The sequence below is a fragment of the Actinacidiphila rubida genome (assembly GCF_900110255.1).
Taxonomy (GTDB): domain Bacteria; phylum Actinomycetota; class Actinomycetes; order Streptomycetales; family Streptomycetaceae; genus Actinacidiphila; species Actinacidiphila rubida.
On the sequence record NZ_FODD01000009.1, the window covers coordinates 171,253 to 223,000 of the forward strand.

General features: G+C 74.0%; 45 protein-coding genes (1 of these 45 cut by a window edge). 24 read left to right on the forward strand and 21 right to left on the reverse strand.

The annotated features are described in order from the left end of the window. Nucleotides 1-6, reverse strand: the beginning of a protein-coding gene (locus BMW99_RS11640) for an L-rhamnose mutarotase (RefSeq protein WP_069463473.1). The gene continues 318 nt to the left of window position 1, outside the view; only the first 6 of its 324 coding nucleotides appear in the window; its start codon is at nt 4-6; the stop codon falls past the left edge of the window. Nucleotides 7-347: 341 nt separating this feature from the next. Between BMW99_RS11640 and BMW99_RS11645 the strand changes: the two genes are divergently transcribed. After that, nucleotides 348-2,375: an NPCBM/NEW2 domain-containing protein gene (locus BMW99_RS11645; protein ID WP_069463472.1), complete on the forward strand. Its 2,028-nt coding sequence runs from the start codon at nt 348-350 to the stop codon at nt 2,373-2,375. A 192-nt stretch (nt 2,376-2,567) separates the two neighbouring features. Here BMW99_RS11645 and BMW99_RS11650 read toward each other — a convergent pair whose 3' ends face one another. Beyond that, the gene (locus BMW99_RS11650) at nt 2,568-3,149 is read right to left on the reverse strand and encodes an Rv1733c family protein (RefSeq protein ID WP_069463471.1); all 582 of its coding nucleotides are present in this window, start codon (nt 3,147-3,149) and stop codon (nt 2,568-2,570) included. Nucleotides 3,150-3,289: 140 nt separating this feature from the next. Between BMW99_RS11650 and BMW99_RS11655 the strand changes: the two genes are divergently transcribed. Beyond that, a complete protein-coding gene (locus BMW99_RS11655) occupies nt 3,290-3,784 on the forward strand; it encodes an inorganic diphosphatase (RefSeq protein ID WP_069463470.1) in 495 nt (164 codons plus the stop codon). 57 nt (nt 3,785-3,841) lie between these two features. Here the strand turns inward: BMW99_RS11655 and BMW99_RS11660 are convergent, their stop codons facing one another. Genes BMW99_RS11660 through BMW99_RS11685 form a run of 6 tightly spaced genes read right to left on the reverse strand, consistent with a single transcriptional unit; the run spans nt 3,842 to nt 10,312 of the window. Continuing rightward, the gene (locus BMW99_RS11660) at nt 3,842-4,753 is read right to left on the reverse strand and encodes a DUF6879 family protein (RefSeq protein ID WP_069463469.1); all 912 of its coding nucleotides are present in this window, start codon (nt 4,751-4,753) and stop codon (nt 3,842-3,844) included. 33 nt (nt 4,754-4,786) lie between these two features. Continuing rightward, nucleotides 4,787-5,755: an SCO2521 family protein gene (locus tag BMW99_RS11665; RefSeq protein WP_069463468.1), complete on the reverse strand. Its 969-nt coding sequence runs from the start codon at nt 5,753-5,755 to the stop codon at nt 4,787-4,789. Nucleotides 5,756-5,758: 3 nt separating this feature from the next. Beyond that, nucleotides 5,759-6,721: an SCO2522 family protein gene (locus BMW99_RS11670; protein WP_075016743.1), complete on the reverse strand. Its 963-nt coding sequence runs from the start codon at nt 6,719-6,721 to the stop codon at nt 5,759-5,761. Next, nucleotides 6,718-7,635, reverse strand: coding sequence for an SCO2523 family variant P-loop protein (locus tag BMW99_RS11675; protein ID WP_069463642.1), 918 nt, complete (start codon nt 7,633-7,635; stop codon nt 6,718-6,720). Before BMW99_RS11675 ends, BMW99_RS11670 begins: the two co-directional genes overlap by 4 nt. Nucleotides 7,636-7,638: 3 nt before the next feature. Continuing rightward, nucleotides 7,639-9,483 carry an SCO2524 family protein gene (locus tag BMW99_RS11680; protein WP_069463641.1) on the reverse strand — a complete coding sequence of 615 codons (1,845 nt, stop codon included), beginning with the start codon at nt 9,481-9,483 and terminating at the stop codon, nt 7,639-7,641. A 55-nt stretch (nt 9,484-9,538) separates the two neighbouring features. Then, on the reverse strand, nt 9,539-10,312 hold the full coding sequence (locus BMW99_RS11685) for an SCO2525 family SAM-dependent methyltransferase (protein WP_069463640.1): 774 nt from the start codon (nt 10,310-10,312) through the stop codon (nt 9,539-9,541). Nucleotides 10,313-10,536: 224 nt separating this feature from the next. On the opposite strand from BMW99_RS11685, the gene BMW99_RS11690 reads away from it, so the two are divergent. Continuing rightward, nucleotides 10,537-11,061 (forward strand): GNAT family N-acetyltransferase, encoded by a 525-nt coding sequence (locus BMW99_RS11690; protein WP_245791374.1) that lies wholly within the window; start codon nt 10,537-10,539, stop codon nt 11,059-11,061. Nucleotides 11,062-11,171: 110 nt separating this feature from the next. Here BMW99_RS11690 and BMW99_RS11695 read toward each other — a convergent pair whose 3' ends face one another. Genes BMW99_RS11695 through BMW99_RS11705 form a run of 3 tightly spaced genes read right to left on the reverse strand, consistent with a single transcriptional unit; the run spans nt 11,172 to nt 14,376 of the window. After that, nucleotides 11,172-11,969 carry an ABC transporter permease subunit gene (locus BMW99_RS11695; RefSeq protein WP_069463639.1) on the reverse strand — a complete coding sequence of 266 codons (798 nt, stop codon included), beginning with the start codon at nt 11,967-11,969 and terminating at the stop codon, nt 11,172-11,174. Next, entirely contained in the window at nt 11,966-13,438 is a 1,473-nt protein-coding gene (locus BMW99_RS11700) for a DUF1349 domain-containing protein (protein WP_069463638.1), read from the reverse strand. Before BMW99_RS11700 ends, BMW99_RS11695 begins: the two co-directional genes overlap by 4 nt. Next, nucleotides 13,435-14,376: an ABC transporter ATP-binding protein gene (locus BMW99_RS11705; protein WP_069463637.1), complete on the reverse strand. Its 942-nt coding sequence runs from the start codon at nt 14,374-14,376 to the stop codon at nt 13,435-13,437. The genes BMW99_RS11700 and BMW99_RS11705 overlap by 4 nt, the downstream gene beginning before the upstream one ends. Nucleotides 14,377-14,496: 120 nt before the next feature. Here BMW99_RS11705 and BMW99_RS11710 point away from each other — a divergent pair, with 120 nt between their 5' ends. Beyond that, nucleotides 14,497-15,774, forward strand: coding sequence for a sensor histidine kinase (locus tag BMW99_RS11710; protein WP_075016744.1), 1,278 nt, complete (start codon nt 14,497-14,499; stop codon nt 15,772-15,774). Nucleotides 15,775-15,833: 59 nt separating this feature from the next. Next, nucleotides 15,834-16,505 (forward strand): response regulator, encoded by a 672-nt coding sequence (locus BMW99_RS11715; RefSeq protein ID WP_075016758.1) that lies wholly within the window; start codon nt 15,834-15,836, stop codon nt 16,503-16,505. 45 nt (nt 16,506-16,550) lie between these two features. On the opposite strand, the gene BMW99_RS11720 is transcribed toward BMW99_RS11715, so the two are convergent. Further along, on the reverse strand, nt 16,551-17,858 hold the full coding sequence (locus BMW99_RS11720) for a benzoate/H(+) symporter BenE family transporter (protein ID WP_075016745.1): 1,308 nt from the start codon (nt 17,856-17,858) through the stop codon (nt 16,551-16,553). Between the two features lie 199 nt (nt 17,859-18,057). Between BMW99_RS11720 and BMW99_RS11725 the strand changes: the two genes are divergently transcribed. After that, a complete protein-coding gene (locus BMW99_RS11725; protein WP_069463826.1) occupies nt 18,058-18,660 on the forward strand; it encodes a helix-turn-helix domain-containing protein in 603 nt (200 codons plus the stop codon). Between the two features lie 36 nt (nt 18,661-18,696). Here BMW99_RS11725 and BMW99_RS11730 read toward each other — a convergent pair whose 3' ends face one another. The 3 genes from BMW99_RS11730 to BMW99_RS40700 all read right to left on the reverse strand — a co-directional run bounded on the left by BMW99_RS11730 (nt 18,697) and on the right by BMW99_RS40700 (nt 22,047). After that, entirely contained in the window at nt 18,697-19,119 is a 423-nt protein-coding gene (locus BMW99_RS11730) for an SHOCT domain-containing protein (RefSeq protein ID WP_069463825.1), read from the reverse strand. Nucleotides 19,120-19,288: 169 nt separating this feature from the next. Beyond that, nucleotides 19,289-20,824 carry an MFS transporter gene (locus BMW99_RS11735; protein ID WP_069463824.1) on the reverse strand — a complete coding sequence of 512 codons (1,536 nt, stop codon included), beginning with the start codon at nt 20,822-20,824 and terminating at the stop codon, nt 19,289-19,291. A gap of 152 nt (nt 20,825-20,976) precedes the next feature. Then, entirely contained in the window at nt 20,977-22,047 is a 1,071-nt protein-coding gene (locus tag BMW99_RS40700) for an SCO2400 family protein (protein ID WP_143080526.1), read from the reverse strand. A 412-nt stretch (nt 22,048-22,459) separates the two neighbouring features. On the opposite strand from BMW99_RS40700, the gene BMW99_RS11745 reads away from it, so the two are divergent. The 4 genes from BMW99_RS11745 to BMW99_RS40705 all read left to right on the forward strand — a co-directional run bounded on the left by BMW99_RS11745 (nt 22,460) and on the right by BMW99_RS40705 (nt 25,307). After that, a complete protein-coding gene (locus BMW99_RS11745) occupies nt 22,460-23,605 on the forward strand; it encodes an L-talarate/galactarate dehydratase (protein WP_069462472.1) in 1,146 nt (381 codons plus the stop codon). A gap of 126 nt (nt 23,606-23,731) precedes the next feature. Further along, nucleotides 23,732-24,016 (forward strand): dsRBD fold-containing protein, encoded by a 285-nt coding sequence (locus BMW99_RS11750; protein WP_069462470.1) that lies wholly within the window; start codon nt 23,732-23,734, stop codon nt 24,014-24,016. 304 nt (nt 24,017-24,320) lie between these two features. Continuing rightward, entirely contained in the window at nt 24,321-24,974 is a 654-nt protein-coding gene (locus tag BMW99_RS11755; RefSeq protein WP_069462469.1) for a hypothetical protein, read from the forward strand. A gap of 129 nt (nt 24,975-25,103) precedes the next feature. Next, complete coding sequence (locus BMW99_RS40705) at nt 25,104-25,307, forward strand: hypothetical protein (RefSeq protein WP_141726030.1); 204 nt, start codon at nt 25,104-25,106, stop codon at nt 25,305-25,307. Between the two features lie 414 nt (nt 25,308-25,721). Here BMW99_RS40705 and BMW99_RS11760 read toward each other — a convergent pair whose 3' ends face one another. Next, complete coding sequence (locus BMW99_RS11760; protein ID WP_069462468.1) at nt 25,722-25,919, reverse strand: DUF1918 domain-containing protein; 198 nt, start codon at nt 25,917-25,919, stop codon at nt 25,722-25,724. Nucleotides 25,920-26,176: 257 nt separating this feature from the next. Here BMW99_RS11760 and BMW99_RS11765 point away from each other — a divergent pair, with 257 nt between their 5' ends. The 5 genes from BMW99_RS11765 (at nt 26,177) to BMW99_RS11785 (ending at nt 32,393) form a co-directional block, all read left to right on the forward strand. Beyond that, on the forward strand, nt 26,177-27,040 hold the full coding sequence (locus tag BMW99_RS11765) for a DMT family transporter (RefSeq protein WP_069462471.1): 864 nt from the start codon (nt 26,177-26,179) through the stop codon (nt 27,038-27,040). A 148-nt stretch (nt 27,041-27,188) separates the two neighbouring features. Continuing rightward, nucleotides 27,189-28,043 (forward strand): lysozyme, encoded by an 855-nt coding sequence (locus BMW99_RS11770; protein WP_069462467.1) that lies wholly within the window; start codon nt 27,189-27,191, stop codon nt 28,041-28,043. Between the two features lie 122 nt (nt 28,044-28,165). Continuing rightward, nucleotides 28,166-29,314, forward strand: a complete 1,149-nt coding sequence (locus tag BMW99_RS11775) for a glycoside hydrolase family 3 N-terminal domain-containing protein (protein ID WP_069462466.1) — start codon at nt 28,166-28,168, stop codon at nt 29,312-29,314. Nucleotides 29,315-29,468: 154 nt separating this feature from the next. Beyond that, complete coding sequence (locus tag BMW99_RS11780; protein ID WP_075016748.1) at nt 29,469-31,835, forward strand: FUSC family protein; 2,367 nt, start codon at nt 29,469-29,471, stop codon at nt 31,833-31,835. Between the two features lie 147 nt (nt 31,836-31,982). Continuing rightward, a complete protein-coding gene (locus tag BMW99_RS11785; RefSeq protein WP_245791376.1) occupies nt 31,983-32,393 on the forward strand; it encodes a cupredoxin domain-containing protein in 411 nt (136 codons plus the stop codon). Here the strand turns inward: BMW99_RS11785 and BMW99_RS11790 are convergent. After that, nucleotides 32,380-33,297 carry a UbiA family prenyltransferase gene (locus tag BMW99_RS11790; RefSeq protein WP_407640285.1) on the reverse strand — a complete coding sequence of 306 codons (918 nt, stop codon included), beginning with the start codon at nt 33,295-33,297 and terminating at the stop codon, nt 32,380-32,382. The genes BMW99_RS11785 and BMW99_RS11790 overlap by 14 nt on opposite strands. Nucleotides 33,298-33,399: 102 nt before the next feature. Between BMW99_RS11790 and BMW99_RS11795 the strand changes: the two genes are divergently transcribed. From BMW99_RS11795 to BMW99_RS11810, 4 genes are all read left to right on the forward strand, one after another. Next, complete coding sequence (locus BMW99_RS11795) at nt 33,400-34,467, forward strand: type III polyketide synthase (RefSeq protein ID WP_069466299.1); 1,068 nt, start codon at nt 33,400-33,402, stop codon at nt 34,465-34,467. Nucleotides 34,468-34,473: 6 nt separating this feature from the next. Continuing rightward, nucleotides 34,474-35,010 carry an isoprenylcysteine carboxyl methyltransferase family protein gene (locus BMW99_RS11800; RefSeq protein WP_069466300.1) on the forward strand — a complete coding sequence of 179 codons (537 nt, stop codon included), beginning with the start codon at nt 34,474-34,476 and terminating at the stop codon, nt 35,008-35,010. Then, nucleotides 35,007-36,029, forward strand: coding sequence for an NAD(P)/FAD-dependent oxidoreductase (locus BMW99_RS11805; protein ID WP_075016750.1), 1,023 nt, complete (start codon nt 35,007-35,009; stop codon nt 36,027-36,029). Before BMW99_RS11800 ends, BMW99_RS11805 begins: the two co-directional genes overlap by 4 nt. A gap of 234 nt (nt 36,030-36,263) precedes the next feature. Then, nucleotides 36,264-37,778 (forward strand): hypothetical protein, encoded by a 1,515-nt coding sequence (locus tag BMW99_RS11810; protein ID WP_075016751.1) that lies wholly within the window; start codon nt 36,264-36,266, stop codon nt 37,776-37,778. Between the two features lie 139 nt (nt 37,779-37,917). Here the strand turns inward: BMW99_RS11810 and BMW99_RS11815 are convergent, their stop codons facing one another. The 4 genes from BMW99_RS11815 to BMW99_RS11830 form a co-directional block, all read right to left on the reverse strand. Then, a complete protein-coding gene (locus tag BMW99_RS11815; protein ID WP_075016752.1) occupies nt 37,918-40,206 on the reverse strand; it encodes an NEW3 domain-containing protein in 2,289 nt (762 codons plus the stop codon). A gap of 234 nt (nt 40,207-40,440) precedes the next feature. Then, nucleotides 40,441-41,088, reverse strand: coding sequence for a dihydrofolate reductase family protein (locus BMW99_RS11820; RefSeq protein ID WP_069467295.1), 648 nt, complete (start codon nt 41,086-41,088; stop codon nt 40,441-40,443). 21 nt (nt 41,089-41,109) lie between these two features. After that, complete coding sequence (locus BMW99_RS11825; protein WP_069467294.1) at nt 41,110-41,424, reverse strand: hypothetical protein; 315 nt, start codon at nt 41,422-41,424, stop codon at nt 41,110-41,112. Between the two features lie 97 nt (nt 41,425-41,521). Further along, nucleotides 41,522-42,028 carry a MarR family winged helix-turn-helix transcriptional regulator gene (locus BMW99_RS11830; RefSeq protein WP_069467293.1) on the reverse strand — a complete coding sequence of 169 codons (507 nt, stop codon included), beginning with the start codon at nt 42,026-42,028 and terminating at the stop codon, nt 41,522-41,524. Nucleotides 42,029-42,250: 222 nt separating this feature from the next. Between BMW99_RS11830 and BMW99_RS11835 the strand changes: the two genes are divergently transcribed. From BMW99_RS11835 to BMW99_RS11855, 5 genes are all read left to right on the forward strand, one after another. Beyond that, nucleotides 42,251-43,627 (forward strand): MFS transporter, encoded by a 1,377-nt coding sequence (locus BMW99_RS11835; RefSeq protein ID WP_107485357.1) that lies wholly within the window; start codon nt 42,251-42,253, stop codon nt 43,625-43,627. A gap of 161 nt (nt 43,628-43,788) precedes the next feature. Further along, complete coding sequence (locus BMW99_RS11840) at nt 43,789-47,433, forward strand: hydantoinase B/oxoprolinase family protein (protein WP_075016754.1); 3,645 nt, start codon at nt 43,789-43,791, stop codon at nt 47,431-47,433. Between the two features lie 147 nt (nt 47,434-47,580). Beyond that, nucleotides 47,581-48,252 (forward strand): helix-turn-helix domain-containing protein, encoded by a 672-nt coding sequence (locus BMW99_RS11845; RefSeq protein ID WP_069465542.1) that lies wholly within the window; start codon nt 47,581-47,583, stop codon nt 48,250-48,252. 10 nt (nt 48,253-48,262) lie between these two features. After that, nucleotides 48,263-50,689, forward strand: coding sequence for a glycoside hydrolase family 65 protein (locus tag BMW99_RS11850; RefSeq protein ID WP_069465543.1), 2,427 nt, complete (start codon nt 48,263-48,265; stop codon nt 50,687-50,689). Nucleotides 50,690-50,872: 183 nt separating this feature from the next. Next, nucleotides 50,873-51,304, forward strand: a complete 432-nt coding sequence (locus BMW99_RS11855) for an SH3 domain-containing protein (RefSeq protein WP_069465544.1) — start codon at nt 50,873-50,875, stop codon at nt 51,302-51,304. Nucleotides 51,305-51,748: the final 444 nt, after the last annotated feature.

Genomic DNA, 51,748 nt, shown 5'->3' on the forward strand with positions numbered 1-51,748 from the left:
CTGCACGCGTGACTCCTTCGCGGTCGGACGGCGGCACAGCGTACCCCGCGGTGCCGGCCGGCGGGAGCGGGCGTCCGCGGCAGGGGAGTTGGAGCGGGGGGTCGGGGCAGGGGCCGCGGAGGGGCGAGTCCGGGAACCGTGGTGGATTCCGTGTGCACGGGCCTTGTCAAGGCCGAGCCGGGCCTCCTAACGTGTCGCCCTGAACAGAAATGAGCGACTCTGTTTTGTTCCGTTGAATTGAAACGTTCGCACCCACACTGTTCCGCACACTCCCCCACGCATCGTGTGGCTGCGTATGCCCGCGGGCCGTTGAGGCCCGACCTCGAACCGGGAGCAGAGGAACCTTCATGCCAAGACTCGCCCACAGACTGCTGGCCTGCGCCACCGCCGGCGCGTTGTGGACCGGCGGCCTGGGTGCCGTGGCGGTGACGACCGAGATGGTCGCCACCGCCGCACCCGCCGCCGCCCTGGACAACGGACTCGCGACCACCCCGCCTATGGGCTTCAACGACTGGAACGCCTTCGGGTGCAACGTCAGTGAGCAGCTCATCAAGCAGACCGCCGACTACTTCCTCAGTTCCGGGCTGAAGGACGCGGGTTACACCTACGTCAACATCGACGACTGCTGGATGACCCACACGCGCGACGCCCAGGGCCGCCTGGTGCCGGACCCGGCGAAGTTCCCCGACGGCATCAAGGGCACGGCCGACTACGTGCACTCCAAGGGCCTGAAGCTGGGCATCTACGAGGACGCTGGTACCGCGACCTGCGCCGGCTACCCCGGCAGCCTCGGCCACGAGACCACCGACGCCCAGACGTTCGCCGACTGGGGCGTGGACTACCTCAAGTACGACAACTGCAACAACAAGAGCGACGGCACGCGCCAGGACTACGTCAACCGCTACACCGCGATGCGCGACGCGCTCCTCGCGACCGGCCGGCCGATCGTGTACTCGCTGTGCGAGTGGGGCGTGAACAACCCCTGGGAGTGGGCCGGCGACGTCGGCAACTCCTGGCGCACCACCGGCGACATCAGCGACAACTGGGCCAGCATGCTGTCCATCGCCAAGGCCAACATGCCGCTGGCCTCCGCCGCGGGACCCGGGCACTGGAACGACCCGGACATGCTGGAGGTCGGCAACGGCGGCATGACCGACACCGAGTACCGCACGCACTTCAGCCTCTGGTCGATGATGAACTCGCCGCTGCTGATCGGCACCGACCTGCGCAAGGCCACCCAGCAGACGCTGGACATCCTCAGCAACCGGGACGTCATCGCGCTGAACCAGGACACGCTGGGCCAGCAGGCGACCGTGGTCTCCTCGGCCGGCGGCAGCTACGTCCTCACCAAGCCGCTCGCCAACGGCGACCGGGCGGTCGCGCTCTTCAACTCCAGCGACCAGGCCCAGCACATCAGCACCACGGCCACCGCCGCGGGACTGCCCAAGCGCGGCACGTACAGCGTGCGCGACCTGTGGCAGCACACCGACTCCGAGAGCGCCGGCACCCTGTCGGCGACCGTGCCCGCGCACGCCACCGTGCTGCTGCGGGTCGGGGCCGACGACCAGGGCGGCGCGCTGGACAACCCGCCGATGCTCGACACCGGGGCGACGCAGACGCAGAGCCACATCGAGCCCGGCAGCTCCGGCCCCGTCTCGGCGAGCGTCACCGACCTGGGCACCGTGCCCGCCACGGACGTCTCGGTGCAGCTGAACGCCCCGAGCGGCTGGACCGCCACCGCGGCCGGACCGACCACCACCCCGGTCGTGCCCAAGGACCACACGTTCAGCACGTCGTGGAACGTGAGCGTGCCGGCCGGCACTCGACCCGGCGTCTACTCGCTGACCGGCAGCGTCAGTTTCCGCAACGCGGCCAACGACAAGCCGGCCACCGCCCCGCTGAACGGCAGCGTCGCGGTGCTCGTCCCGCCGCCGTCCGGCACGCACTACCTCAGTGACCTCGACTGGACGTCGGCGACCAACGGCTGGGGTCCGGTCGAGCGTGACGAGTCCAACGGCGAGACCGCGGCGGGCGACGGCCACCCGATCACCCTCGGCGGCACCGTCTACGCCAAGGGCCTCGGCGTCCACGCGCCGAGCACCGTCTCGTACTTCCTGGACGGCAAGTGCTCCAGCATCACCGCGACGGTCGGGGTGGACGACGAGAAGAACGGCAAGGGCTCCGTGGAGTTCCTGGTCTCCGCCGACGGCAAGCAGGTCGCCGACAGCGGTGTGCTCACCAACCCCATGGGCGGCAAGCCGCTGCACGCCGACGTCACCGGCGCGCAGAACGTCCAGTTGATCGTCACCGACGGCGGCGACGGCAACGACAGCGACCACGCGGACTGGGCCGACGCCCAGCTCACCTGCTCGTGACCCCGTGACCCCGTGACCCCGTGACCCCGTGACCCCGTGACCCCGCGGGCCGCGCGCCCGCGGGGCCCATGGTCAGGCGGACGGCGGCGCTTCCACGCGCCGCCGTCCGTGCCTGTTCGTGTCTGTTCGTGCCCGTGCCCGTGCTCGTGCCTGTCCGCCCGCCGCGCCGGGGCCGTGCCCGTTTCCGGGGCCTCACGCCGGGTGGTGACCCCAGCGCGGGCCGACCCGCGCCCACTCGCGGTCCAGCGCCACCGCCCGGCGGCGGTTGATCGTCAGCAGGACCACGCTCCGCCCGCCCACCACGACCAGACCGAGCACCGTCGACGCCATCAGGCCGAAGATGACCGCGCGCGCCTGCGTCTGCGCGGGGTCGGAGGGGTTGTCGCGCAGCGCGTGGTGACCATCGAGCCACACCGGGACACGGCTGCCCGCCGTGGTCCCCGCGGGAACCGCGGCCTCCCCGGTGTGCGGGGTGCCGCCGGGCGGGGTGTAGCGCACGAGCGTGCGCACATGGGTGCTGTCCGTGGCCACCGTCGTCCAGCCGGTACCGGGAGTGGCGGGTGCGTCCTGCACCGCGACCGCCGTCACCCGGTGCCAGTCCGCTCCCGGGCGCGGCGCGTGCGCGGCCAGTGTCACGCCGGCGACGACTCCCGCGACGGGGGTGCCGAGCCACAGCAGGACACCGACGACGACCACGACCCACGCTTCCACACGGTCACTGCGACGCCGCAACGCGTTGCGGCGCCAGCGCCAGAACCTCACGGTAGTACGCATCGCCGTACTCCCTTCCCGGTACCCATGCCCGCTCGGACGGCGGTGACACGAAACTGCCCGGCCCCGTCCGCGCGCATGCCGCGGCAGCCGGGCGCACACTGGATCTGCGGGCGACGAGGCCGGCGGCGAGGGAGGCGTACGTGGAGTTCGACGTCATCGTGGAGATCCCGCAGGGCTCCCGGAACAAGTACGAGATGGACCACACGATCCACCGCATGCGGCTGGACCGCATGCTCTTCACCTCCACCCGGTACCCCGCCGACTACGGATACGTGGACGGCACGCTGGGGCGCGACGGCGACCCGCTGGACGCGCTCGTCCTGGTGGGGGAGCCGACCTTCCCGGGCTGCACGATCCTCTGCCGGGCCATCGGCATGTTCGTCATGACCGACGAGAAGGGCCCCGACGACAAGGTGCTGTGCGTGCCCGCGCACGACCCGCGCTACGCGCCCTTCCAGGACGTCACGGACGTGCCGAGCTTCGACCTGCTGGAGATCACGCACTTCTTCGAGGTCTACAAGGACCTCGAACCCGGCAAGTCCGTCGAGGGCTCCCACTGGGACGGGCGCGACGCCGCCTACGCGGAGATCGAGGCGTCCCGCGTCCGTGCCCGGGTGACGGCCGGTCCGGTGTGAGCCCGGCCCGGACACGACCGGGCCCGCACCGGCAGTTCCCCCCAGGGACCGGCTGCCTCAGGTGCCCACGGCCCACAGGTCGTTGAACCGGCGCGTGCGGCGCGCGACACGCTCGCCGCGCATCACCAGCCGGGTGCTCGCGATGAGTTGCTGGTCCGACGACACGAAGTCGGGGCTCACCTCGTAGCTCACCGCGTGGTCGAAGACGATGAAGTCGTTGGTGGGGTCCAGGCGCACCGGGTGCGGCACCGCGGAGATCGCCACCACCCGCGCCTCCACCCCCAGCGCCTCGTGGCTGCGCCGCAGTTCCTTGATCTCGTCGTCGATCTGCTCCGGGCGGTCCACGATGAACAGGCGCCGCACCTGCACGCCCCGGTCGATCGCCGCGCGCTGCGCCGCGAGATAGCGGCGGCCCAGCTCCGACGTCCACAGCCCGGTGTCCACCGAGGTGCTCGTCGCGTCGATGCTGGCGGTGCAGCAGTGGGTGAGGGTCACGATCCAGTCGTGGTCCTCGCCCTCGTACTCGACCTGGTCGGCCTTGAGGTCCTTGAGCAGCACCGAGAGCCGGGTGATCTCCGCCTCGGCGAACGAGTGGATGATGTCCTGGTTGCTCGACTCCAACTGCGTGACGTTGTGCACCAGTTCGGTGACGGCCCGGGTGGGCACCGGAGAGCGCTCGACCAGCCCGAAGAACCGCGTCGCCTCGTTGATCTGCTCGAAGCCGTTCTCCACCACCTCCCGCATCGCCACGGCGTGCTGCTCGAAGGCGCTCTCGACCGTCTGCAGCCGGCGTTCGAAGTCGGTGAGGTACTGCACGATCAGCGTCGCTCCGCCGAGGAAGACCGACACCGTCAGCCGCCATATCTCCGGCTGGTTGGTGATGTTGGTGATGAAGTACGCGAGCGCGCCGACGACGCTGGTGACGATGACCTTCCAGACGACGGTCGGTATCCCTTGGGCTTGGTCCATCTTCCCCCCAGTGGTCTCTCCGGTGGCGGCGGCTCAGGAACGCGCCATGACGGGTCGTGACAGCGGAACGGTCCGCAGGGCCACCTGGTCGCGGATGCGCTGCACCAGGCTCTGCCACTGCCGGGAGAACCCGGGCCGGCGCTCCAGGGTCTCCCACACACCCGCCAGGGCGTCCGGGACGCGCGCCCCGGGCATCCACAGGTGCAGCAGGTGGTCGACGAGCGGGCGCAGCGCGGCCAGCACGGCCTCGCCGTCGCCCGAGCCGAGCCGGCTGCGCTCGACCAGCGCCAGCAGCGTGGTCAGCAGCCAGTCGTGCAGGGCGAGGTCCTCGCACAGCGCGGCCACCGCGGACGGGTCCGCGGACGGCGTGCGCAGCGCGACCGTGCGCAGCCCGTCGGCCGCGACGGTGAAGCGCTCGATGGACGCCTGCGCGCCCTCGGCGGCCGGCAGCGCGGTCCACCGCAGCCGGGTGCGGCCGGACTTGAACGGAGCACGCTGGTCCAGCAGTTGATGCCGCAGCACCTCGTCCAGCAGCCGTTCGGCGATCGAGCCGGGGTTGAGCACGCCGCCCGGCAGCGGCGCCGAGGCCAGGAACCCCTCCACCACGTCACGGGCCTGATGGCGCGCCAGCGGCTCGATGTCGCCGGGCCGCAGCAGGTAGTGGCCCCACGGCTTGCGGTGACTGCCGACGCCTGGGACGAGCCGGGCGAACGCCGAGGTCTGCAGCACCCGCCCCTCGGTGAGCACCGCCCGCACGGCCACCGTGCCGACCGCGCGGGGCCGGCCGCCGGTCAGCGCGGGCAGCCGGCAGTCCACGCCGGTCAGCTGGTGCGGCGACACCACCCGCAGGTTGGGCCGTTCGGACAGCAGCACATGCTCGTCGGGCCGCAGGTTGAGCAACTGGGTCGCGGTGCGGGCGGTCAGCGCCTCGGACGTGCGCAGCACGCTGGTCCGCACCTCGCCGCACAGCACCGTCTGCGGGCCGGGGTCCGGGGGCGTCATCGGTCAGGGCCCCGGGTAGAAGACGTAGGCGGCGCGGTCGGCGATCTCCGCCGGGACCTGGATGCCCTCGCCGGCGGCGCGCTCGGCGACCTGCCGCAGAGCCCCGGAGTCCGCGTCCACCTGACCGAGGATCACCCGCACCGCGTGCTCGATCGGCAGGAAGCGGGACGGCAGCACCGATGTGGTGCGGTACGCGGCGAACGGCGCCGCGGAGTCGTTCAGCCGCAGCAGCGGCGGTAACGCGCTCCAGGTCTCCGGCAGCGCCTGGTCGGGGCGCAGGCCCCGCGGTTCGAGCACCGGGTTGCCGCGGTGCCGCAGCAGGCCCAGCCGGGCGAGCTGCCACACCGACGCGAGGAACGGGCACGACCAGGTGCGGCGCGGGTCGGCGCTCCACAGCTCCACGTCGACGAAGATCGAGTGCCGCCGCGCGCCGGCCTCCGACGGCGGTGTCCACGGCACGACCCGGCCCATCGCCTCCGCGGTGCCGGCCGCCGGCGAGCGCTGCCCGTTGGACAGCCAGCCCGTCTCCCGCGCGCCCGGCCGCGTGCCGTCGCTGCCCTCGGCCGGGCTCTCCACCAGCCGGCCCTCGACCGCCGCGGCCAGCGCCACGCCGTCGGCCTGCGCGCAGGCCGACTCCCGCGCCAGGTAGTCGATCTCCAGGCCGGCGGCCTTGGCCTCGCCGAGCAGCAGCGGCACCAGCTCCCGGGGCGAGGAGAACTGGGTGAAGTAGTCGTCGACGAGGAAGCAGGTGCTGACCCGGGCCCGCCCGCCGCCGGACATCACCGCGGCCGCGGCGTGCGCGGCGTCCGCCCACGGCTTGACGCGGGCGAAGTGCTCGCGCAGCCGGTCGGCGCCCTCCTCGAAGTCCTCCATGTACAAGTGGCCGAGTTCCAGGGACACATGGGCCAGCGGCACGGACTGGGTGCGGGGCTCCGCGGTGGTCTCGCGGAAGATCTGCTCGGTCACTGGCGCTCCCACGCCTCTTCGTCCACCAGCGCGGCCGCCAGCTCCTCCAGCGCCTGCCGGGTGGGCATGCCGGCGACCTTGCTGGCGAGCACGTCCTCGTCGGTGATCAGCTGCTCACGCCACTGCAGGACCGGTTCCAGCGGGATCTTGCCCAGCAACCGGGCGTAGCCGAGGTCGAGTTCGGCGGCCAGTTCGGTGAGGTCCCGGTCGCACTTGCGCATCCACTCCGACTGGGCGAGCGGCACGTGGGCCCACAGCGGGGACTCCGGATCGGGCACCGCGGCACGGACGAAGCGGATGGAGTCGCGTAACGCGCCCTTGTCGTGGCCGCGTTCCACCCCGCCGGCCACGATGCCGCGCTCGCCGAAGACCAGGCCGTGCGCGGCGATGACGTGCTGGTGGGTCCAGCGGTGGAAGACCAGCCAGCGGCTGAGGACCCGCGCCAACTCCGGTTGCGCGGTGGCCTCGAGCACCATGTCGACCGCGTACGAGCGGCCCGCGCTGAGGTCGACCACCACGACGTCGAACTCCGACTCCAGCTGCAGGAAGAGGTTCACGCAGCGGCGCACGGTGTCCTTGCCGATGGCGAACTCGCCGCCGTCCCGGTCGCCGGGAACGAGCACCAGCCGCCCGGACCCCGTGGGCCGGTAGCGCAGCTCCTCGTGCTCGGACTCCGCCCACACGTCGATGCGGTGCGGCTCGGTGTGCCGCCCCTGCAGATGGGAGTGGAGGCCGCCGGCGGCCACGCCCCTGCTGGCGCCGGGGACGTCGAAGACCGCCGCCGCGGTCGGCGACCCGAAGTCGAAGTCGAGATAGCAGACGTCGTCGCCCGCCAGCGCGCGGCGGTAGGCGACGTTGGAGCTGGTCACCGAACGTCCGGTGCCGCCCTTGTCGGAGGCTGCGAAGACCAGCACGGTTCACATCCCCCGGGCGGCGGCACGGCGGCCCATGGCCATGGCGTCCAGCTGCCCGAGCACCTGCAGCGCCAGCGCGCAGGCGGTGCCCGGCTGTTCGTCGATCACCTGGCGGGCCCGGCGCAGCGACACCTCGATGCCCTTGATCGCGATGCCGCGCGACCCGTCGCTCGACGAGGAGGGCTCCAGCAGCTCCTTGCCGAACAGGTGGTTGGCCTCGCTGAGCAGGGAGTCCGCGTAGGCGGTCAGCTCCGGGCTGCGCAGCGGCGGCTCCTGGAACAGCGACCGGGCGGCCACCATGCACTCCACCAGACGCTCGGTGGAGCTCCAGGACACCGCCGTCGAGGGACCCAGCGGCGCCTCGGGGAAGGCGCCGGTCACGTCGTCCCAGAGCTTGGAACCGCGGCCGGAGCGCAGCCGCCGCAGCCAGAGGTGCTCCAGCGACGCCTCGCCCAGCACCAGCATCCGGTCCCGGGTGCCGATCGTGCGGGACAGCCCGCCCAGCTGGATGGCGCGCTTGAGGAGCTGCGCGGAGAAGTCCTTCATCGTCCACTGCATGGGCGGGCCCAGCCGGTCCGAGCCGTGCAGCGGCAGGCGGACGCCCGGGCTGTGCAGGGCGACCGCGCCGTCCCTGCCGGTCATCCGGCCGGTGATCCGGCCGCGTTCGGCCAGCCGTTCCATGATGGTCGCCATCCGGGACAGGTCGTCCTCGGAGCCGCGGCGGCGCTGGTGGTCCTGCACGAGGATCGCGGAGACCAGCAGGGTGAAGTACTCCGACTCCAGCCGCTGGCCGGTCGTCCGCCAGGGGATGTCCTCCAGCGGCCAGCGGCCCTCGCCGAACCGGGCCAGCAGGGACCAGTAGCGCTGGGTGATCTCCCAGCGCAGCCGGAGCGCCTCGGCCAGACCCTGCTGCTCGGGTGTCAGCAGGCCCAGCGTCAGGGTGCGGTCGGAGAACAGGTCGACGATGCCGTCGAGGGCGGCGACGGTGAAGTACAGGTAGGGAACCGGCTGCGCCACACCGGGCGGCTGCTGGCCGATCGGGATGGTGGTGTCGACCGGGGGAGCGGTGTCCACCACGCTCCACGACCAGCCGCACTCGAAGAGCTGGTTCTCGTCGTCGAGGTCGCCGACGATGTCCACGCCGATGGTGAAGCGGTCGCGGATGGTGGCTCGCAGGGGCTTCAGCCGCCGCTGGAGCTGCTGCACCACCAGCCGGTCGGGGAGGCGGCCCTGGCCGACCAGGCCGACCAGCGCCTCGCCCTGCGAGGACTCCGAGTCGAAGACGCTCACGGTGAACGAGCGCAGCAGGCTCACCATGGCCGCGGTCAGCCGTAACGAGGTCGCCGCCCGCAGTTCCTCGGCGAGTTCGCGGACCTCGGCACGCCGCTGCTTCCCGGTGTACACCTTGAGGAAGCCCAGGGTGGCCAGGCAGAGCGTCACGGCCATCGAGTACGAGTCGACGACGCCGACGGCCAGCTGTTCCGGCGTCAGGTCCTTCTTGTCGTCCGCCGAGCTGAAGTAGTGGCCGCCGGCGAACGTCGGGGTCTTCTTCTCGTCGGTGTGGGCGCCCATGTAGTCGTGCATGATCTCCAGCAGCCGCACCGGGATGTCACTGCGGGTGCCCACGGTGCGCAACGCGGACAGCACGTCGGCGTCCGTGGTGTCCGGGTCGTCGAGCCGGAACTCGGGGATCTCCGTCGCCGGATACAGCAGGCAGAGCAGGCGTTCGGAGTCCGCTACGCTGCTCTGCTTGCCGTCGTCTCCCCATTCCCAGTCCCCCCCGGGAAAGGAATGGCGGCCGATCGCCTGCCAGATCTCCAGCAGTTGCTGGCGTGGTTGAATCTGCATCCCCGTTCCCCTTGCCCTCTTCGCGCCCCAACCGTCACCGGAACCCCGCCGGGTTTCAGACCGCGCCGCGCCTGCCGCAGGCGACGATCATCCCCGTATATCCCTCGCGCACCGCATCGCCCTCCGGCGGGGCGATACGGACGATCTGCATGTCCTCGCTGTACGGTGCCAAGGTTGCCTCCACGTCGTGCCGCGTGACCGCGCACGCGGGGAACCAGTGGTCGCCGACCTGATAGCCCTCGGAATTCTCCATGAACGCCGCGGCGAAGGGCGATCCCGGCGCCAGCGCCTCGGCGAACGAATTGACGGCCTTGCGGAATTCCAGGTGCGACGTCGACATCGACTCGGCGACGAAGAACATCGTCCCCATGCCCCACTGCCGCGACGGCAGCTGGAACAGGTCGCCCTGCCGGACCGACGCCGCCCCGCGCAGCTCCGCCCGCGGATCGGTCACCTCCGCATAGCCCTCGCCGCGCAGCAGCAGGGCCCAGAACTCGTCCCAGTTGGGCTCGTATCCGGAGACCTGCCGGCGCAGCCAGGCGACGTTGGACGCGGACCGCTCGAACATCGTGATCTCCCGGCACCAGGGAAGCATGGCGAGTGCCGGATACAGGTTGGCGCCCGCGCCGACGTCCACTCCGGTCACCGGCTGCCCGGGACGGTGGCCGTGGAAATGGGCGGCGAAGTGATCGCGCACGATTTCGATGATCTGCCGGTCGTCCTGGCGCAGCGTGCGGTAGTTGTGCTCGCTGTACGCGAGGGAGTCGAACGCGTCCCACGGGGCCTCGCGGTTGAGCGTCGCCGACGATGGGTCAGATGCGGGATCCATAAGGTCAGGGTAGCGCCAACACGCCCGGGAACCCGCGCACGTGACACGAATTCAGGCCATGACCACCACGCGAACGCGCTATCCGGCCAGAAGCGCGATCACCGGGCCCCGATCTTCCCGAGGCGCCCTGGACAGCGAGTCCCGCACGGAAGTACACCAGCAGGGAAAGTGTACGAAATCACGTGCCGTGCGGAACCGGTATCCCTCATTCCCCAGGGAGCAGCGTGAACTTCCTGTCCAAAGCAAGGCGTCAGGGCTCCGACGCCGGCGCACAGCGCCCGCGGGAGGCCGTCATCCGGCCCGTCACCGAATCCGATCTCCCCGACATCGAGCGCCTGGACCGGGCGGTGTTCGGCGACGCCGCCTATCCGATGTTCGTGGTGCGCCAGCTCTTCGACGTGCACGGCCACCACATGCTCGCCCTCGACACCCCCACGGGCCTGCACGGGTACGTGCTGCTGGCCACCGCCCGCGGCCGGGACACCGCCTGGATCCTCAGCCTCGGCGTGGAGGAGCCGTGGCGCAAGAAGGGGTACGGCCGCCGGCTGCTCTCGCAGTGCCTGCGCGACCTGGCCGACCGCGACCTGCGCGAGATCCGGCTGAGCGTCGAGCCGGGCAACGACGCGGCCGTGCAGCTGTACCGCTCGCTGGGGTTCGTCCCCGCGGTGACCAGAGCCGACTACCTGGGGCCGGGCGAGGACCGGCTCATCATGGCGCTGCCGGTGGCCGGAGGGCCGCAAGGCCGGTGACCGCGGGGGTCACCGGCCGCCGGCCGCTGGGCCGCCGGACCGCCGCCGCGGGCAGGGCAGGCGCCCGCCGTCCGGACCGGGGCGGGCGCCGCCGGGCCGCGCGGCCGGTGTCAGCCGTCGCGGCGCTCCAGCATCAGCCAGCCCGCGCTGAGCGCCGCGGCCGCCCAGGCGGCGAGGACCGCGAGGCCGGACCAGGGGCCGATCGGCGCGGTGCCGGTGCCCGGGACCAGGGACTGCGCGGCCAGGCCCGCGGACATCGGCGACGCGTCCTGCACCGCGTGCAGGACGTGGACGGGCATCGGGACGATCCGGGACGCGACGAACGGGCCGTAGAGCAGGCCGGCGACCGCGCCCACCGCGGCGGCCTGGTGGCGGAGCACCCAGGCCGCGCCCAGGGCCAGCACTCCGACCAGCACCAGATAGAGCACGGTGCCGGCGGCCGCCCGCAGCAGCGCGGGGTCCGACAGCGGGACCGGTCCGCGACCCGCCCGGGCGGTGAAGCCCCGCGCGGAGAGCACCTCGTGCCCGGCGGCCAGCGCGGCGGCCACGCCGAGCACCGCGCTGACCAGCACCGCCGCCGTGGCCACCGCCGCCTTCGCGAGGAGCACGGTGCCGCGCCCGGGCCGCGCCGCCAGCGTCAGCAGGATCACCCGCGGCTGGTACTCGCCGGAGACCAGCGCCACCGCGACGGCCAGCGCCGCCAGTTGGGCCAGGTAGACGCCCGACAGGACCAGCGCGGTGATGTCCTGCGGCGCGCAGCCCCCGCCCGGCCCGCAGTCCGGCGGCCGTTGCGTGGCCGCCACCAGGACCCCGGCCGCGGCCAGCACCGCGGTGACGGCGGCGAGCGTCCACAGGTGCGCGGGGACGGTGACCAGCTTGGTCCACTCCGCGTGCAGGGCCCGCCTCATGCGTCGCGCCGGCGCTGCAGCCAGAACGCGGCGCCGAGCGCGACCGCGGTGTACGCGGCGAGCACCGCGAAGCCCGGCCACGGACCGATGGCGTTCTCGAACAGCGGCTGCGTCTGCCGGATCGCCGCCCCGGCGATGGGCGTCGCCCGGCCGACCCACAGCCCCGCTCCGACCGATGTCACCTGCGCCACCAGCGGGATCACCACCAGCACGGTGAACAGCAGGATCACCGCTGCGGCCGTCCGCCGCACGATCACCCCCACGGCCAGGCTGAGCAGCGCGACGAGGGCGAGGAAGGCCGCGGTGCCGGCCACCGCCCGCAGCACCACCGGATCCGTCAGCGAGTGCCGCGGGAAGATCGGCGGCCCGTAGCCGTTCCCGCGCTGGATGGGCTGGGCGATGAGGAACGAGGCCGCGCAGGCGACGAGTCCGGCCGCGAACACCCCCGCGGCCACCACGAGCGCCTTGGCGGCCAGGACCCGGCCGCGGTGCGGGCTGACCGTGAAGGTCGTCCGGATGGTGCGGGTCCGGTACTCCGAGGTCATCGCGAGCACGCCGAGCGCGATCACCGCGAACAGCCCTATCTGGACGCCGCTGAGCGTCGAGGCCACGGTGTCGCTGTCGCCGTCCTGGCCGATGCCGCCCACGCCGGGGGTCCCCACGTCGCCGCTGCCCGTCACGGTGAAGGCCGTGCCCGCCTCGTGCAGGGTGCCCGGTCCGGCGGTCCGCGCCGGCATGCCCGCAGGACCCGGCGGCTGCTCCACGTCCGTCAACTGCCAGGCCCCCGCGCCGCCCGGCACACCCGCCTCCGCGCCGCCCGCCGTCGCGCCCGACGGGCCGCTCGCCGTCAGGTGGTCGAACACCGCGCGGCCCGTGGTGGCCTGGGCGCTGCCCACCACCTTGCCCGGCCCCGCCCAGTGCGAGCGTGCGAACGGCGGCGAGGCCACGAACGTGCCGGCCTCCGCGGTCGCGGGCAGACCGGTGTCCGGGACGCTGCCCACGGTGTGCCAGGTGCGGCCGTCGGCCGACTCCGCGCCCGTGACGCGGCCGCCGGAGCGGGTCAGCCGCAGCCAGTACGGCGCCGCGGCTCCGCCGCTGCCGGTGAACTCCTCCGTCCCGCGGGCCGCCTGCATCCGCACACCGTGTCCCGGGGTGAGCATCAGCGACACCGACGGCGAGCCGCTGCCGGTCCCGGACTTGAGCATCAGTCCGGCCTTCGCCCACGGCGCGGTGTCGGCCTGGGAGGTCACCTCCGCGGTGACGGTCACGTCACCGGTCGCCGGCCGGTGCACGAACGTGAACCCGTCCAGGCGGGTGGGCCCGCCGTAACTGCTGTGCCCGCCCTCGGCGGTGAGCACACCGATCAGCACCACCAGGGCGACGGTCGCCAGCAGCGCGGCGCCGGTGCTGCGCACCGACCGCAGCTTGGCCCACTCGGCCCGTACCGCCCGCAGCAGGGAGGTCGTCATGGCCGCGGCTCCTCGGTCTCGTGCGCGTGCGCCCGGAACTCGGTCGCGTCGCGGGTCAGGTCCAGATAGGCCTCCTCCAGGGAGGCGCGGTGCGGTGCCAGGGACGAGAACGGCACCGCGCCGCCGCCGAGTTCGGCCGCCACGCGTTCCGCGGGCAAGCCGGCGACGGTCAGCGCGTCGGTACCGAGCACCGACACCGTCGCGCCGGCCGCGGCCAGCACCGTCATGGCCTCGGAACGGTGGGAGGTGTGCAGCACCACCCGGTCGCCGGAGGCCGCCGCGAGCAGCGCGTCGACCGCCGTGTCCGCCAGCAGCCGGCCGCGGCCGATCACGATCACGTGGTCGGCGGTGTCCTGCAGTTCGCTCATCAGATGGCTGGAGACCAGCACCGTGCGGCCCTCGGCGGCCAGCGACCGGAGCAGGCCGCGGATCCACCGGATCCCCTCGGGGTCGAGCCCGTTGACCGGCTCGTCGAGGATCAGCACCCGCGGGTCGCCGAGCAGCGCCCCGGCGATGCCCAGCCGCTGGCGCATGCCCAGCGAGAACCCGCCGGCCCGCTTGCCGGCCGCCGAGCCCAGCCCGACCGTCTCCAGCACCTCGTCGACCCGGCCGGCCGGCAGTCCGTTGTAGCGCGCCTGCCACAGCAGATGGGCCCGCGCGCGCCGCCCCGGGTGCACCGCCTCGGCGTCCAGCAGCGCACCGACGACCCGCAGCGGGTCGCGCAGCGCGCGGTACGGCCGGCCGCCGATCAGCGCGCTGCCGCCGTCGGGCGCGTCCAGGCCGAGCAGCATCCGCAGGGTGGTCGACTTGCCGGCGCCGTTCGGCCCGACGAAACCGGTGACCCTGCCCGGCTCCACGGTGAAGGACAGCGCGTCCACCGCCACCGTGTGCCCGTAGGTCTTGCTGAGACCGCTCACCGCGATCGTCCACTCCGTCATGGCCTCGACGCTACTGACGGCCGGCGCCGCTGCCGTCCCGCGCACGGGGAGTCCTGACGCGGCACGCCATCCCCCGCGCGGGGGACGCGACCTGCCGGAAACGCTGCGGATAATGGCCCGATGAGCCCCCCGTCGCCGCTGTCGCCGCCGTTCTCCGGACGCTGCGCGGCCGTGCTGCGCCGGGCCGTCGCCGCGGAGGACCTGCCGCTCGTGGCGGCCGCGGCGCTGGGCACCCTGGCGCTCGCGCAGGCCGCGGCGGCGGGCAGCGGCCAGGGCCAGGACCGCGCGTCCTCGGCGATCGCGGGCGCCCTCGCCCTGGCGCTCGGCTCGACCGTCCCGCTGGCCTTCGTCCGCGCCCAACTCGTGCCGGCCGCGACCGCGATCGCCGCCGCCGTGCTGCTGGCGCCGCAGAGCGGCGTGACGCCCACCGCGGCCGGACTGGCCGCGCTCGCGGCCGTGCTGTACCTGGTCGGACTGCGCTGCCGCCCGGTCGTCGCGCTGCTGTCCGCCGTGCCGTTCGTGGTGTACGCGGTGGGCGCGGGTCCGGGCCAGGCGGGCGGCAGGCCGCTGGCGGTGGCCATGCTGGCGGGCGCCTCGCTCGCACCGGCCCTCGGCGCGTACCGCAGGCACCGGCACGACGCGAGGGCCCGCGCCGCCGCGGACTGGGCCTACGCCGACACCCTGCTGCGGCACGCGGCGCGCGGCGAACGCACGCGCATCGCAAGGGAACTGCACGACATCGTCGCCCACCACATCAGTGCCCTGTCCGTGCAGGCGGAGACGGCCCGGCTCACCACGCCGGGACTCCCGCCGGAGGGCGCCGCGAAGCTGCTGGCGATCGGCGAGACGGCCCGCGAGGCACTGGCCGAGATGCGCCGGCTGCTCGGGGTGCTGCGCGAGGACGACGGGCCCGCGCCCGGCCCGGCACCCGCCCCGGACCTCACACCGCCGCCCGGTGGCCGCGGTCCGCTGCGGACCCGTGTGGCGCGCCACCCGCAGCCGGGCCTCGACCAGTTGCTCGCGCTGGTCGACCAGGCGCGCGAGACCACGGGGACGGTGGTGCGGCTCACCGTCCGCGGAGCGGTCCGCCCGCTGGACCCCGGTGTCGAACTGGCCGCCTTCCGCATCGCGCAGGAGGCGCTCACCAACGCCCGTCGGCACGCGCCCGGCAGCGCGGTCGACGTCGAACTGCTCTACGGGAAAAGGGAGTTGCGGGTGACCGTCCGTGACAGCGGGCCGGGCGGGGTGCCCGTCGCCGGCGGCCACGGCCTGATCGGCATGCGGGAGCGCACCGCGATGGCGGGCGGCACCCTGGCGGCGGGACCGGGCCGGATCACCGGCTTCGTCGTGGACGCGCGCCTGCCGCTGCCCCCGGCCGGCGATCGGCGCGCGGCGTGAGCGGGCCGGGCGAGCGGGACGTGCGCGACGAGCGGGCCGAGCGCGAGGCCGCGGGCCCGGTGCGCCTCCTGGTCGTCGACGACCAGGACATCGTCCGGGCCGGGTTCGCCGCGCTGCTCGGCAGCCAGCCCGACTTCGACGTGGTCGGCAGCGCGGCCGACGGTGCCGCGGCGGTCCGGCTGTGCGACGCGCTGCGCCCCGACGTCGTGCTGATGGACGTGCGCATGCCCGTGCTCGACGGCATCGAGGCGGCCCGGCGGATCACCGGGCGGCCCGGCCCCGCACCGCGAATCATCATGCTCACCACCTTCGACCTGGACGAGCACGTCTACGACGCGCTGGCCGCGGGCGCCAGCGGCTTCCTCCTCAAGGACATGGCGGCCGAGCGGCTCTTCGAGGCGGTGCGGGTGGTCGCGTCCGGCGAGGCGCTGCTCGCGCCGACCGTCACCCGGCGACTGATCGGCGAGTTCGTCCGGATGCGCCCCCAGGCCGCGGCCGCCGGTGCCGCCCTGTCCGCACTGACCCCGCGCGAGACCGACACGCTGCGGCTGGTCGCCGAGGGCCTGTCCAACGCGGAGATCGCGGAGCGCCTGGTGGTCAGCGCGGAGACCGTCAAGACCCATGTCAGCCGGGTCCTGACCAAACTGGGCGCGCGCGACCGCGCCCAGGTGATCGTCCTCGCCTACGAGCACGGTCTGGTGATCCCGGGCCGCCGCCCCGACGCGGTCTGACCTGTCGCGAGGCCGGCCGTCACGCGCCGCCGACACGCACCCCCGTCACGCGTGAGGTCGGCCGCCCGAAGCGGGTGCGGGCACTGCGGGTTCGGCCGGTCCGGGCGCGGACGGCGCCGGTGCGGACGGCGCCGGTGCGGACGGCGCCGGTGCGGACGGGGCGGCGCGGCGGCCGGCGGGAAGCGGGAGGCGCGCGGCGAGCAGGGTGCAGACCCCGGCCAGCAGGCCCCAGAACGCCGAGCCGACGCCGAGCAGCGTCATCCCGGAGGCGGTGCCCAGGAGCGTCACCACCGCGGCCTCGCGGTGCCGTTCGTCGCCCAGGGCGGTGTGCAGCGAGCCGCCGATGGTGCCGAGCAGGCCGATCCCCGCGATGCCCAGGACGAGTTCGTGCGGCATGGCGGTCAGCAGCGCGCCGATCGTGCCGGCCAGCGCGGCGACGCACAGATAGAAGACGCCGGCCCACACCGCCGCCAGGTAGCGGCGGGCACGGTCGGGATGGGCCTGCTCGCCGGTGCAGATGGCCGCGGTGATCGCCGCCAGGTTCAGCCCGAACGCGCCGAACGGCGCCAGCACCGCGTTGACCGCGCCCGTCCAGCCGAGCAGCGGCGACACCGGCACGTCGTAGCCGGAGTTGCGCAGCACCGCGACTCCCGGAAGGTTCTGCCCGGTCATGGTGACGACGTACAGCGGCACGCCGACGCTGAGCAGCACCCGCCAGTCCAGGTGCGGCGCGGTGAACACCGGCGCCGGGGCGGACAGCCGCACCCCGCCGGTGTGCCAACCGCCGACGGCCGTGGTGGCGGCCACCCCGACGGCCAGCGCCACCAGCACCGCGTACCGCGGGAACAACCGCTTGGCGAGCAGGTACGCGGCGAACATCGGGAAGGCCACCGCGAAGCGGCCGTGCAGCGCGGTGAACAGACCGGTGCCGAACTGGAAGAGCACCCCGGCCAGCAGCGCGGCGGTCAGCGGCACCGGGATCGCGTCCATGACCCGTGCGAACCAGCCCGTGACGCCGCTGACGAGGATGAGCAGGGCGGACAGCAGGAACGCGCCGACGGCGTCGGCCATCGGCACCCCGGCCAGCCCGGTGGCCAGCAGCGCCGCACCCGGTGTGGACCAGGCGGTGACGATCGGCGTGCGGTAGCGCAGGGACAGGCCGATGGAGGTCACCCCGAGCCCGGTGCCGAGTGCGAGCATCCACGAGGCGAGTTCGGCGGAGTCCGCCCCGGCCGCCCTGGCCGCGGTGAAGACGACGGCGGCGGAGCTGGTGACGCCGACGAGGACGGTGACCAGACCGGCCGTGACGGCCGGAGCGGGGGCGGCGGCGCGCAGGGACGCGAGGACCTTCATGACCCCTCCCGGGCCCAGGCTGTGTCGACCGTGTTCCGTTTACGGAACGTTCTGTGGGCGGAACACTAGGCTGGGCCCGGGACATCCGTCAACGGGCTTTCTCCCGGAGCGGTTTGCCGGGACCGGCGGAGGTCCGCCGAGGTCCCGGCGGCACCGCGCGCGCCGGACGGGCGGAGGAACGGAGAGGCATGGAACGGGCATGGAGCTGAACGAGCGGGTCGGCCTGCGGCTGCGGCACCTGCGCGAGGACCGCGGGCTGAGCCTGTCCGCGCTCGCCCGCCAGTCCGGCGCGGGCAAGGCCACACTCTCGGAACTGGAGGCCGGCCGCAGGAACCCCACCCTGGAGACGCTCTACGCGCTCACCACGGCCCTCGGCGTCCCGTTGAGCGCGGTGCTCACCGACGAGGACGGCACCCCGCACGGCTCGGCGGCTCCCGGCGGCGTCCCGCTCAGTGCGGTGCTCACGCCGGGTGTGGCGCGGGCCGGGATCTCGGGGGAGGCGGTCACCGCCGTGCTCACCGAACGCTTCGAGGACGCCGCCGCCGTCACCGACGTGTTCCGGATCCGCATCCGCGCCGGGGCCGTCCAGGTGTCCGCGGCCCACATCCCCGGCACCGCGGAGGACCTGCTGGTCCTCGGCGGCATCGCGGTGGTGGGCGATCCGGCCGACCCCCTGACGGCGGGTCCGGGCGGCCACGCCCATTGGACGGCGGACCGCCCCCACCTGTACAGCGCGCCGCACGGCGACGTGGAGGCCGTGCTGTTCGTCCGCTACCCGCTGGACGCGACCGGGACCGGGTGACCGGGCTGGTGCACCCGGCCACCCGGTCCCGTTCCGTCAGGACAGCACCTTCTGCTTGGCCTTCTGGAACTCCTCTTCGGACAGGGTGCCGTCGGCGCGCAGTTGCGACAGCCGTGTGAGCTGGTCGGCCTGGCTGCCGCCGCCACCGCCCTCGGTGCCCGCGGTCTTGCGGATGTAGTTGTCGAACGCCTTCTGCTGCTGGTCGACGTGGTGCTGCTCGCGGCGGCCCATGCCCGTACCCCGTGCGATGACGTACACGAAGACGCCGAGGAACGGCAGCAGGAGCACGAACAGCAGCCAGCCGGTCTTCGCCCATCCGCTCATGGAGTCGTCCCGGAAGATGTCCACGACGATGCGGAAGAGCAGGAAGATCCACAGGACCCAGAGGAAGACCCACATGGCCGTCCAGAAGGCGCCGAGCACCGGATAGTCGTAAGCCAGATACACATGTCCGCCCATGGTCCACTCCCGGGGTTCTGCTGCCCTTCGCAATGGGGCGAAAGGTCGTGAAACAGGACGTACTCATCATCAGCGTCACTCTGGTGGACCACAAGCCGGGAGCCCGGGCGGCAGCTGCCGCCCGGGCTCCCGGTCTGTGCTGGGGCCGCCGCGGCGGCCTCCTCGGGGCTCAGGCCTCCCCGGGCGCGGCGCCCGCGGTGACGGCCGGGCCGCCCGGTGCATCCGCCGGGCCGCTCGCGCCGTCCCGCGCCTGCCGCGGGTCGTCGCCGCGCACCGGCTCGACGGTGCCCTGGTCGCCGACGCGCTTCGGGATGAGCAGCGCGGCCAGGAACGCCAGTACCGTGGCGCCCGCCAGGGCAGCGAAACCCCAGGCGTAGCCGGACTCGGCGGGCAGCCCGCCGGGACCCTTGCGTGCGGTGACGATGCCCGCCATCAGGGCCGCGCCGACGGCACCGCCGATGGTGCGGATGTTGGCGTTCATGCCGCTGGCCACGCCGGTCTGATGGGCCGGCACGGCCTGCACGACCAGGCTCGACATCGCGGCGAAGGCCAGGCCGAAGCCGATGCCCAGCACGCCGGTCGCCACGCACAGCTCCCACACGTGGTCGTGCGCGAAGGCCATCAGGAGGAAGGGCGGGACGGCGATCAGGCTGCCGGCCACCACCAGCGCCCTGGCGCCGTACCGGGCGGCGAGCCGGCCCGAGGCGCTGCCGACCACGAACATCGTCACCGGCCACGGGAGCATGATCAGGCCGGACGCCGTGACACTGGCCCCGAAGCCGTAGCCGGCCTGCGAGGGCGTCTGCAGGAACTGCGGCAGGAAGCCGAACGTCGCGTACATCCCGACGCCGACCATCAGCGCCACCAGGTTGGAGGTCCACACCGCGGGCGTGCGCATCATCCGCAGGTCCACCAGCGGGGTCGCGGCGTGCTGCTCGGAAGCGATCCAGCCGGCGGCCAGCACGACCGCGGCGGCGAGCAGGCCCACCACGCGCCCGGACAGCCAGCCCCAGTCCGAGCCCTCGCTGAGGGCGAGCAGCAGGGCGACCAGCCAGGCCGACAGCAGCACGGCCGGGGTCGCGCTGATCCGGCCGCCGGCGTGCGCCGGCGACTTGGGCAGCAGTACCTGGGCGGCCGCGCCGGTCGCCACGACGGCGATCAGCGGGAGCCAGAACAGCCAGTGGTAGTCGAGGACGTTGATGATCGGGCCCGCCAGCACGATGCCGAGACCGCCGCCGACCGCGGTCAGCGCGGCGAGCAGGCCGACGGTGGCGGGGGCGCGGTGCGGCGGGAACTCGTCACGGGTGATGCCGAAGGCCAGCGGCAGCACGCCGCCGCCGACGCCCTGCAGGACGCGGGCCAGGATCAGCACGGTGATGTTGCCGGCCAGCGCGGCCAGCAGCAGGCCCGCGGCCAGCGCGCCGAGGGTCACCACCAGCATCTTCTTCTTGCCGACCGCGTCACCGATGCGGCCGATGATCGGCGTGAAGATCGACGCCGACAGCAGGTAGGCGGTGAGGACCCAGGTCGACGCCGCCTGGTTGGTGTGCATCGCCTGCTGGATGGTCGCCAGCACCGGCACGACCAGGGACTGGAGCAGCGCGTACGCGGAGACCGCCGCCGCCAGCACCAGCAGGGTGACCGGGGAACCGCGGCCGACGCGGGAGGGCGCCGAGGACACCGGCGCCGTCGGGGATATCGACATGGCCATCTTTCGGGGGGACGGGAGCGCGGACGCGCCCTGATGGAAGTGGAGGTTCCTCCGCTTATCTCGATACTAAGCGGAGGAACCTCCACATACAAAAAGCACGGTGCCCCCGCCCGGAATCCGGGCGGGGGCACCGTGCGTCCCCGAGGTCAGCCGAGGCAGACGATGAGCAGGCAGAGCTGCTGCGGCGGCGGCGTCGACGGCGCGGTGGTGGCCGGCGGCGTGCTGGCCGGCGGCGTCGCCGGGGGAGTGGTGGCCGTACTGCCGGAGCTGCTCCCGGAGTTGCTCGAAGAGCTGGTCGTGCTCGCGGTCTGCGTGGACGAAGAGGGCGCCGTCGGCGCCGTGGTGGTGCTCGGCGCCGGCTTGCTCGCCGCGGAGTACGTCACCGTGCGGCCCGAGGGGATCACGCTGGCCGGGATCGACGTGATGCTGTCGGGTCCGGCCTGGGAGGCCCGCGGTGCCGGCTGCGCGGCCGTGCTGTGGTGCTGCGGCGCGGCGTGCTTCGGGGCGGCGCTCGGGGCCGCCTGGGTGCTGGGCGAGCTCGCGGACGTGTTGTCCGTCTGCAGTGCCGTGGGCGTCTGCGGGTCGGCGGCGGCGGTGGTCGCACCGTCCTTCCCGGAGTGGCCCTGCATCGAGGCGACCGTGACGCCGCCGCCGAACAGCGCGAACGCGGTGGCCACACCGGCGCGGCGCCGGTTCTTCTTCCAGCGGGCCAGCTGGCGCCGCCGGGCCGCGCGGCCGCGGTGCAGCGTCGGGGCGAGCGAGGGCGGGCCCAGCACCGACGGCACGTCGCCGCCCGGCAGTTCGCCGCCGGGCAGGTCGCCGTCCTCCTCGGTCAGTTCCGCGGGCAGCCGGCGCGGAGTCGCCGGCCGCGGGCGGGCGGGTTCGATCCGCACGGCGTCCCGGCCCGCGTAACCGTGGCCGGCGGCGGGGTGTGCCCCGCCGGGAAGGCCGGGCTCCGCATAGGGGGCGGCGTAGGCGTGTTCGCCGGGGGCGGCGTAGCCGGGCACCTGCATGTTCTGCATGGTCGGCAGGGGACCTGCCGAGGCGCCGGGGTGCCCCGAAGGCGCCGCGCCGAAGGCGTCCCACGCCGCGGGCGCCGCGGCGGTGTTGCCCATGTAGGCGCTGGCGGGCGGGGCTATGTCCGGCGCGTAGGCGCCGCAACCCGGGCACACCAGAGCCCCGTTGAGGGTCCGGCGGCAGGAGTAGCAGTAGTCCATTCGCGAACTTTCTGTGCTGGCGGCGCGGCTGAGGGAGGCTTGTGGCATGTTCACGTCGCCCGCGACGGGGCAGCGGCACACGCTAACAGCAGTAACGGGAGAGGATGCGCACTCCTTGTGATGCTCTTGAAAAGGTCGCACGTCACCGGGTGTGTGGGGGACCGGCTGCAGCCTCACCCTCGCGCCCCGTCCGCCATGAGGCCGCGAATGCCGTCGGGGTCGCCTGACCTGTCGGACGGGGGCCGCGGGGCGCCGGATAGAGTGGGTTCAGAAGTGCGATCAATGTTCATATCCATGACTGGAGTTGACCGTGACGCCCGTGACGCCCGTGACCCCCGCACCCGCCGCCGCGCCCGCCGCCGTCCCCGCCGCCCTCTCGGGCGTCCCCGCCGCCGCGCCGTCAGGCGACCGGATCCACCGCGTCCGGCTCTCGTCCGTCCGCCTCCCGCTGGCCACGCCGATCAGCGACGCGAAGGTGCTCACCGGGGTGCAGACGCCCATGACCGAGGTGGCCCTGCTGTTCGCCGAGGTGTCCACGGCGGACGGCCACGAGGGGATCGGCTTCAGCTATGCCAAGCGGGCCGGCGGCCCCGGCCAGTACGCGCACGCGCGTGAGGTCGCGCCCGCCCTCGTCGGCGAGGACCCCAACGACATCGCGCGGCTCTGGACGAAGCTGGTGTGGGCCGGGGCGTCCGTCGGCCGCAGCGGGCTCGCCACCCAGGCGATCGCCGCGCTGGACATCGCGCTGTGGGACATGAAGGCCAGGCGCGCCGGACTGCCGCTGGCGAAACTGCTGGGCGCCCACCGCGACTCGGTGCGCTGCTACAACACCTCGGGCGGGTTCCTGCACACGCCCGTCGAGGAGCTGCTCGACAACGCCACCGCGTCGCTCGAGCGGGGCCTGGGCGGCATCAAGATCAAGGTCGGACAGCCGGACGGCGCCGCCGACCTCAGGCGCCTGGAGGCCGTGCGCGGGCACCTCGGCGACGGCGTGCCGCTGATGGTCGACGCCAACCAGCAGTGGGACCGGCCGACCGCGCTGCGCATGGGCCGCGCCCTGGAGGGCTTCGGGCTGACCTGGGTGGAGGAGCCCCTGGACGCCTACGACGCCGAGGGCCACGCGGCGCTCGCCGCGTCCCTGGACACCCCCGTGGCCACCGGCGAGATGCTGGCCAGTGTCGCCGAGCACACCGCGCTGATCGAGGCGCGCGCCTGCGACATCATCCAGCCCGACGCGCCCCGCATCGGCGGCATCACGCAGTTCCTCAGGCTGGCGGCGCTCGCCGACCACCGCGGGTTGCAGCTGGCCCCACACTTCGCCATGGAGATCCACCTCCACCTGGCGGCGGCCTACCCGCACGAGCCGTGGGTCGAGCACTTCGAGTGGCTGGAGCCGCTGTTCCACGAGCGGCTGGAGATCCGCGGCGGCCGCATGCACCTGTCGAACCGCCCCGGCCTCGGCATCACCCTCACCGACCAGGCCCGCGCGTGGACCCGGGAGGCCTGCGAGATCGACGGGACGGGCGCGGTCCGGGAGCTGACCGCGGCCACCGGCTGAGCGCCGCACGCGGTGCCCCCGCGGTGCCGGCGCCCGGGTCCGTTCCCCGCTGCGGGCGACTCCCGGGTGCCGGCGCGCGATCCTTGAGGTGAGGGGGGTGGGCGGCCGAGCAGAAGGGACAGCACGATGACGCAGGACAAGAGCACGCCAGCCGCACGCACCAAGACCTGGACCCTGCGGATGGACGTGGTCGAGGAGGACGAGGACGTCACCAAGGCCGACGCGTCCCTCGACACCGGTGACCGGACGCTGACCACCCGGTCCAGTGCCCGCCGCAACCCGCACGATCCGCCCGTGCCCTCGATCGGGGACGAGTACGCGGCCGGACGTGCCCTGCTGGATCTGGGAAAGCAGCTGCTGCGAGAGGGAACCACCGACGCGGCCGCGAACGACAAGGACGAGAAGGGCTGACCACCGCCATTGCGCCGGCGCCGGAGAAACGCCCGCGTTTCCGTTCGGCGGATTATCCAGCCAATAACACTGGCCTCTCGGCATCTCTTTCATGCCATCCGTAACCGGTGGCCCCGGTTCCGCCAGTGATCGCTCACGCATGCGAGAAGCGGCCCGGAGCTGCGGAAACACAGGTGGGCCGAGGAATCTGCACCCCCTTACATGATTATCGCTGCGGGTACTCCTGCGTATTCTTCACGAAGGTGGCGAACGATCATGAAATGTGGGCTATCGTCGCGCCAAGTCAGATTCCGGAGGCAAACCGATGACTGCCATTGACGACGCGCAGACGCGCCCGCGTACGCGGACGGATGCGTTCTACAAACTGGCCGTGGGGGCCATCCAGGCGGAAAAGGATCCAGAGGCCGCCGCCAAGAGGATCACCGAGGCCCACGAGTCCGAGCGGACGGCCTGGGACGCGCGCTGGCGCGGCACCCAGGCCGAGGCGTCCCAGATGTCCGCCGAACTGCGCCGCAGGGTCGAGATGCTGGGGCACGCCGCCAACGTCACCAGCCGCGAGCTGGCGGCCACCGTCGAGATGTCGGCGACGCTCACGCACCAGGCCCAGCTGCTCGGCCGGCTGCGGGCCACCGCCCAGCAGGCCCTGGACGGCACGGTGTCCGCGGTGGACGTGCTCGCGCTGCTCAGCGAGGAGGTGCCCGAGCCGAAGATCCAGCCCATGGTCGTCGGCTTCGTCGCCGACACGCGGTACCGCGGCGGGCAGTTCGTGTCCACGACGGGCGACATCATGATGGTGTACCCGTTCGTCGGCTTCTCGCTGGTCGTGCAGACCCCCGGTGCCGGTGCGGAGATCGAGCCGACCTTCCTGGTGGAGGGCAGGGCGCTGTGCCGCTCCGCCATCCAGATGGAGCGGGGACTGATGCTGCAGGGCACGCTGCTGCCCATGATGGGGCGCTAGCCGGCGGGACTCGCCCGTCGGCGCTCAGGTTCCCCGGCCCCACACCGGGGTGCCGCGTCCCGTTTCCCAGCGGACCCGGATCGATGATCGGGTCCTTTTTCCGCTGAGGCGCATTCGGAAAGAGCAGTCATGATGAATGGACGCGAGAGAACCCACCGCAGAAAACCGCAGCGCGGCACCAGAGGAACGGCCGGCGAGGTCTTCCTCGTCGGCATGGACCGGCAGGGCGTGGTGCGGATCAGCCGTACCGTCGACGCCCAGACGCTCGGCCTGTACCTGCACGAGATCGCCGACGACCTGATCGCCGGACGCGGCACGAGGCCCGTCCGCTGAACGTCCGCGGGCCGACCGGGCCCACCGCATACCGAACCGTCCCGTCCGCCGCACGCGTGCCGCGTGCCCTCTCTTTTCGCCCCACGCGTCAACCGGGTGCACAGCCGGTCCCGCATATGCCCGGCGCGTGTGGCCTATTCGACCGCCGAGTGCTAAAAGAAGTAAGCCGTCTCAAGAGACCGCGCCGGGCGTTCCGGAGGCAACCAGAGCCCGACGCGGCCTGAGAGGGCGCTCGTAAGTGCCCGATCCCACCGGAAGCTTACTAGGCAGGAGAACGCGGCCGGAAGAATGCGTGGCAGTCTGCCGATCAATTGCCTGTGTGCACCGCGCGCACCGGTCATTTGTGATAAACCGTCGCCCCGTGGACAACCTCCACGGGGCGACGCGTTGCCGCGCCGGTCGCGGCGCCGGCGGTCACATGGGCCGCGGCGCCCCCGACTCGACCACGCAGTCCGAACCGGGGACGACCTCGGCCTCGCGGCCGTCCTCGAAGCGGATGCGATAGGGCGGATCGCCCTCGCGGCCGAGAACCTCCAGAACCTTCGCCCGGTGCTCGGGCGTGCCCACCGTGCGTCCGGTGAACCGCAGAACATCGCCTTTGTGAACCCGCATGGGCCTCTCCCTCGTCGAAGCCGCCGGTAATTCGACGGTACTCGCGGACCCGGGCGACGGCCAGCGACCGCCGGAGCGTTCCCTTCCGGGGGACCGGGCTCCGTGCCGCCGTCCCCTCGATCGGGTGACGGTGCGGCTCGGTCGGCGGGCCGGTCGCCGGACCCGGCGGTCCGGACCGCGATGCTGGTGCGAACACCGTCCGGATCCGGGAACGCGGCACCGCCGCCCCGGTGGAGCTGCGCCACGGGAGGCCGACCCTGCTGGTCCTGTGCGTGCTGTTCGCGGTGGCCGGTGCGGCCAGCAACGCGACGGGGACGGTCCTGCAGCGCAAGGCCGCCCTCGCGGTTCCCCCCGAGGACGCGCTGCGCCCCCGGCTGCTCGTCGACATGATCCACCAGTCGGTGTTCCTGCTCGGCATCCTCGGGGTGATCGGGGCGGCGCTCTTCCAGGCGCTGGCCCTGGTGTCGGGGCCGCTGGCCCTGGCGCAGCCCCTGTTCATCCTGGAACTCCCGTTCGCGCTGCTGATCGCGCTGCCGGTGCTGGGGCGCCGGCTGCCGCGCTCCGGCTGGATCGCCGTGGGCTGCATGGTCGTCGGGCTGGCGACGGGACTGGCCTGCGCGGCGCCGGGCGGCGGGACGCAGCAGGCGTCGCTGGCCCGGTGGATCCCGGCCTGCATCGTGTGCCTGGGCCTCACCGCGGCGGGCGTCATGCTGGCCTACCGCCGGCCGTCCGGCGCGCCCCGGGCCGCCATGCTCGGGACCGCCGCCGCCGTGGCCAACGCCCTCACGGCGGCACTGCTGAAGTCCGCCGCCAACACCTTCTCCGACGACGGCTTCGGCGCGTTCCTCACCGCGTGGCAGACCTACGGGTTCGCGATCTGCGGCATCGGCGCGGTGTTCCTGCTGGAGAACGCGCTGCAGGCCGGGCCCATCGCCGCCTCCCAGCCGGCCCTCACCCTCGGCGACGCGGTGGTCAGCCTCGTGCTGGGCGTCTTCGTGTACGCCGAGCACATCCGCACCGGGTGGTGGATCGTGCCGGAGCTGGGGGCGGTCGCGCTCGTCACCTTCGGGACGTTCTACCTGTCCAGGGCCGTGCCGCTGATCCGCGAGCTGAGCACCTGACGCGACCGGGCGGCCAGGGGCGTGCGGGGCGGACGGGGCGCACGCGTCGCGCTTTTTTTCATACTGCTTGTGCGCGGAGAAGGTTTCCTCCACTCTGGGCGTGCACGCCTGCACCCCCCACCCGATCCATGTCCCTCCCGGAGGAGCCATGTTGAGTTGGCATGCACCCGCCAAGGCGAAGCGCAGCCGTCGCGCCCTCGTCGCCGCCGCGGCCCTTGCCTGCGCCGCCCTCGGCGCCACCGCCGTGCCCGCCGCGGCCGCGGCCCCCAGCGCCTCGAAGAACCACGTGACGCACCCCGAACTCGACTGGGCCGGCTCCCAGATCGCCAAGCACCAGTCCGGCTCGGCCGCCCCCGCGGCCGTGACCCCCATGGTCGCCGGCACCCCCGGGCTGGACGTCAGCGGCTACCAGGGCAACGTCAACTGGTCGTCGGTCGCGGCCAACGGCGGCAGGTTCGCGTACGTCAAGGCCACCGAGAGCACGACGTACACCAACCCGTACTTCACGCAGCAGTACAACGGCTCCTACAACGCCGGGCTCATCCGCGGCGCCTATCACTTCGCCACGCCCGACACCTCCTCCGGCGCCACCCAGGCCGACTACTTCGTCGCGCACGGCGGCGGCTGGTCCAAGGACGGCAAGACGCTGCCCGGCATGCTCGACATGGAGTGGAACCCGTACGGCGCGACCTGCTACGGCCTGTCCGCCTCCGGGATGGTCAACTGGATCCTGTCCTTCAGCAACGAGTACCACGCCAAGACCGGCCGCTGGGTCGTCATCTACACCGCCACCAGCTGGTGGAGCCAGTGCACTGGCAACACCGGTGACTTCTCCTCCACCAACCCGCTGATGCTCGCCAACTACAACGGCAGCCCCGGCGCCATGCCGTACAACTGGGGATACCAGACGATCTGGCAGTACGCGGACAGCGGCGTCTTCCCCGGCGACCAGGACGCGTTCAACGGCGACTTCAGCCGCGTCCAGGCCCTCGCCAACGGCTGACCCACCGCTTTCCCGGGACCCGCACCAGGGGTCACCCCGCACGGTGCGTGACGGCCGCGCAGGCCGCCGCGCACCGTGCGGATCAGCGATCACGCCCGCGCAGCCAACCCAGGAGGCACGCCGTGGACGACCCTGGAAACCACCCCACCCGCCGCACCGTTCTGGCGGCCGGCGCCGGACTGGCCGCCTTCGGCCTGCCGCTGCCCACGGGCCGCCGCACCGCACGACCCGGCCCGCTCGCCGCCGGCGCCGTGGGACCCGCCGCCCTGACCCCGCAGCAACAGGCGGGCCAGCGGGTGGTGTTCTCCTTCCCCGGCACCACCGTGCCGCAGGCCCTGCTCGACCAGATCAGCTCCGGCCAGGCGGCCGGCGTCATCATCAACAGCGGCAACGTCAGCAGCCTGTCGCAGATCACCGCGGCCGTGCAGCAACTGCGCCAGGCCAACCTGAGCAGCCCCGATCCGGCGCCGCTGCTGCTCATGACCGACCAGGAGGGCGGCCAGGTGCGCCGGCTGCCCGGCGGCCCCACCCAGTCCGAGAAGCAGATCGGCCAGTCGTCCGACCCCGCCTCGGCCGCGGCCGCCGCCGGAACCACCGCCGGCAACCTGCTGCGCGGTGCCGGTATCAACATCAACCTGGCGCCCGTCCTCGACGTGTACCGCACCGCAGGCGACTTCGACGACCAGTACGGCCGGTCGTACAGCACCGACCCCTCCGTGGTCTCCGCCTGCGGCAAGGCCTTCATCACCGCCCAGCAGGCCACCGGCGTGGCCGCCACCGCCAAGCACTTCCCCGGCCTCGGCCCCGCCACGTCCTCGCAGAACACCGACCTGCGGCCGGTGACCCTGACCACCTCGCTGAGCAGCCTGCGCGGCACCGACGAGTTCCCGTACACCGCGGCACTCGCCGCGGGCGTCGACCTGGTGATGGTGTCCTGGGCGATCTACACGCACCTGGACGCGTCGCACCCCGCCGGGCTCTCCTCCACCGTCGTCCAGAGCGAGCTGCGCGGCCGGCTCGGCTTCACCGGGGTGACGATCACCGACGCCATCGCGGCCGGCGCGCTCAGCTCGCTGGGCACCATCGGCCAGAACGCGGTCGCCGCGGCGGGCGCCGGAATGGACGTCATCCTCGAGGCATCCGGCAGCGTCGCCAACGGGCAGGCCGTCGTGACGGCTCTCGCCACCGCACTGCAGAACGGAACGCTGGACGCCACCGCCTTCGGCACGGCGCGTGACCGGGTCAACGCCCTGCGCAGCCGCCTGTTCTGACGTTCCGGCGCCGCGGGGGCCGAAGGCGATCTTTCCCTCGGGATGCCGCGCCGCCGTGGCCCGGGCACGGCATACTGCCGGTGCAGGGGTGACCCCCGGCCGGCGCGGACCAGGCCGTGGGCGATCGCTCCACCGACAGGAGGAGCGACCACCCATGGCCACACCCGCGCCCGTGCGGCAGCGCGCCGCTCACGGGCTGCGAGCCCTGCCCGCGCGCTTCAAGGCCCGCGACCCGTGGCTCGCGGCCACCCGCAGGGCCGCGCGCGCCGCCATCGTGATGCCCGGCATGTTCGCGCTGTGCAGCCGCGTGATCGGCTCGCCCGAGATGGCGACCTACGGCGCGTTCGGCGCGTTCTCGATGCTGCTGCTGGTCGACTTCGCCGGGCCGATGTCCCAGCGCGTGCGCGCCCAAGCCGGCCTCAGCGTGGTGTGGATCGCGCTGATGGTCCTGGGCACGGCGGTCTCGTCCGTCACGTGGCTCGGCGTCGTCGCCATGGTCGCGGTCGGCTTCGCGGTGCTCTTCTCCGGCATCGTCAGCTCCGTCACCGCCGGCGCCACCACCTCACTGCTGCTCGCGTTCATCCTGCCGGTGTCGCTCGCCTCGCCCGTGTCCGCGCTGCCCGACCGGGTGGCCGGCGCGGGACTCGCGGCCGCCGCGTCGCTGATCGCCATCGTCGTCCTGTGGCCGCGCCCCGCGGCGGACCCGCTGAGCGCGCCCGCCGCGCAGGTCTGCCGGGCGGTCGCCGCCCGGCTGCGGGCCGACGCGGTGTTCGCGCTCGCCCCCGACGATCCGGGCCGGGCGGCCTGCACCGACGCCGCGGACCGGGTCGAGGAGGCCGAACGCACCCTGCGCCGCGCCTTCGACGCCACCCCGTACCGCCCCACCGGGCTGTCCAGCAGCGCCCGCGCGCTGGTCCGCCTCGTCGACGAACTGACCTGGCTCGCCCTCATCGTGGCGCACTCCGGACCGCCGCCGGGCACCACCGGCGGCGGGCCCGTGGCCGCGACCTGCGCCGTGCGGCACGCCGCGGCCGACGCCCTCGACCGGTGCGCCGAACTGCTGGGCGCGCCCCGCTCCGACCCGGACGCGCTGGCCGAAGCGATCGGCCGACTGGGCCGCCGCGTCGACGCGATGGAGGCCGAGGCCACCGCCAGCCTCCCCGTCTACCGCTCCGCGCAGGACGGACAGGGCGAGGAGATGGGGGAGTTCATCACCTCCCTCGACCAGTCCTTCCGCGCCCAGGAACTCGGCTACGCCGTCCAGCAGATCGCCGGCAACGTCGACCTGTTCGCCGCGGCCGAGCGCCGCGGGTGGTGGGACCGGCTGCTCGGCCGCGAACCCGGGGCGCGCACCGACCCGCTGACCTCCGCCTGGGAGCGCGCCACCGCGCACGTCGACCGGCACTCGGTGTGGCTGCACAACAGCGTGCGCGGCGCCGTCGGGCTCGGCGTCGCGGTGACCCTCGCCGACCTGACGAGCGTGCAGCACTCCTTCTGGGTCGTCCTCGGCGCCCTGTCGGTCCTGCGCTCCAACGCCCTCAACACCGGGCAGAACGCGCTGCGCGGGCTCGGCGGCACCCTCGTCGGGTCGGTCATCGGCGGCGCGCTGCTGCAACTGATCGGCGACAACACCACCTTGCTGTGGTTCCTGCTGCCGCTGGCCGTGCTGTGTGCCGGCATCGCGCCCGCGGCGATCTCCTTCGCCGCGGGCCAGGCCGCGTTCACCGTCACCCTGGTGATCCTCTTCAACATCGGCCAGAGCCCCGGCTGGAAGGTCGGCCTGGTGCGCATCGAGGACATCGCGCTGGGCTGCGCGGTCAGCGTGGTGGTGGGCGTGCTGTTCTGGCCGCGCGGCGCGGGCGCGGCGGTCGGCAAGGCGATGGCCGAGGCGTACACGGACAGCGCCGACTACCTGGTGGGCGCGGTGGAGTACGCCGTCGGCTGCTGCAGCGCCGGCCCCGAGCCGGCCGCCGCCCCGCTCGCCGAGGGCCGCCAGGCCGCCGCTTCCGCGCGCCGGCTCGACGACGCGTTCCGCAACTACCTGGCCGAGCGCGGCCCCAAGCGGGCCCCGCTCGCGGAGATGAGCACGCTCGTCACCGGGGTGGTGGGCCTGCGGCTGGCCGCCGACGCGATACTCGGCATGTGGCGCCGCGCCGGCGACGTCCACAACGAGCGCGAACGGGCCGCGGCCCGCGGCGAACTGCTCACCGGCGCCGGGCACGTCTCGGGCTGGTACCACACGCTCGCCGAGTCCCTGGACGGCCGGCAGCCGCCGCCGGCACCGCTGCCCCACGACCTCGCGTCGGACGCGCGCCTCGTCCAGGCCGTGCGCCGCGACCTGCGCGACGATCAGGGCCAGGCCACCGCCACCGCCGTGCGCATCATCTGGACCGGCGACCACGTGGACGCCGCCCGCCGGCTCCAGGGCCTCCTGGCCCCCGCCGCACGCATGGCCGCGGTGCACGGCCGTATCCAGCCCCTCCCCGCGCCCGAGGCCGCCGCACCGGAGGGCACCGGCTGACCAGGCGCCGGAGCGGCCCGCGGCGCCAGCCATCGGCGTGAAGCCGTGGCCCGTACCGGCGCTGCGTGCCCGCCCCCGCGCCGTCCGGGGTCCAGGATGTGGCCCGGCGGTGCGGGGGACCACACGACGGCGAACGAGGTGACGGGTGTGCGGAACCTGAAGCGGACCGCGCTTGCCGCGGGCTCCCTGCTGCTGGCGCTGACCGGCTGCTCCAGCTCCTCCGGCGGCGGATCGGGCAGCACCACCCCACCGGCGTCGCCGTCCCCCTCCGTGACGGCCTCGGCCACCGGGTCGCCCACCCGCGCGGCGAACTCGCTGACCATCCAGAACTTCGCCTTCCACCCGTCGCCCCTCAAGGTCGCCCCGGGCGCGACCGTCACCGTCACCAACGCCGACTCGACCGCGCACACCGTGACCGCCACCGGCGCCAAGGCGTTCGACACCGGCACCATCGCCCCGGGCGGCACCGCGACCTTCACCGCGCCCAAGGCACCCGGGAGTTACCGCTACATCTGCACCATCCACCCGTTCATGAAGGGCACGCTCACCGTCGGCTGACCAACGAGTCGCCGTGCGCGATCAGCAGCGCCACCGCCGTCCCCGCCGTCACCAGCGCCGCCAGGAACGGCAGCCGGCTGCGCGAGCCTGCGGCGGCCGGCACCGCGGTCAGCACGGCCAGTGCCCCGGTCACCGCGAGCGCCGCCCAGCCCATGGCGCCTGCCTGGCCCGGCGGGCCGAACACCAGTACCGCGCACGCCGCGAAGAGCGGCACGGGTGCCAGCGCCCGCGCCCGCCGCCGCCCCAGACGCTGCGGCAGACCCCGCACCCCGGCCGCCAGATCGGCGTCGATGTCCGGCAGGACGTTGGTGACGTGGGCCCCGACCCCGAGCAGCGCCCCGGCCGCCACCGCCCAGACGGGAGGCCACGGCCGGCCGGCGCAGCCCAGCGCCACGAACGCCGGCAGCAGCCCGAAGCCCACGGCGTACGGCAGCCACGACAGGACGGTCCGCTTGAGGCCCAGGTTGTAGGCCCAGGCCGCCGCGACCCCCACCAGATGCGCGGCGCCCGCCGCCGCACCGCTCGCCAGCGACAGCGGCACGCACAGCGCCAGCGCGGCCACCGAGGCGAGCGCCACCGTCCGCGCCCCGACCGCGCCGTTCGCCAGCGGCTTGTCGCGCCGTCCGGCCGCGGCGTCCCGGCCCGCGTCGACCCGGTCGTTGCACCAGCCCACCGACAACTGTCCGGTGAGCACGGCCGCGGCGACCAGCACGCAGCCGCCCGGGCCGCGGCCGGAGGCCGCCGCCAGTGCCGTGATCAGCGCCGTCACCGCGACGACGGCCGGGGGGTGGCAGGCACGCAGCAGCCCCGCGACGGCCGCGGCCGGCCGCCGGGCGGGCGCGACGAGCGCCGGCGGGACGGCGCCTCCCGCATCGACTCCTGCCTCCACTCCGGCACCGGGCACGGCCCGATCGTAGGGCGGCACGGCGTCCGCGACCGGCCGCCACGACCGGCCGCCCGGCCGATGACACGCATATCTCCTCCCATTGCTCCCTATACTGCGCGAATGACGCGAATCGCCGCCGTGCACGGGGTGCTCCCACCGCACCGGTACGCGCAACACGAGATCACGGACGCGCTCGCGGCCATGAGCACGGCGTCGGCGGGCGAACGGGGCGTGCTGGAGCGGCTCTCCGGCACTTCGGGCGTCGGCACCCGTCACCTGGCCATGCCACTGGAGCGCTACGCCGAACTGAGTGGCTTCGGCGAGGCCAACGACCGCTTCATCGCCACCGCCCTCGATCTCGGCGAGCAGGCCGTGCGCGGCGCCCTGGACGAGGCCGGGCTGCGGGCCACCGACGTGGACCTCGTCGTCTCGACCTCGGTCACCGGCATCGCCGCCCCGTCGATCGAGGCGCGCCTGGCGGGCCGTCTCGGCCTGCGGCCCGACGTCAGACGGGTGCCGATCTTCGGACTCGGCTGCGTGGCCGGGGCCGCCGGCATCGCCCGCCTCGACGACTTCCTCGCCGGGCGGCCCGACGGCGTCGCGGTGCTGCTGTCGGTGGAACTGTGCTCGCTGACCTTCCAGCGGCAGGACGCGACCTCCGCCGGCCTGGTGGCCGGCTCGCTGTTCGGCGACGGCGCCGCCGCCGTCGTCGCCGTCGGGTCCCGACACCCCCGCGGCGGTGCGGACGAGCCCGGCCCGCACGTCGTCGCCAGCCGCAGCCGCCTGTACCCCGACACCGAGGACCTGCTCGGCTGGCACATCGGCGACACCGGCTTCCGCATCGTCCTGGGCGCCGAACTGCCCGACCTGGTACGGCGCCACCTCGGGTCCGAGGTGCGGGCGTTCCTCGCCGACCACGACCTCAAGCCGCAGGACGTGGCCGCCTGGGTCTGCCACCCCGGCGGCCCCAAGGTCCTCGACGCCGTCCGCGAGACGCTCGACCTGCCGGCCCGTGCCCTGGAACTGACGTGGCGCTCGCTCGCCGAGGCCGGGAACCTCTCGTCGGCATCCGTGCTCCACATCCTGCGCGACACCCTCGACCTGGCCCGCCCGCTCCCCGGCACGACCGGGCTGCTGCTCGCCATGGGCCCGGGGTTCTGCACCGAACTCGTCCTGCTCCGCTGGTAGGTCCTCATGCCCGCGTACGCCGTCCTCGTCCTGCTGGTCGCCGCCGAGCGGCTCGCCGAACTCGTCGTCGCCCGCCGCAACGCCGCCTGGAGCCGCGCACGCGGCGCCGTGGAGCACGGGCGGGGCCACTACCCCGTCATGGTCGTGCTGCACACCGCGCTGCTGGCCGGCTGCCTGATCGAGGTGTACGGCGCGCACCGGCCGTTCCACCCCGCGCTCGGCTGGACGGCGGCCGCCGTGGTGGCCGCCGCCCAGGCCCTGCGCTGGTGGTGCATCGCGACCCTCGGGCCACGATGGAACACGCGCGTGCTGGTCGTCCCCGGGCTGCCGCTGGTGGCCCGCGGTCCCTACCGCGTGCTGCGGCACCCCAACTATGTCGCGGTCGTCGCGGAAGGCGCCGCCCTCCCGCTGGTGCACGGCGCCTGGATCACCGCCGCGTGCTTCACCGCCGCGAACGTTCCGCTGCTCGCGGTCCGGCTGCGCTGCGAGAACGCCGCGCTGGACACCGCCGCGCCACCGCGCGTCGCGGCCCCGGCCCGGTGATCGACCTGCTGGTGGCCGGCGGCGGGCCCGCCGGGCTGGCCACCGCGATCCACGCCGCCCGCGCCGGACTCGACGTCGTGGTCGCCGAACCGCGCCCGGGACCGGTCGACAAGGCCTGCGGCGAGGGCGTGATGCCGGCCGGGGTGCGGGAACTCGCGGCGCTCGGCGTCACCGTGGAGGGCCGCCCGTTCCGCGGCATCCGCTACGTCGACACCCGCCGCCAGGCCGAGGCGCACTTCCGGGGCGGCACGGGACTCGGGGTGCGCCGCACCGCCCTGCACGAGGCGCTCGCCCGCCGCGCCGCCGAACTCGGGGTGCCCGTCGTGCCGTTGAGGGTGGACGCGCGGACCCTGCGGCACGACCGCGACCGGGTGACGGCCGGCGGCGTCACCGCCCGCTACCTCGCCGCGGCCGACGGGCTGCACTCGCCGATCCGGCGCGGGCTCGGCCTCGACCTGCCGCCGCCCGGCGGGGCCGCCCGCTACGGGCTGCGCCGCCACTTCGCCGTCGCGCCGTGGACGGACTGCGTCGAGGTCCACTGGGCCGAGCGCAGCGAGGCGTACGTGACGCCGGTCGGGCCCGACCTGGTGGGCGTCGCGATCCTCACCGCCGACCGCGGGACCTACGAGCGCCAACTCGCCGCGTTCCCGGCGCTGTCCGCCCGGCTCCCGGCGTCCGCCGCGACCGCGACCCGCGGCGCCGGGCCGCTGCGGCAGCGGGTCCGCAGCCCGGTGGCCGGCCGGGTGCTGCTCGTCGGCGACGCCGCCGGGTACGTCGACGCGCTCACCGGCGAGGGCATCTCCACGGCGCTGGCCGCCGCGGCCCACCTCGTGCGCTGCGTCCGCGCGGACCGTCCGCAGGACTACGGCGACGCCTGGCGCCGCGCGTCCCGCCGCCACCGCACGCTGACCGGCGCACTGCTGTGGGCCCGCGACCGGCCGCGGCTGGCCCCCGGCATCGTCCCGGCCGCCGCGCGCTTCCCCGCCCTGTTCAGCGCGGCCGTCAACCTGCTCGCCTGACGGGACGGCGGCCGCGGGACGCGGGGGCCGGACCACGTCACGGACCGGGGCGTCGGCCAGAGCGCCGGACCGCGCGCCCGGGAACGAGCACCGGGGCCGCCGCACATCGGCGGCACCCCGGTCCGGCACCCAGGTCCGGCATTCCGATCCGCGCTTTCCCCGACCCCGCGCGACGGTCCGGACGACCCACCGAACTCCTTCCCGCAACGACCGATCGAACGACGAGGCCCGACGATGTCCGAACGGCTGTCCGCGCCCGCGCGGGCGCTCAACCCCGACCGCGCGGCCCGTGGACGGGTCGCGACCTGGCCGGCGGCCGCGGTGTGCGCCGCCTTCGCCGCCGCGCAACTCGCCCTCACCGTCAGGGGATCGGGCCTCGGCTGGGACGAGACGGTGTACACCAGCCAGGTCAGCGGCCACGTCCCCGCCGCGTTCTTCAGCGCGCCGCGGGCCCGGGGCGTCACCTTCGCCGCCGCGCCGGTCGCCCTGCTCACCGGCTCCACGCTCGTGCTGCGCCTGTGGATGTGCGCGCTGTCAGGCGCCGGTCTGCTCGCCGCGCTGTGGCCGTGGCGGCCGCTGCTCCCGCCCCGCCTGCTCGCGCTCGCCGCCGCGCTCTTCGCCGGCCTGTGGATCACCCTGTTCTACGGGCCGCAGGTCATGCCCAACCTCGGCAGCGCCTACGGCGCGCTCGCCGCCACGGGCTGCCTGGTCCGCGTGGCCCGTGACCCGGCGGGTGCGCCCGGCTCTGGGCGGGGCGCCCAGCGGCGCCTGCTCGCGGGCCTCGTCGCCGGACTCGCCGTGACCGGGCTGATGCGCCCGCCCGACGCGGTGTGGCTGGCGGCGGGGCTGGGCTGCGCCGCCCTGGTCGCGGCGCGCGGGCGGCGGGCCGTGGTGCTCGCCGCGCTGGCCACAGGCGTCGCGTCGGGCTGCGCGGAATGGGTGGTCGAGGCGTACGTCCGCTACGGAGGTCTCACGGAACGGCTGCACGAGGCGAGCGCCATCCAGGGCGGTCTGGGCTGGCACGTGGCGGTGATGGACCAGTTGCGGTCGCTGGGCGGCCGCACCCTGTGCCGGCCGTGCACCGGCCCGTGGCAGCACCGGTCGGCGTCCGTGTGGTGGCTCCTGCTGCCGTGCGCCGCCGCGGCGGGCGTCGCGGTGGCGCCCCGCGCGCGGCGGGTCACCGTCGCCGTCCCCGCGGCGGCAGCGGTGGCCGTCGCGATCCCGTACCTGCTCACGGTGGGCTACGCGGCGCCGCGCTTCCTGCTGCCCGCCTACGCGCTGCTGGCGATCCCGGTGGCCCAGGCGCTGGGGCGGGTGGCGCTCGCACCCGGCGGACGGTGGCGGCCGCTGCCCACCGCGCTCGTCGCCCTCGCGCTCTGCGTCCACCTGACCGTCCAACTGGCCGTCCTGCACGGGGTGATGCGCAACAACCGCCTGCTGAGCGGGAAGTACGCGGCCGTGGCGGCCCGCTTGCACGCGCAAGGGGTGCGTCCGCCCTGCACGGTCTCCGGCGCCGACGCGGTGCCCATCGCCTACTACGCCGGCTGCGCGTCGCGCCAGACCGGCGGCCCCGACCACAGCATCAGTGGCCCGGAGTTGGCCGCACTCGCCCGGCGGCAACCGGTCGCGCTGCTGGTGGCGGCCGGCGCCGGGCCACCGGCCTTCGCGTCCGGCTGGCGCTGCGTTCCGCTGCCGTCGGCGCCGGAACCGGACGGCGCCCGCGCCTGCGTGGCACCTGAACCCGGCTGACACCGGGCGCCCTCGGCCCGGACGACGCGGCGGGCGCTGAGGTGCGGACGCGTGAGCCCGGGGCCGGGCTGCGGGCGGGCCGTGGTGCCCGCCCCCGTCGGGACGGGGGCGGGCACCACGGCGCGGGGTGGGCGAGTGCTCAACTGGTGCTGAACGCGTCGAAGTCGGCCTCGCAGGTCGTCCCCGACTGGTGCGCGGTAGCGAACAGGCCGACGTCCTGGACTGCCGCCGCGGCCGGCACGTCGACGCTGCCGACCAGCGTCCAGTTCGCGTCGTCGGTGGAGTAGTAGCCGGTGTACGTCGTGCCGTTGCGCACCAGCTTCAGCCACGACGGGTACACGGGCGTTCCGATGCCGGTGTTGTTGGGTGCGCTGTTGGAGTCGAGCTGCCCGTCGCCGTTGCTGTCCCACTGGATGACGTAGCCCTTGCCGGGCGCCTCGACGAGGATCAGGTAGCCCGGCGAGGTGTTGGTGCCGGTGATGTCGTTGCGCACCATGATCCCGGCCTTGGCCCAGGCGTTGGTGTTCGTCTGGGAGTCGATGCGCACCACGGTCGTCGACCCGTCGTGCTCGGCGCCCTGCTGGTAGATCGTCCCGTACTGGTTGGTGCCGCCGTAGACGTCCGACCCCTGGGCGCGGACACCGAGGCGGGTGCCCTCCTGGCTGAAGCTCGCGGTGGTGGACGCGAACGTCTTCCATGGTGCGGTGACCGGCTGGTTCACGGTGAGCGTGCCGCTGGTGGTGTCCTTGGCCGGAACGACCAGCAGCCACCTGTACGTCGCCGTCGCCTGGACCGCCTCTGCCGCGAACAGGCCGGTGGAGTCGGGGGTGGTGACGGTGAACGTGGCGGAGGCGCTGTCTCCAGGCTTCACCACGGGGATGCGGGTCGGTGCGTTCGCGGCGACCGTCACGCCGGCCGGCGCGGTCAGCGCGAGGTCGACGCCGGTGACCGGCAGAGCGCCGTTGTTGGTGAAGGTCTCGGTGACGGTGTTCCGCCCGCCGTCCGTGGCGCCCGCCAGGCCGCTGAGCGCGACCGTGGTGCTGGGTGCGGTGACCTCGGCGAGGGTGCGGCCGACCGGGGTCACGCGCAGCAGCGCCACGCCGTGCGGCGGGACGGTCGCGGACACCGTGCCGGTGGACGTGGCGGAGAACGTGTGGTTCCACAGGTCGTCGAGGGCGTAGTCGGCCGAGGCCGCGAGCCCGAGGGCGGCGGCCGGGACGGAGACGACCTGGCCGTCCGCGGAGGTGTTGAACAGGCCGACGACGGCGTCGCCGTTCGGCTCGGTCTTCGCGAACACCTGCGAGGTGGAGCTGCTGCTGATCCGCTTGGCGTCGATGGCGTCCTGGTCGACGGCGAGCACCTGGCGGTTCTTGAGCAGGGCCAGGTCCGTCGGGTCGAGAGCGGTCAGATCGGTGCCCAGGATCAGCGGCGAGGCGGCCAGCGACCACAGACTCATCTGCGTCTTGCGCTCGTCCAGCGTCAGGCCGTCCCCCGCGCCGTTGCCGATCTCCAGCGAGTCGTAGTCGTTGAAGCCGCCGGACCCGCCGTACGGCGCCCAGTTGGCGACCTGGTTGAAGCGCGACGAGACCGACGACCAGGAGGTCAGCGGGTAGCTGCTGCCGCCCGACTCGCAGCCGTAGCACTCGATGTCACCGCCGGTGCGCCAGCCGTTGGACAACTTCCCCCACGTCGCGGCGTTGTTGATGTCCAGGCTGTTGGACAGCTCCAGGTGGATCGGGCGGCCGGTCTGCCGCAGCGCGTCCGACCACGCCTGCACGTCCGGGACGTCGGGGGTCCCGACACCGTCGATCTTCACGTAGTCGACGCCCCAGCCGGCGAACTGGGCCGCCCAGGAGTCGACGAACTGCTGGGCGCCCGGCTTGGTGTAGTCGATGCCCACCATGCCCTTGCAGTTGTAGTTCTTCTCCGTGGCCGTCGTCGCGATGTCGTCGGCGTGGTACGGCGTCCCCTCGATGGCGGTGTTCTGGGCGACCGCCTGCTTGGAGATGCCGGGGGTGACGTAGAGCCCGAACTTCAGCCCCAGGGAGTGCACGTGGTCCGCGACGGCCTGGATGCCGTTCTCCCCGCCGCTCGGCGGGAACTTGGTCTCGTCGGTGACCCAGCGGCCGTACTCGTCGACGTCCGGGCCCTGGCTTCCCGGGCAGTGGTACCAGAAGTCGTCGACGTTCACGTACTCGTAGCCGGCCCTGGCCAGGCCGCTGTCCTTCATCGCCTCGGCGGTCGCCTCGATGTTCGCGGCGGTGGGGTTGTGCCGGACGAAGCTCCAACTGCTCCATCCCAGTGCGGGCTTGGCACCGACACCGTTGTCCTCCGCGTGGGCGGCGGGTGTGACCGCCACGGCCGTCCCCGCGATGATCAGCAGCCCTCCTGCGAGCGCGGCCAGCCGGCCGCGCACGGATCTCCTCATGGGTTCCCCAATCTGCACCGCGCCTGACACGCGGCCCTCCCTGTGGGCGTGTTGACGGAGGCGTGGGTCATGGGGGTAATCGGTGACTGACGTTTCCTCAGGGCACCGATTACCAACACAATCGAACGCGACCCGTCAGATGGCACCAATCTGCCGCGCCCATGTCAATACTTCTGACAGGAGTGGCCGCATGATCGGCTGCGGCTGCGGCTGCGGCTGCGGCTGCGGCTGGGGTCAGGGCCTGGCGAAGGTGAGGTGGGTGACGCCGCTCGGCGTCGTCACGGACTCCACGCTCGGGAAGCGGGCCTCCAGCTCCTCCAGGCCGTCCCACAGCCGCTCGCCGCGGCCGAGGACGATCGGGACGAGCACCACGTGCAGGTGGTCGATGAGGTCGGCGGCCAGGAACTGCCGGATCGTCGACGGCCCGCCGCCGATCCGCACGTCGCGGTCGCCGGCCGCTTCCCGTGCCATGCGCAGCACCTCCTGCGGCGTGGCGTCCACGAAGTGGAACGTCGTGCCGCCGGCCATCTCCACCGAGGGGCGCGGGTGGTGGGTGAGCACGAACACCGGTGTGCGGAACACCGGATCCGGCCCCCACCAGCCCTTCCACTCCTCGTCCTGCCAAGGGCCGCGCTGCGGGCCGAACTTGTTGCGGCCCATGATCTCCGCGCCGATGCCGGGCCCCCACGCGGAGGCCAGCGCGTCGTCGGCGCCGGTGCCGCCGCCCGGCCTGCCCTGCATCTGGTGGAACGTGCGCGTCTCGAAGAACCAGCTGTGCAGCCGCTCCCCGGCGTGGCCGAACGGGGCCTCCATGCTCTGCCCCTCACCCGTGCCGTAGCCGTCGAGGGAGACGGAGAAGTTGTGGACTCGGACGCGGGACACGCGGGCCTCCTCGGGGCGTGGTCAGGCCTGGCCGGTCTCGAACCGGCTGATCCGGTCGCCGGCCACGGTGAACGTCCACCGGGTGCGCATGCTGCCCCACGTGGCGTTGGAGTAGGTGACCTCCAGGGTGCGCCCGTCGGGGCTCACCCGGTCGACCTGCATGCGGCCGTCGGCGGAGAAGATCTCCTTGTCCGTCCACGCGGCCAGGTCGCGCTCCGAGCCGTCGTCGGACATGGTCGCGTCCTCGGTGAGCACGGCGAAGAAGGCGTCCTTGTCGCCGGCGTTGACGGCGGCGACGAACGCGGCCACGGCGGGGTCGTCGAGCTGGACGGTCATAGCGGGCGTCCTCCACGTCGGGCGGTGCGGGTACGGGCCGGCCGTGGCGACAGTATCCGGTGCGTCCGCGGGTGACCGCCAGTCAGGCCGCGGCGTGTCAGCCCGCGGCGTGTCCCGTGTCCCGCGGCCACGGGCGGCCCTCGGTGCGCTCGATCGCCTCGTTGAAGCGGGCCAGGAACGCGCTGAACGCGGCGACGTCCTGCCGCGGCCAGTCGGCGAGCAGGTCGCCGAGGCCCGCCACGACCCAGGCCCGGTAGGCGTGCATGCGGCGCTCGCCCTCCGGGGTGATGCGCAGCTTGCGGGCCATGCCGCCGGCCGGGTCGGAGATCCGCTCGGCCAGGCCGCCGCGCAGCATCGCCGCGGTCTGCCGGTTGACCGTCGAGGTGTCGAGGCCGAACGCGTCGGCGAGCTGGCCGATCGACATCGGCCCGTCGATCTCGATCCGGCTGAGCAGGATGTACGCCGAGCGCTCCAGTCGGGCGTCGGGCTCCGGAACCGCGCCGTACGGGCTCCTGAGCGCGCTGTGCCTGCCGACCAGCATCAGTTCCTGCTCCAGTTCGGCGACCTCCGGCCGGGTCGCCTGCTGTCCTCGCGTCTCGCTCATCAGCCACCACCGTACCGTCAGAGCATCGGCTGTGTATGATGCACATCATATGTATGGCCCACATCGACACGCCTGCCGGCGTCCCGCCGGCGGCCCCCGGCAGGGCCCGCCAGCCCAACCCCCCGCCCCCTGGAGCACCTTGTGACCACTGCGGCAGCAGCCCCGTCGCGCAGCGGAGCCGTGGTCGGCGTGCTGGCCGGCGCCGGCATCACGGTCTCGCTGATGCAGACGCTCGTCATCCCGCTGATCCCGGACCTTCCGAACCTGCTGCACACCAGTGCGGCCAACGCCTCGTGGGTGATCACGGCCACCCTGCTGGCCGCCGCGGTGGCCACGCCGGTCGCCGGGCGGCTCGGCGACCTCTACGGCAAGCGGCACGTGCTGGTCGCCAGCACGATCCTGCTGGTCATCGGCTCGCTGGTGTGCGCGCTGACCAGCTCGCTGGCGCCGATGGTCGTCGGACGCGCCCTGCAGGGCGTCGGCGCCGGCGTCATCCCGCTGGGCATCAGCATCATGCGCGACGTGCTGCCGCCGCGGAAGCTCGGCTCGGCCATCGCGCTCATGAGCTCCTCGCTGGGAGTCGGCGGCGCGTTCGGCCTGCCGCTGGCCGCGGTCATCGCCCAGCACGCCGACTGGCACGTGCTGTTCTGGTGCTCCGCGGGTGTCGGCCTGCTCGTCACCGTCCTGCTGGTGCTGGTCGTGCCCGCGCCCGCGCCGACGGCCACCGGGCGGTTCGACGCCGTCGGCGCGCTCGGGCTCGGTGCCGGGCTGGTGTGCCTGCTGCTGGCGGTCTCCAAGGGCGGCGACTGGGGGTGGGCGGGGCCGCGCACCCTCGGGCTGTTCGCCGCCTCGGTCGTGCTGCTGCTGGTCTGGGGCTGGTGGGAGCTGCGCATCGCCTCGCCCCTGGTGGACCTGCGGACCACCGCGCGGCGGCAGGTGCTGATGACCAACCTCGCCTCGGTGGTCATCGGGTTCTCGCTGTACGGCATGTCGCTGATCGCCCCCCAACTGCTGGAGCTGCCGAAGGCCACCGGCTACGGCCTCGGCCAGTCCCTGACCAGCACCGGCCTGCTGCTGGTGCCCTCCGGCCTGGCGATGATGGCCGTGTCGCCGCTGGGCGCCCGCCTGTCGGCCGCCCGCGGCCCGAAGACGTCGCTGTTCGCCGGCGCCCTCGTGATCAGCGCCGGGTACGTGCTGGCGATCGCGCTGATGGGCAGCGCCTGGGGCGTCCTGGTCTTCGCCGCCGTCATCAGCTCCGGCATCGGCCTGGCCTACGCGGCGATGCCCGCCCTCATCATGGGGGCCGTCCCGGTGGCCGACACCGCCGCCGCGAACGGCCTCAACACCCTGATGCGGTCGATCGGCACGTCCACGTCCAGCGCCGTCACCGGCGTGGTGCTGGCCCACATGACGACGCGGTTCGGCCCGGTCTCCATCCCCACCGAGAACGCCTTCCGCACCGGCTTCCTCGTCGCGGGCGGCGGCGCGCTGCTGGCCGCGCTGGTCACCCTCGCGATTCCCGGCCGCCGCGGGCAGAGCGACCCCGCCACCTCCGCCGAGCCCACGGACTCCGCGCCTCGCACGACGGCCGACGCCTAGGGTCCGCGGCCGGCACCGGATGCGACGGGGCCGGAGCCGGCCCGCGCCCCGTCCGGCGGCCGTCGACGAGCCGAAGCTCCAGCGGCGGAGCACCGGCTCGGGTGTGCCGTGACGGAAGAGACCGGTTTGCCCCGGTTCGGTGGCCGCCGGATACTCGAGCCATGACGGGCCGGCGCTGGCAGTTCTGGGTCGATCGCGGCGGCACCTTCACGGACGTCGTGGCCCGCCGCCCGGACGGGCGGCTGGTCACGCACAAGCTGCTGTCGGAGAACCCGGCACGCTACCCCGACGCCGCCGTGGCCGGCATCCGCCACCTGCTCGGCCTGGCCGACGGCGACCCGTTCCCCGCCGACCGCGTCGAGGCCGTCCGGATGGGCACCACCGTGGCCACCAACGCCCTGCTGGAACGCACCGGTGAGCCGCTGGCCCTGGTCGTGACCCGCGGATGCGCGGACGTCCTGCGCATCGGGTACCAGAACCGGCCGCGGATCTTCGACCGCGCGATCGTGCTGCCCGAGCAGCTCTACGCGCGCGTGATCGAGATCGACGAGCGGATCGCCGCCGACGGCACGGTGCTGCGCCCACCGGACCTCGACCGGCTGGAGGGCGAGCTGCGCGCCGCGTACGACGACGGGCTGCGCGCGCTCGCCGTGGTGTGCCTGCACAGCCATCTGCACCCCGCGCACGAGCGGGCGGCCGGCGCCCTGGCGAAGCGCCTCGGGTTCACCCAGGTGTCGCTGTCCAGCGAGGTCAGCCCGCTGATGAAGGTGGTGCCGCGCGGCGACACCGCGGTGGTGGACGCCTACCTGTCGCCGGTGCTGCACCGCTACGTCCGCACGGTCGCCCAGGAGATCCGCGGAGTGCGGCTGATGTTCATGCAGTCCAACGGCGGTCTCGCCGAGGCCGGCCACTTCCGCGGCAAGGACGCGGTGCTGTCCGGTCCCGCCGGCGGCATCGTCGGCATGGCCCGCACCTCGCGGGCGGCCGGCTTCGACCGGGTCATCGGCTTCGACATGGGCGGCACCTCCACCGACGTGTCCCACTACGCCGGCGCCTACGAGCGGGTCCTCGACACGCAGGTCGCCGGAGTCAGGCTGCGGGCGCCCATGCTCGCCATCCACACCGTCGCCGCCGGCGGCGGCTCGGTGCTGCACTTCGACGGCAGCCGCTACCGCGTGGGCCCCGACTCGGCGGGCGCCGATCCCGGCCCCGCCTGTTACGGGGCCGGCGGCCCGCTCACCGTCACCGACGCCAACGTGATGCTCGGCCGTATCCAGCCCGCGCACTTCCCGGCCGTGTTCGGCCCCGGCGGCGACCAGCCGCTGGACGCGGCGACCGTCCGCACCCGGTTCGCCGGCCTCGCGGCGCGGATCCGCGAGCGGACCGGCGACGCGCGGTCACCCGAGGAGGCCGCCGAGGGGTTCCTGCGGATCGCCGTCGCCAACATCGCCAACGCCGTCAAGCGCATCTCCGTGCAGAAGGGCCACGACGTCACGCGCTACGCGCTCACCACCTTCGGCGGCGCGGGCGGCCAGCACGCGTGCGCCGTCGCCGACCAACTGGGCATCCGCACCGTGCTGGTGCCGCCGATGGCCGGGGTGCTGTCGGCGCTCGGCATCGGCCTGGCCGACACGACCGCGATGCGCGAGCAGTCGGTCGAGGCCCCGCTGGAGCCGGACGCCATGCCCCGGGTCCGGCAGGTCGCCGCACGGGTGGAGGCGGCGGCCCGCAGCGAGTTGCTGGACGAAGGGGTGCCGGAGAACGCCATCCGCACCGCTGTCACCGCCCACCTGCGCTACGCGGGCACCGACACCGCCGTCGGCGTTCGGCTGGACGAACCCCCGTCCATGCGGGCCGCGTTCGAGGCCGAGCACCGCGCCCGGTACTCGTTCCTGATGGAGCGTCCGATCGTCGTCGAGGCCCTGTCGGCCGAGGCCGTCGGCGCCACCGGCCACCGCGGACCGGCAGGCGGCACGGTCCTGCCCGCACCCGGCGACACGGCCGTCGAGGCGGGTGGGGGGCCGGACACCGAGGCGGGCGGCGGGACCGTGCGGATGTTCGCCGGCGGCGCCTGGCAGGACGTGCCGCTGCGGCGCCGCGAGGCGCTGCCGCCCGGCACGTCGGTCACCGGGCCGGCCGTCGTCACCGAGGCCAACGCCACCACCGTCGTCGACCCCGGCTGGCAGGCCGAGACCGGGCCCGAGGGGCATCTGCTGATGCGCCGCGTCACGGCGCCCGCGGACAGCACCGTCGGCACCGAGGCCGACCCCGTCATGCTGGAGATCTTCAACAACCTCTTCATGTCGATCGCCGAACAGATGGGCGCCCGGCTGGAGTCGACCGCGCAGTCCGTCAACATCAAGGAACGGCTCGACTTCTCCTGCGCCCTGTTCGACCCCGACGGCAACCTCATCGCCAACGCCCCCCACATCCCCGTCCATCTCGGGTCCATGGGGACCAGCGTCAAGGAGGTGGTCCGCCGGCGCGCCGGAGCCATGGCGCCGGGCGACACCTACGCCGTCAACGACCCGTACCACGGCGGCACGCACCTGCCCGACATCACCGTCGTCACCCCCGTGTTCGGCGGCCCGGACGGCGAACGCGCCGACGAGATCCTCTTCTTCGTCGCCTCACGCGGCCACCACGCCGAGATCGGCGGACTCAGCCCCGGGTCCATGCCGGCCGGCAGCCGCCGCATCGAGGAGGAAGGCGTGCTGTTCGACAACTGGCCGCTGGTGGAGGGCGGCAGGTTCCGCGAGGCCGAGACCCGGGAGCTGCTCACCCGCGGTCCGCACCCGTCCCGCGACCCCGACACCAACCTCGCCGACCTGCGCGCCCAGATCGCCGCCAACCGCAGGGGCGTCGACGAAGTCGGCCGCATGATCGGGCACTTCGGGCTCGACGTCGTCCAGGCCTACATGCGGCACGTGCAGGACAACGCCGAGGAGGCCGTCCGCCGGGTCGTCGACGCCCTCCACGGCGGAACGTGCCGCTACGAGACCGACTCCGGCGCCACCATCGCCGTCACGGTGTCCGTGGACCGCGCCCGGCGCACCGCCACCCTCGACTTCACCGGCAGCTCGCCGCAGCTCGCCACGAACTTCAACGCGCCCGCGTCCGTGACGACCGCCGCCGCGCTGTACGTCTTCCGCACCCTCGTCGACGACGACATCCCGCTCAACGACGGCTGCCTGCGGCCCCTGACCATCGTCGTCCCCGACGGGTCGATGCTCGCCCCCCGCTCCCCGGCCGCCGTCGTCGCCGGGAACGTCGAGACCTCCCAGGCCGTCGTCGGCGCCCTGTACGCGGCGCTGGGCGTGCAGGCCGAGGGGTCGGGGACGATGAACAACGTGTCGTTCGGCAACGAGCGGCACCAGTACTACGAGACCGTCGCCTCCGGATCGGGCGCCGGTCCCGGTTTCGACGGCGCCTCCGTCGTGCAGACCCACATGACGAACTCCCGGCTGACCGACCCCGAGGTCCTCGAATGGCGGCACCCCGTCCGCGTCGAGGAGTTCGCCGTCCGGCACGGCAGCGGCGGCACCGGCCGGTGGCGCGGCGGCGACGGTGCGGTACGCCGCCTGCGCTTCCTGGAGCCCGTGACGGTGAGCGTCCTCGCGAGCCACCGCCGGGTCCCGCCCTACGGCATGGCCGGCGGCACACCCGGCGCCCTCGGCTCCGCCCGGGTCGAGCGGGCGGACGGCACCGTCCGGCACCTGGCCCCCAGCGACACCGTGCGGCTCGCCGCCGGGGACGCGCTGGTCGTGGAGACGCCCGGCGGCGGCGGGTACGGCACGCCCGGATGACGGCGCCGGCCGCTCCCCGGGCGTCCGGCCGTCCGGAACGGCACTCCGCGGGCGGCGGATCACCGCGTGGCGGGCCCCGGCGTCCTGGGTGAGGCTGGAGCCACGCCTGCCGTGACGGGACGAGACGAGACGAGGAGAGGGTGCGCCGTGGACGACAGCACCGGAACGGGCGAGCCCCCGATCGACGCCGGTGCCGTGGCCCGGCGCGTCGAGGACCACCGCGCCGGCCGGGGACTGTCCCCCGAGGCGCTGGCCAGCCAGGCCGGGATGTCGCCGCGCTACCTCCAGCACCTGATGGAGGAGGGCCCCGGGTTCGACCCGGGCGGCTTCCTGCGGATCGCCACCGCCCTCGGCCTGACGTACCGGCAACTCGTCGAAGGGCCCGAGGACGCGCCCGCGGACACCGGCGCGGCCGCCGATCCGCTCGCCCTGCGCCGGCTCGGCATCGCCGAGTGCTGGGAGAGGATCGGCAGCCGGGGCGTGGGCCGGATCGCGCTGCCCGACCAGGAGGGGCCGTCGGTGTTCCCCGTGCACTACGCCGTCGCCGACCGCACCGTCGTCTACCGCACCACCCCCGAGGGACCGGCCGCGGTCCGGCCGGGCACCGCGGTGTCCTTCCAGGTGGACCACACCGACGACCGCCTCCGGCAGGGCTGGAGCGTGCTCGTCACCGGGCCCTGCGGATGGGTCGACGACGCCGACGAGGTCCGCGCCCTCGACGAGCGGCACGCCGTCGAGCCCTTCGCCGGCGGCGACCGCAACCGGTGGGTCCGGATCCGGCCGGAGTCCGTCAGCGGACGCCGGGTCGGCCCCGCGTAGGGCGGTCCCGATGGTGCGGGAGGAGGCCGCCGACGCCGGCTGGACGTGGCGCTACCACGGCTGGGACCCGTCGCAGGAGCGGCTGCGCGAAGCACTGTGCACCCTGGGCAACGGCTACTTCGCCACCCGCGGCGCGGCCGCCGAGGCCCGCTCCGGCGACGGCGGTGTCCACTACCCGGGAACGTACGCGGCGGGCTGCTACAACCGGCTGACCTCGCACGTCGCCGGCCGCGACGTCGACAACGAGGACATGGTCAACCTGCCGAACTGGCTGCCGCTGCGCTTCCGTGCCGCCGGCGGCGACTGGTTCACCCTCGGCACCTGCACCGTCCTGGCCCACGAGCAACTGCTCGACCTGCGCCGCGGCGTGCTGGTGCGCCGGACGCGGCTGCGGGACGCCGAAGGCCGCGAGGTCGCCACCGAGGAGACCCGCCTGGTCCACATGGGCGACCCGCACCTGGCCGCCCAGCGGCTGCGGATCACCCCGCACGGCTGGCACGGAGAGCTGGAGATCGAGGCCGCGCTCGACGGGACCGTCGTCAACGCGGGCGTGGCCCGCTACCGCGACCTGGCGGGACACCACCTCGCGGACGTGCGGACCACGGCTTCCGGCGCCGGCACGATGTCCCTGACGTGCCGCACCTCCGCGTCGGACATCGGGATCGCGCTGTCCGCCCGCACCCGCGTGACCGGCGGACGCCCCCTCGCCTCCGCCGTGGAGCCGGGCGACGGCATCGTCACCCACCGCATGGCGGTCGCCGCCGCGTCCGGGCACACCGTCACCGTCGAGAAGGCCGTGGCGCTGCACACCTCACGCGACCCCGCGATCAGCGACCCGCCGCACGCCGCCCGCGAACGGGCCGCGGACGCACCGGACTTCGCGGAACTGCTGGCCTCGCACGAGACTGCCTGGGCGCAGTTGTGGCAGCGCACCCGGCTCGACGTGCCCGGCGAGCCCGGGCACGTGCTCCGGCTGCACCTCTTCCACGTCCTGCAGACGCTGTCCCCGCACACCGCCGGCCTGGACGTCGGCGTGCCCGCGCGAGGCCTGCACGGCGAGGCGTACCGCGGGCACGTGTTCTGGGACGAGCTGTTCGTCCTGCCGTTCCTCAACCTGCACCTGCCGGAGGTGTCCCGCGGGCTGCTGGTGTACCGCCACCGCAGGCTCGACGCGGCGTGCCGGGCCGCGGCCGCGGCCGGGCGGCGCGGGGCGATGTACCCGTGGCAGAGCGGCAGCGACGGCCGGGAGGAGACCCAGCGGCTGCACCTCAACCCGCACTCCGGGCGCTGGCTGCCCGACCACACCCACCTGCAGCACCACGTCGGCTCCGCGATCGCGTACAACGTCTGGCAGTACTGCCTGGCCAGCGGCGACACCGCGTTCCTGCACGGCGAGGGCGCCGAGATGCTCGTGCAGATCGCCCGGTTTTGGTCGCACTCCGCGGAGTGGGACACCGCCGCCGAGCGCTACCGCATCCGGGGCGTCGTCGGCCCCGACGAGTACCACGACGCGTACCCGGGCGCCGCCGGGCCCGGCCTCGACGACAACGCGTACACGAACGTCACCGCGGCCTGGGTCGTCGCCCGCGCCCTGGACCTGGTCGCGGAACTGCCCGCCCCGCGCCGCGACGAGCTGTTCGAGCGGTTCGGGATCGAGCCCGACGAGACGGAGCTGTGGCAGGACGTGTCACGCCGGCTGCGGGTGCCGTTCCACAGCGGCGTGATCAGCCAGTTCGAGGGCTACGGCGACCTCGAGGAACTCGACTGGGCCGGGTACCGCCGCCGCTACGGAGACATCCGCCGCCTGGACCGCATCCTGGAGGCCGAGGGCGACACACCGAACCGCTACCAGGCGTCCAAGCAGGCGGACGTCCTGATGCTCGGCTACCTGTTCCCGCCCGCGGAACTCGCCGGCCTGTTCCGCCGCCTCGGCCACCGGCTGGACGACGCCCTGTGGAGCGCCACCGTGGACCACTACCTGGCCCGCACCAGCCACGGCTCCACGCTCAGCGGGCTGGTGCACGGCTGGGTCCTGGCCCGCTCCCGCCGCGCCGACGCGTGGACCTACGTGCGCGAGGCGCTGCTCGGCGACGTCGCCGACGTGCAGGGCGGCACCACCGGCGAGGGCATCCACCTCGGCGCGATGGGCGGCACCCTGGACCTCGTGCAGCGCGGCCTGACCGGACTCGCGCCCTGCGAGGACGGGTTGCGCCTGGACCCGGTGCCGCTGCCCGAACTGTCCACGTTCCACGTGGCCGTGCGCTACGCCGAGCACTGGGGCGTCGGCCTGACCCTGCGCGACGGCCGGCTGGACGTCGCGGTGCCCGAGTCCGGCCAGGCGCCGCTGCGGATCGTGCTCGGCGACCGCGCGGTGCGGGTACCGCCCGGCAGCACGATCATGCTCGAACTCGGCGGGGGCACACCCCGGCCGCACTAGGGTCTGCGCCCGGCCTGCCGCCCACACCTGCGGGGCAGTGCTCCGGCCCGGTGGTGGCCGTGGTCCGAACGGGCGAGGTCCCGGAGCGGCTGATCCGGGACGCCGGACGGGGCACCCAGGCTGCGGAAGGACCACCCGTGTCCGCCGTCGCCTACGAGGCGGACCTGAGACGACAAGGCTGCCATGACCGGGTTCGCTTGCAGGACGTTCACCTCCGCCGCTCTCGTCGCCGGCTCGCTGGCCGTCGGCCTGCTCGCACCGGCCGCCGCCGGCGCGGCCGTGCCCGGGCACGGCCACGGAGGCACGGACACCACGGCGGCGGCGGTCGCCGCGGCCCCGAGCGCGCCCGTACCGCCCGCCACCCCGGACAGCGACCGGGCGTCGGGCTACGTGCGCGGCAAGGTCGTCTCGTCCGTCGCGCTGCGCATCCGCAGCCGCGCCACCACGAACTCGACCGCGCTCGGCAGCTACGCACCCGGCACCATCGTGAAGATCTCCTGCAAGGCGCACGGCCAGAACGTCGCGGGCAACGACCTCTGGTACAAGCTGTACGACCGCACCGGGTATGCCGCTGCGCGCTACGTCCAGAACGAGGGCGCGGTTCCCTTCTGCTAGTGGGTCGCCCCGCGGCTTGTCGGCCGTCCACCGGCCGGTGGGTGGCTCGGCCGACGGGGTGCCATGCGCTGCGCGCTGCCGTCTGCGGGTCTCGTCGTGGCTTGTCGCGCAGTTCCCCGCGCCCCTTTCGGGACACGCCCTGCCCCTTGCGGTACGTCGCCGTCTCCCGGCCGGTGGCCGGTTGTTCGCGCAGTTCCCCGCGCCCCCGGTGTGCGTGCCCTTTGTCCGTGGGGTCGGGGGCGCTCCGGAAGCGTCTCCTCGGAAATGTGCATACGGGTTCGTACACAGCCGCACCCGGGGGCCACGCACATTTCTCTGCGGGGAGCACTTCCTCCCCACCCCCTCCCGCTGATCCACCGTGCGGCGGGGGACATGGGCACGGCCAAGGTCCTCCCGCAGACGGGGACCGGCCGGAAGGGGACGATCCGGGTGTGTCCCCGCAGA

Bases quoted from the DNA above. Each gene is read 5' to 3' on its own strand.
- BMW99_RS11645 (WP_069463472.1), top strand. From the start codon at position 348: ATGCCAAGACTCGCCCACAGACTGCTGGCCTGCGCCACCGCCGGCGCG.
- BMW99_RS11650 (WP_069463471.1), bottom strand. From the start codon at position 3,149: ATGCGTACTACCGTGAGGTTCTGGCGCTGGCGCCGCAACGCGTTGCGG.
- BMW99_RS11660 (WP_069463469.1), bottom strand. From the start codon at position 4,753: ATGGACCAAGCCCAAGGGATACCGACCGTCGTCTGGAAGGTCATCGTC.
- BMW99_RS11665 (WP_069463468.1), bottom strand. From the start codon at position 5,755: ATGACGCCCCCGGACCCCGGCCCGCAGACGGTGCTGTGCGGCGAGGTG.
- BMW99_RS11680 (WP_069463641.1), bottom strand. From the start codon at position 9,483: ATGCAGATTCAACCACGCCAGCAACTGCTGGAGATCTGGCAGGCGATC.
- BMW99_RS11685 (WP_069463640.1), bottom strand. From the start codon at position 10,312: ATGGATCCCGCATCTGACCCATCGTCGGCGACGCTCAACCGCGAGGCC.
- BMW99_RS11695 (WP_069463639.1), bottom strand. From the start codon at position 11,969: ATGAGGCGGGCCCTGCACGCGGAGTGGACCAAGCTGGTCACCGTCCCC.
- BMW99_RS11700 (WP_069463638.1), bottom strand. From the start codon at position 13,438: ATGACGACCTCCCTGCTGCGGGCGGTACGGGCCGAGTGGGCCAAGCTG.
- BMW99_RS11705 (WP_069463637.1), bottom strand. From the start codon at position 14,376: ATGACGGAGTGGACGATCGCGGTGAGCGGTCTCAGCAAGACCTACGGG.
- BMW99_RS11710 (WP_075016744.1), top strand. From the start codon at position 14,497: ATGAGCCCCCCGTCGCCGCTGTCGCCGCCGTTCTCCGGACGCTGCGCG.
- BMW99_RS11720 (WP_075016745.1), bottom strand. From the start codon at position 17,858: ATGAAGGTCCTCGCGTCCCTGCGCGCCGCCGCCCCCGCTCCGGCCGTC.
- BMW99_RS11725 (WP_069463826.1), top strand. From the start codon at position 18,058: ATGGAGCTGAACGAGCGGGTCGGCCTGCGGCTGCGGCACCTGCGCGAG.
- BMW99_RS11730 (WP_069463825.1), bottom strand. From the start codon at position 19,119: ATGGGCGGACATGTGTATCTGGCTTACGACTATCCGGTGCTCGGCGCC.
- BMW99_RS11735 (WP_069463824.1), bottom strand. From the start codon at position 20,824: ATGTCGATATCCCCGACGGCGCCGGTGTCCTCGGCGCCCTCCCGCGTC.
- BMW99_RS40700 (WP_143080526.1), bottom strand. From the start codon at position 22,047: ATGGACTACTGCTACTCCTGCCGCCGGACCCTCAACGGGGCTCTGGTG.
- BMW99_RS11750 (WP_069462470.1), top strand. From the start codon at position 23,732: ATGACGCAGGACAAGAGCACGCCAGCCGCACGCACCAAGACCTGGACC.
- BMW99_RS11755 (WP_069462469.1), top strand. From the start codon at position 24,321: ATGACTGCCATTGACGACGCGCAGACGCGCCCGCGTACGCGGACGGAT.
- BMW99_RS40705 (WP_141726030.1), top strand. From the start codon at position 25,104: ATGATGAATGGACGCGAGAGAACCCACCGCAGAAAACCGCAGCGCGGC.
- BMW99_RS11760 (WP_069462468.1), bottom strand. From the start codon at position 25,919: ATGCGGGTTCACAAAGGCGATGTTCTGCGGTTCACCGGACGCACGGTG.
- BMW99_RS11770 (WP_069462467.1), top strand. From the start codon at position 27,189: ATGTTGAGTTGGCATGCACCCGCCAAGGCGAAGCGCAGCCGTCGCGCC.
- BMW99_RS11780 (WP_075016748.1), top strand. From the start codon at position 29,469: ATGGCCACACCCGCGCCCGTGCGGCAGCGCGCCGCTCACGGGCTGCGA.
- BMW99_RS11795 (WP_069466299.1), top strand. From the start codon at position 33,400: ATGACGCGAATCGCCGCCGTGCACGGGGTGCTCCCACCGCACCGGTAC.
- BMW99_RS11800 (WP_069466300.1), top strand. From the start codon at position 34,474: ATGCCCGCGTACGCCGTCCTCGTCCTGCTGGTCGCCGCCGAGCGGCTC.
- BMW99_RS11810 (WP_075016751.1), top strand. From the start codon at position 36,264: ATGTCCGAACGGCTGTCCGCGCCCGCGCGGGCGCTCAACCCCGACCGC.
- BMW99_RS11815 (WP_075016752.1), bottom strand. From the start codon at position 40,206: ATGAGGAGATCCGTGCGCGGCCGGCTGGCCGCGCTCGCAGGAGGGCTG.
- BMW99_RS11825 (WP_069467294.1), bottom strand. From the start codon at position 41,424: ATGACCGTCCAGCTCGACGACCCCGCCGTGGCCGCGTTCGTCGCCGCC.
- BMW99_RS11830 (WP_069467293.1), bottom strand. From the start codon at position 42,028: ATGAGCGAGACGCGAGGACAGCAGGCGACCCGGCCGGAGGTCGCCGAA.
- BMW99_RS11835 (WP_107485357.1), top strand. From the start codon at position 42,251: ATGCAGACGCTCGTCATCCCGCTGATCCCGGACCTTCCGAACCTGCTG.
- BMW99_RS11840 (WP_075016754.1), top strand. From the start codon at position 43,789: ATGACGGGCCGGCGCTGGCAGTTCTGGGTCGATCGCGGCGGCACCTTC.
- BMW99_RS11850 (WP_069465543.1), top strand. From the start codon at position 48,263: ATGGTGCGGGAGGAGGCCGCCGACGCCGGCTGGACGTGGCGCTACCAC.
- BMW99_RS11855 (WP_069465544.1), top strand. From the start codon at position 50,873: ATGACCGGGTTCGCTTGCAGGACGTTCACCTCCGCCGCTCTCGTCGCC.